This is a genomic window from Pseudomonas sp. GV047 (assembly GCF_003058245.1).
GTDB classification, from domain to species: Bacteria; Pseudomonadota; Gammaproteobacteria; order Pseudomonadales; family Pseudomonadaceae; genus Aquipseudomonas; species Aquipseudomonas marginalis.
Genome location: NZ_QCWA01000023.1, coordinates 1 through 53,705 on the forward strand (window position 1 = coordinate 1; position 53,705 = coordinate 53,705).

At 62.2% G+C, this 53,705-nt stretch carries 50 protein-coding genes and 4 pseudogenes; 36 read left to right on the forward strand and 18 right to left on the reverse strand.

The window, feature by feature from the left end; translation table 11 throughout:
• Nucleotides 1-336 (forward strand): annotated as a pseudogene (gene araG / locus C8K58_RS31360) (L-arabinose ABC transporter ATP-binding protein AraG); the annotation flags it as partial.
• 9 nt (nucleotides 337-345) lie between these two features.
• Nucleotides 346-1,314, forward strand: coding sequence for an L-arabinose ABC transporter permease AraH (araH, locus tag C8K58_RS31365; RefSeq protein WP_027607587.1), 969 nt, complete (start codon nucleotides 346-348; stop codon nucleotides 1,312-1,314).
• Nucleotides 1,315-1,439: 125 nt separating this feature from the next.
• On the opposite strand, the gene C8K58_RS31370 is transcribed toward araH, so the two are convergent.
• The gene (locus C8K58_RS31370; protein ID WP_027607586.1) at nucleotides 1,440-2,588 is read right to left on the reverse strand and encodes an aldose epimerase family protein; all 1,149 of its coding nucleotides are present in this window, start codon (nucleotides 2,586-2,588) and stop codon (nucleotides 1,440-1,442) included.
• A 136-nt stretch (nucleotides 2,589-2,724) separates the two neighbouring features.
• On the opposite strand from C8K58_RS31370, the gene C8K58_RS31375 reads away from it, so the two are divergent.
• On the forward strand, nucleotides 2,725-3,492 hold the full coding sequence (locus tag C8K58_RS31375; RefSeq protein ID WP_027607585.1) for an SDR family NAD(P)-dependent oxidoreductase: 768 nt from the start codon (nucleotides 2,725-2,727) through the stop codon (nucleotides 3,490-3,492).
• Between the two features lie 137 nt (nucleotides 3,493-3,629).
• Here C8K58_RS31375 and C8K58_RS31380 read toward each other — a convergent pair whose 3' ends face one another.
• Together C8K58_RS31380 and mug are read right to left on the reverse strand one after the other, a co-directional pair.
• Nucleotides 3,630-4,226, reverse strand: coding sequence for a glutathione S-transferase family protein (locus C8K58_RS31380; RefSeq protein ID WP_027607584.1), 597 nt, complete (start codon nucleotides 4,224-4,226; stop codon nucleotides 3,630-3,632).
• A gap of 38 nt (nucleotides 4,227-4,264) precedes the next feature.
• A complete protein-coding gene (gene mug / locus C8K58_RS31385; protein WP_027607583.1) occupies nucleotides 4,265-4,777 on the reverse strand; it encodes a G/U mismatch-specific DNA glycosylase in 513 nt (170 codons plus the stop codon).
• A gap of 79 nt (nucleotides 4,778-4,856) precedes the next feature.
• Between mug and yghU the strand changes: the two genes are divergently transcribed.
• A complete protein-coding gene (gene yghU, locus C8K58_RS31390) occupies nucleotides 4,857-5,693 on the forward strand; it encodes a glutathione-dependent disulfide-bond oxidoreductase (protein ID WP_027607582.1) in 837 nt (278 codons plus the stop codon).
• 124 nt (nucleotides 5,694-5,817) lie between these two features.
• On the opposite strand, the gene C8K58_RS31395 is transcribed toward yghU, so the two are convergent.
• The 3 genes from C8K58_RS31395 to C8K58_RS31405 are packed head-to-tail and all read right to left on the reverse strand — an operon-like array spanning nucleotide 5,818 to nucleotide 8,559.
• Nucleotides 5,818-6,744 (reverse strand): sugar ABC transporter substrate-binding protein, encoded by a 927-nt coding sequence (locus tag C8K58_RS31395; protein WP_027607581.1) that lies wholly within the window; start codon nucleotides 6,742-6,744, stop codon nucleotides 5,818-5,820.
• Nucleotides 6,745-6,763: 19 nt separating this feature from the next.
• On the reverse strand, nucleotides 6,764-7,543 hold the full coding sequence (locus C8K58_RS31400; RefSeq protein ID WP_027607580.1) for a TIM barrel protein: 780 nt from the start codon (nucleotides 7,541-7,543) through the stop codon (nucleotides 6,764-6,766).
• Entirely contained in the window at nucleotides 7,543-8,559 is a 1,017-nt protein-coding gene (locus C8K58_RS31405; protein ID WP_027607579.1) for a Gfo/Idh/MocA family oxidoreductase, read from the reverse strand. The genes C8K58_RS31400 and C8K58_RS31405 overlap by 1 nt, the downstream gene beginning before the upstream one ends.
• 185 nt (nucleotides 8,560-8,744) lie before the next feature.
• On the opposite strand from C8K58_RS31405, the gene C8K58_RS31410 reads away from it, so the two are divergent.
• Entirely contained in the window at nucleotides 8,745-10,718 is a 1,974-nt protein-coding gene (locus tag C8K58_RS31410; protein WP_027607578.1) for a sigma-54-dependent Fis family transcriptional regulator, read from the forward strand.
• Between the two features lie 355 nt (nucleotides 10,719-11,073).
• On the opposite strand, the gene C8K58_RS31415 is transcribed toward C8K58_RS31410, so the two are convergent.
• The gene (locus tag C8K58_RS31415; RefSeq protein ID WP_027607577.1) at nucleotides 11,074-12,123 is read right to left on the reverse strand and encodes a LacI family DNA-binding transcriptional regulator; all 1,050 of its coding nucleotides are present in this window, start codon (nucleotides 12,121-12,123) and stop codon (nucleotides 11,074-11,076) included.
• A 162-nt stretch (nucleotides 12,124-12,285) separates the two neighbouring features.
• Between C8K58_RS31415 and C8K58_RS31420 the strand changes: the two genes are divergently transcribed.
• Genes C8K58_RS31420 through C8K58_RS31440 form a run of 5 tightly spaced genes read left to right on the forward strand, consistent with a single transcriptional unit; the run spans nucleotide 12,286 to nucleotide 16,763 of the window.
• The gene (locus tag C8K58_RS31420) at nucleotides 12,286-13,380 is read left to right on the forward strand and encodes a fatty acid desaturase family protein (RefSeq protein WP_027607576.1); all 1,095 of its coding nucleotides are present in this window, start codon (nucleotides 12,286-12,288) and stop codon (nucleotides 13,378-13,380) included.
• A gap of 28 nt (nucleotides 13,381-13,408) precedes the next feature.
• Entirely contained in the window at nucleotides 13,409-13,729 is a 321-nt protein-coding gene (locus C8K58_RS31425; protein WP_027607575.1) for a MocE family 2Fe-2S type ferredoxin, read from the forward strand.
• Nucleotides 13,730-13,731: 2 nt separating this feature from the next.
• A complete protein-coding gene (locus C8K58_RS31430; RefSeq protein ID WP_027607574.1) occupies nucleotides 13,732-14,931 on the forward strand; it encodes an NAD(P)/FAD-dependent oxidoreductase in 1,200 nt (399 codons plus the stop codon).
• Between the two features lies 1 nt (nucleotide 14,932).
• The gene (locus tag C8K58_RS31435) at nucleotides 14,933-15,751 is read left to right on the forward strand and encodes a sugar phosphate isomerase/epimerase (protein WP_027607573.1); all 819 of its coding nucleotides are present in this window, start codon (nucleotides 14,933-14,935) and stop codon (nucleotides 15,749-15,751) included.
• 49 nt (nucleotides 15,752-15,800) lie between these two features.
• A complete protein-coding gene (locus C8K58_RS31440) occupies nucleotides 15,801-16,763 on the forward strand; it encodes a Dyp-type peroxidase (RefSeq protein ID WP_027607572.1) in 963 nt (320 codons plus the stop codon).
• A 78-nt stretch (nucleotides 16,764-16,841) separates the two neighbouring features.
• Here the strand turns inward: C8K58_RS31440 and C8K58_RS31445 are convergent, their stop codons facing one another.
• Complete coding sequence (locus C8K58_RS31445) at nucleotides 16,842-17,714, reverse strand: undecaprenyl-diphosphate phosphatase (RefSeq protein WP_108574877.1); 873 nt, start codon at nucleotides 17,712-17,714, stop codon at nucleotides 16,842-16,844.
• A 177-nt stretch (nucleotides 17,715-17,891) separates the two neighbouring features.
• Between C8K58_RS31445 and C8K58_RS31450 the strand changes: the two genes are divergently transcribed.
• Complete coding sequence (locus C8K58_RS31450; protein ID WP_043293772.1) at nucleotides 17,892-18,398, forward strand: GNAT family N-acetyltransferase; 507 nt, start codon at nucleotides 17,892-17,894, stop codon at nucleotides 18,396-18,398.
• Here the strand turns inward: C8K58_RS31450 and C8K58_RS31455 are convergent.
• Complete coding sequence (locus C8K58_RS31455; protein ID WP_027607569.1) at nucleotides 18,376-19,320, reverse strand: GlxA family transcriptional regulator; 945 nt, start codon at nucleotides 19,318-19,320, stop codon at nucleotides 18,376-18,378. The two genes, C8K58_RS31450 and C8K58_RS31455, sit on opposite strands and share 23 nt — an antisense overlap.
• A 172-nt stretch (nucleotides 19,321-19,492) precedes the next feature.
• Here C8K58_RS31455 and C8K58_RS31460 point away from each other — a divergent pair.
• From C8K58_RS31460 to C8K58_RS31470, 3 genes and pseudogenes are all read left to right on the forward strand, one after another.
• Nucleotides 19,493-20,120: pseudogene (locus C8K58_RS31460) on the forward strand (TetR/AcrR family transcriptional regulator).
• Nucleotides 20,117-20,794, forward strand: a complete 678-nt coding sequence (locus C8K58_RS31465; RefSeq protein ID WP_027607567.1) for a type 1 glutamine amidotransferase domain-containing protein — start codon at nucleotides 20,117-20,119, stop codon at nucleotides 20,792-20,794. Before C8K58_RS31460 ends, C8K58_RS31465 begins: the two are co-directional and overlap by 4 nt.
• A gap of 78 nt (nucleotides 20,795-20,872) precedes the next feature.
• The gene (locus C8K58_RS31470) at nucleotides 20,873-21,997 is read left to right on the forward strand and encodes an alkene reductase (protein WP_027607566.1); all 1,125 of its coding nucleotides are present in this window, start codon (nucleotides 20,873-20,875) and stop codon (nucleotides 21,995-21,997) included.
• A 260-nt stretch (nucleotides 21,998-22,257) separates the two neighbouring features.
• On the opposite strand, the gene C8K58_RS31475 is transcribed toward C8K58_RS31470, so the two are convergent.
• Both C8K58_RS31475 and C8K58_RS31480 read right to left on the reverse strand, forming a co-directional pair.
• Nucleotides 22,258-23,256 carry an NAD(P)H-quinone oxidoreductase gene (locus tag C8K58_RS31475; RefSeq protein WP_108574878.1) on the reverse strand — a complete coding sequence of 333 codons (999 nt, stop codon included), beginning with the start codon at nucleotides 23,254-23,256 and terminating at the stop codon, nucleotides 22,258-22,260.
• On the reverse strand, nucleotides 23,253-24,485 hold the full coding sequence (locus tag C8K58_RS31480; RefSeq protein WP_108574879.1) for a YbfB/YjiJ family MFS transporter: 1,233 nt from the start codon (nucleotides 24,483-24,485) through the stop codon (nucleotides 23,253-23,255). The genes C8K58_RS31475 and C8K58_RS31480 overlap by 4 nt, the downstream gene beginning before the upstream one ends.
• Before the next feature lie 112 nt (nucleotides 24,486-24,597).
• Between C8K58_RS31480 and C8K58_RS31485 the strand changes: the two genes are divergently transcribed.
• Nucleotides 24,598-25,473 carry a LysR family transcriptional regulator gene (locus C8K58_RS31485; RefSeq protein WP_108574880.1) on the forward strand — a complete coding sequence of 292 codons (876 nt, stop codon included), beginning with the start codon at nucleotides 24,598-24,600 and terminating at the stop codon, nucleotides 25,471-25,473.
• Between the two features lie 79 nt (nucleotides 25,474-25,552).
• Nucleotides 25,553-25,939 (forward strand): DoxX family protein, encoded by a 387-nt coding sequence (locus C8K58_RS31490; RefSeq protein WP_092359737.1) that lies wholly within the window; start codon nucleotides 25,553-25,555, stop codon nucleotides 25,937-25,939.
• A gap of 46 nt (nucleotides 25,940-25,985) precedes the next feature.
• Here C8K58_RS31490 and C8K58_RS31495 read toward each other — a convergent pair whose 3' ends face one another.
• From C8K58_RS31495 to C8K58_RS31505, 3 genes are all read right to left on the reverse strand, one after another.
• Nucleotides 25,986-26,804 (reverse strand): alpha/beta fold hydrolase, encoded by an 819-nt coding sequence (locus C8K58_RS31495; RefSeq protein ID WP_027607561.1) that lies wholly within the window; start codon nucleotides 26,802-26,804, stop codon nucleotides 25,986-25,988.
• A gap of 89 nt (nucleotides 26,805-26,893) precedes the next feature.
• Nucleotides 26,894-28,285: an alginate export family protein gene (locus tag C8K58_RS31500; RefSeq protein WP_092359739.1), complete on the reverse strand. Its 1,392-nt coding sequence runs from the start codon at nucleotides 28,283-28,285 to the stop codon at nucleotides 26,894-26,896.
• Nucleotides 28,282-29,178 (reverse strand): VOC family protein, encoded by an 897-nt coding sequence (locus C8K58_RS31505; protein WP_092359741.1) that lies wholly within the window; start codon nucleotides 29,176-29,178, stop codon nucleotides 28,282-28,284. Before C8K58_RS31505 ends, C8K58_RS31500 begins: the two co-directional genes overlap by 4 nt.
• A gap of 213 nt (nucleotides 29,179-29,391) precedes the next feature.
• Here C8K58_RS31505 and C8K58_RS31510 point away from each other — a divergent pair.
• Nucleotides 29,392-29,601, forward strand: a pseudogene (locus C8K58_RS31510) (NAD(P)-dependent alcohol dehydrogenase); the annotation flags it as partial.
• A gap of 82 nt (nucleotides 29,602-29,683) precedes the next feature.
• Nucleotides 29,684-29,809 carry a hypothetical protein gene (locus tag C8K58_RS32920; protein ID WP_305890823.1) on the forward strand — a complete coding sequence of 42 codons (126 nt, stop codon included), beginning with the start codon at nucleotides 29,684-29,686 and terminating at the stop codon, nucleotides 29,807-29,809.
• A gap of 181 nt (nucleotides 29,810-29,990) precedes the next feature.
• Here C8K58_RS32920 and C8K58_RS31515 read toward each other — a convergent pair whose 3' ends face one another.
• Nucleotides 29,991-30,290 (reverse strand): hypothetical protein, encoded by a 300-nt coding sequence (locus C8K58_RS31515; RefSeq protein ID WP_108574881.1) that lies wholly within the window; start codon nucleotides 30,288-30,290, stop codon nucleotides 29,991-29,993.
• Nucleotides 30,291-30,506: 216 nt separating this feature from the next.
• On the opposite strand from C8K58_RS31515, the gene C8K58_RS31520 reads away from it, so the two are divergent.
• The 11 genes from C8K58_RS31520 to C8K58_RS32465 all read left to right on the forward strand — a co-directional run bounded on the left by C8K58_RS31520 (nucleotide 30,507) and on the right by C8K58_RS32465 (nucleotide 45,613).
• A complete protein-coding gene (locus C8K58_RS31520; protein ID WP_098479779.1) occupies nucleotides 30,507-31,151 on the forward strand; it encodes a secretin and TonB N-terminal domain-containing protein in 645 nt (214 codons plus the stop codon).
• Nucleotides 31,148-31,693 (forward strand): RNA polymerase sigma factor, encoded by a 546-nt coding sequence (locus tag C8K58_RS31525; protein WP_098479778.1) that lies wholly within the window; start codon nucleotides 31,148-31,150, stop codon nucleotides 31,691-31,693. The genes C8K58_RS31520 and C8K58_RS31525 overlap by 4 nt, the downstream gene beginning before the upstream one ends.
• Before the next feature lie 37 nt (nucleotides 31,694-31,730).
• Nucleotides 31,731-32,657: a FecR family protein gene (locus tag C8K58_RS31530; protein WP_027607554.1), complete on the forward strand. Its 927-nt coding sequence runs from the start codon at nucleotides 31,731-31,733 to the stop codon at nucleotides 32,655-32,657.
• 423 nt (nucleotides 32,658-33,080) lie between these two features.
• Nucleotides 33,081-34,775, forward strand: a complete 1,695-nt coding sequence (locus tag C8K58_RS31535) for a ShlB/FhaC/HecB family hemolysin secretion/activation protein (RefSeq protein ID WP_108574882.1) — start codon at nucleotides 33,081-33,083, stop codon at nucleotides 34,773-34,775.
• 21 nt (nucleotides 34,776-34,796) lie between these two features.
• Nucleotides 34,797-41,000, forward strand: a complete 6,204-nt coding sequence (locus tag C8K58_RS31540; RefSeq protein ID WP_108574883.1) for a DUF637 domain-containing protein — start codon at nucleotides 34,797-34,799, stop codon at nucleotides 40,998-41,000.
• 9 nt (nucleotides 41,001-41,009) lie between these two features.
• Entirely contained in the window at nucleotides 41,010-41,801 is a 792-nt protein-coding gene (locus tag C8K58_RS31545; protein ID WP_092359756.1) for a hypothetical protein, read from the forward strand.
• Between the two features lie 470 nt (nucleotides 41,802-42,271).
• Nucleotides 42,272-42,631, forward strand: coding sequence for a hypothetical protein (locus C8K58_RS32370; protein ID WP_133822161.1), 360 nt, complete (start codon nucleotides 42,272-42,274; stop codon nucleotides 42,629-42,631).
• Nucleotides 42,632-42,718: 87 nt separating this feature from the next.
• Nucleotides 42,719-43,015: a DNA/RNA non-specific endonuclease gene (locus C8K58_RS33280; RefSeq protein ID WP_371856065.1), complete on the forward strand. Its 297-nt coding sequence runs from the start codon at nucleotides 42,719-42,721 to the stop codon at nucleotides 43,013-43,015.
• 326 nt (nucleotides 43,016-43,341) lie between these two features.
• Entirely contained in the window at nucleotides 43,342-43,872 is a 531-nt protein-coding gene (locus C8K58_RS31555; protein WP_108574884.1) for an SMI1/KNR4 family protein, read from the forward strand.
• Between the two features lie 511 nt (nucleotides 43,873-44,383).
• Nucleotides 44,384-44,908, forward strand: coding sequence for a hypothetical protein (locus C8K58_RS32375; RefSeq protein ID WP_133822160.1), 525 nt, complete (start codon nucleotides 44,384-44,386; stop codon nucleotides 44,906-44,908).
• A 528-nt stretch (nucleotides 44,909-45,436) separates the two neighbouring features.
• Entirely contained in the window at nucleotides 45,437-45,613 is a 177-nt protein-coding gene (locus C8K58_RS32465; RefSeq protein WP_158277086.1) for a hypothetical protein, read from the forward strand.
• Nucleotides 45,614-45,879: 266 nt separating this feature from the next.
• Here C8K58_RS32465 and C8K58_RS31560 read toward each other — a convergent pair whose 3' ends face one another.
• Both C8K58_RS31560 and gspH read right to left on the reverse strand, forming a co-directional pair.
• On the reverse strand, nucleotides 45,880-46,491 hold the full coding sequence (locus tag C8K58_RS31560) for a type II secretion system protein GspJ (protein ID WP_108574885.1): 612 nt from the start codon (nucleotides 46,489-46,491) through the stop codon (nucleotides 45,880-45,882).
• Nucleotides 46,488-46,940 (reverse strand): type II secretion system minor pseudopilin GspH, encoded by a 453-nt coding sequence (gene gspH / locus C8K58_RS31565; RefSeq protein WP_108574886.1) that lies wholly within the window; start codon nucleotides 46,938-46,940, stop codon nucleotides 46,488-46,490. The genes C8K58_RS31560 and gspH overlap by 4 nt, the downstream gene beginning before the upstream one ends.
• A 93-nt stretch (nucleotides 46,941-47,033) precedes the next feature.
• Between gspH and C8K58_RS31570 the strand changes: the two genes are divergently transcribed.
• Nucleotides 47,034-47,465 (forward strand): type II secretion system protein N, encoded by a 432-nt coding sequence (locus C8K58_RS31570; protein WP_027607547.1) that lies wholly within the window; start codon nucleotides 47,034-47,036, stop codon nucleotides 47,463-47,465.
• On the opposite strand, the gene gspI is transcribed toward C8K58_RS31570, so the two are convergent.
• Entirely contained in the window at nucleotides 47,452-47,817 is a 366-nt protein-coding gene (gene gspI / locus C8K58_RS31575) for a type II secretion system minor pseudopilin GspI (protein WP_027607546.1), read from the reverse strand. The two genes, C8K58_RS31570 and gspI, sit on opposite strands and share 14 nt — an antisense overlap.
• A 148-nt stretch (nucleotides 47,818-47,965) precedes the next feature.
• Here gspI and gspG point away from each other — a divergent pair, with 148 nt between their 5' ends.
• The 6 genes and pseudogenes from gspG to C8K58_RS31605 all read left to right on the forward strand — a co-directional run.
• Complete coding sequence (gspG, locus tag C8K58_RS31580; RefSeq protein ID WP_027607545.1) at nucleotides 47,966-48,415, forward strand: type II secretion system major pseudopilin GspG; 450 nt, start codon at nucleotides 47,966-47,968, stop codon at nucleotides 48,413-48,415.
• A gap of 8 nt (nucleotides 48,416-48,423) precedes the next feature.
• Nucleotides 48,424-49,302, forward strand: coding sequence for a type II secretion system minor pseudopilin GspK (gspK, locus tag C8K58_RS31585; protein WP_108574887.1), 879 nt, complete (start codon nucleotides 48,424-48,426; stop codon nucleotides 49,300-49,302).
• Complete coding sequence (gene gspL, locus C8K58_RS31590; RefSeq protein WP_108574888.1) at nucleotides 49,299-50,369, forward strand: type II secretion system protein GspL; 1,071 nt, start codon at nucleotides 49,299-49,301, stop codon at nucleotides 50,367-50,369. Before gspK ends, gspL begins: the two co-directional genes overlap by 4 nt.
• Nucleotides 50,362-50,874 carry a type II secretion system protein GspM gene (gene gspM, locus C8K58_RS31595; protein ID WP_108574889.1) on the forward strand — a complete coding sequence of 171 codons (513 nt, stop codon included), beginning with the start codon at nucleotides 50,362-50,364 and terminating at the stop codon, nucleotides 50,872-50,874. Before gspL ends, gspM begins: the two co-directional genes overlap by 8 nt.
• Entirely contained in the window at nucleotides 50,871-53,189 is a 2,319-nt protein-coding gene (gspD, locus tag C8K58_RS31600) for a type II secretion system secretin GspD (protein ID WP_108574890.1), read from the forward strand. The genes gspM and gspD overlap by 4 nt, the downstream gene beginning before the upstream one ends.
• Before the next feature lie 172 nt (nucleotides 53,190-53,361).
• Nucleotides 53,362-53,705 (forward strand): annotated as a pseudogene (locus C8K58_RS31605) (type II secretion system protein GspE); the annotation flags it as partial.

Genomic DNA, 53,705 nt, shown 5'->3' on the forward strand with positions numbered 1-53,705 from the left:
ACCGCCGCGCAAAAGATCATGTACCTGTCCGGCGGCAACCAGCAGAAAGCCATTCTCGGCCGCTGGCTGTCGATGCCGATGAAGGTGCTGCTGCTCGACGAACCGACTCGTGGTATCGACATCGGCGCCAAGGCCGAGATCTACCAGATTATCCATAACCTCGCGGCCGATGGCATTGCGGTGATCGTGGTGTCCAGCGACCTCATGGAAGTGATGGGCATCTCCGATCGCATCCTGGTGCTGTGCGAAGGCGCGATGCGCGGCGAACAAACCCGTGAACACGCGACTGAATCCAACCTGCTGCAACTGGCCCTGCCGCGCGGCCTGGCGAACTGAGAGAAGACCATGACCACTCAAAACAACGCGCTGCCGACGGCACGCAAACCCCTCGATATGCGCGCACTGCTCGACAACTGGGCGATGCTGCTGGCGGCGGTGGGCATCTTTGTCCTGTGCGCCTTGCTCATCGATAACTTCCTTTCGCCGTTGAACATGCGTGGCCTGGGCCTGGCGATTTCCACCGTGGGCATTGCCGCCTGCACCATGCTGTTCTGCCTGGCATCGGGGCACTTCGACCTGTCGGTGGGCTCGGTGATCGCCTGCGCCGGCGTGGTGGCGGCGATTGTGATGCGCGACACCGACAGCGTCATGCTGGGCATCGGCGCGGCGTTGCTGATGGGCCTGATCGTGGGGCTGATCAACGGCATCGTGATCGCCAAGCTGCGGGTCAATGCGTTGATCACCACCCTGGCGACCATGCAGATCGTGCGCGGCCTGGCCTATATCTTTGCCGACGGCAAGGCGGTGGGCGTATCCCAGGACCAGTTCTTTATCTTCGGTAACGGCCAACTGTTGGGCGTACCGGTGCCGATCCTGATCACCATCGTGTGCTTCCTGTTTTTCGGCTGGCTGCTCAACTACACCACCTACGGGCGCAACACCATGGCCATCGGCGGCAACCCGGAAGCGGCGTTGCTGGCGGGGGTGAATGTCGACCGCACCAAGATCCTGATCTTCGCCGTGCACGGCCTGATCGGCGCATTGGCCGGGGTGATCCTCGCCTCGCGCATGACCTCGGGCCAGCCGATGATCGGCCAGGGCTTCGAGCTGACGGTGATCTCCGCCTGCGTGCTGGGCGGGGTGTCGTTGAGCGGCGGCATCGGCATGATCCGTCACGTGATCGCCGGGGTGTTGATTTTGGCGATCATCGAGAACGCGATGAACCTGAAGAACATCGACACCTTCTACCAGTATGTGATCCGCGGTTCGATCCTGCTGCTGGCGGTGGTCATCGACCGCATGAAACAACGCTGAACCCCTTGTCATGTGAGGCTCAAAATGTGGGAGGGGGCTTGCCCCCGATGGCGGTGTATCAGAAGCAAATATGCAGACTGACACTCCGCAATCGGGGGCAAGCCCCCTCCCACAGTAAAGCGGTTTTAATCGGCGGAGAACTTGAAGACGGTGTTCTGGGTATACGTCTGCCCTGGATTCAAACGGGTCGAGGCAAACGTCGGTTGGTTAGGCGCATCCGGAAAGTGCTGGGTCTCCAAGGTAAACCCGCTCCAGTGCAGATAGGTCTTGCCACCTTTGCCCTTCACCGAACCATCCAGGAAGTTGCTGGTATAGAACTGCACGCCCGGTTCGCTGGTGTAGAGCTGCAAGCGCCGGCCTGACGCCGGGTCGTGCACCTCGGCGGCAAGTTGCTTGACGTCGCCCTTGGTGTCCAGCGCCCAGTTGAAGTCAAACCCACCCTGTTTCGGCTCGGCAAATTTGAGCTGCGGGTGATCTTCCTTGATGTGCTGGCCGACCGAGGTGGGCTTGAGGAAGTCCATCGGCGTGCCCTTGACCGGCGCGAGTTCGCCGGTAGGAATCAAGGTGGCATTCACCGGCGTGTAATGGCTGGCATGCAATGTAGCGACGTGCTTGAGGATGTCGCCGTTACCCGCACCGGCCAGGTTGAAGTAGCTGTGATTGGTGAGGTTGAGTACCGTCGGCTTGTCGGTGGTGGCCTTGTAGTCGATGTGCAGTTCGTTCCTGTCGTTGAGGCGATAGGTGACTTCGGTTTTCAAATTACCGGGAAAGCCCATCTCGCCGTCCTTGGACAGGTAGCTCAGCTTCACGCCGACCGAGTCCTTGTCCTTGACCGGCTCGGCCTTCCACACCTGCTTGTCGAAGCCCTGGGCGCCGCCATGCAGTGAGTTGGGGCCGTCGTTGAGCGGCACCTGGAAGCGCTTGCCATCGAGTTCAAAGGCACCGCCGGCCAGGCGATTGCCGAAGCGGCCGATGGTTGCGCCGAAAAACGCCGTACCGGCTTGATAGCCTTGCACGTCGTCAAAGCCCAGCACCACGTCGTCGACCTTGCCGTTTTTGTCCGGCACTTTCAGCGACTGCAACACGCCGCCGTAGGTGATCACCGTGGCTTGCATGCCGTGGCTGTTGCGCAGGATGTACTGTTCGACGGCGGTGCCGTCGTTGGTTTTACCGAAAGGTTTTTGCTCGCTGCTCAGGCCGGCCGCCTGGGCGCCGCCGCTGGCGATCAGCATGGACAGCGCCAGGCCGGACAGCAGGTATCGAGGGTGCTTCATGGTCGAACTTCCTTTTGTTGTTTTGAGTGGAATAGTTCTACTAATAGCGATATTTTGTCGGTTGGACAGCGAATTTATAGCCTTTAAAGCCGATTTCGTAAAATAAAATAAGACTAATTGATCGAGGCATCCTTTTATGAGTACTGAACACGCCGTTTATCCCGACCTCAAGGGCAAGACCGTACTGATTTCCGGGGGCGCCTCGGGGATCGGCGAATTCATGGTGCGCGCCTTCGCCGTGCAGGGTGCCAAGGTCGGGTTTGTGGACCGCGCGCAAAGCCAGGGCGAACGCCTGGCGGCGTTGTTGAGTTCCCAGGGGCATGCCGTGGAGTTCGTGTGTTGCGACATCACCGATGAAATCGCCTACAAGGCGGCCATAGGGCGCTTCGAACATTCCCTGGGGCCGATCAGCGTACTGGTGAACAACGCCGCCAATGACGTGCGCCACACCCTGGAAGAAGTCGATTCGGAAACCTTCGACAAGCTGATCTCAGTCAACCTCAAACACGCCTTCTTTGCCGCCAAGGCCGTGGTGCCGATGATGAAACGCGCCGGCAGCGGCTCGATCATCAACCTCGGCTCCGTCGGCTGGATGATGGCCTCCGCCGGCTACCCGGTGTACGCCGCCAGCAAGGCCGCCGCCCACGGCATGACCCGCGCGCTGGCACGGGAACTGGGGCCGAACCGTATCCGGGTGAACACACTGGTGCCGGGCTGGGTGATGACCGAAAAACAGCTGGCCATGTGGGTGGATGACGCCGCCAAGGAACTGATCAGCCGCAGCCAGTGCCTGCCCGGCAGCGTACTGCCGGAACACATCGCCAATATGGCGCTGTTTCTCGCGTCCGATGCCTCGGCGATGTGTTCGGCGCAGAACTTTATTGTGGATGGCGGCTGGGTCTGAGCCGAACACGTCAGTTCAGGCAACCCAAATCAATGTGGGAGGGGGCTTGCCCCCGATAGCGGTGGTTCAGGCAGTACTTCTATAACTGATCCACCCTTATCGGCGGCAAGCCCCCTCCCACATTTGAACTGCTGTGCTTAGGCGATGGGGTAACGCCTGAACGCCGGATGCTGCTCCAGCCTTTCGGCATGCCGTTGCAGGTTGGGAAATGCATCCGCCTTGACCACCGATGCCACGGTGAACTGGCTGAACGACCAGGCCACCGCCGCCGTAATCGACGCCTGGGTCAATGCTTCGCTGTCGCCCAATTGCTTGTCCAGCAACCCATAGGCCGCAAGCAATTGCCCGCTCACGCGCTCAAGCCATGGCGCATGCAGCTTCTCGGCCGGGCGCAGGTTGTGTTCATAGACGATCTGCACGCTCTTCTCGCAGGCTGCCAGCGCCAGTCCCAGAACGTGCAAGTCCTTGGCCAGTGCCGCAGGTTGCCGGGGCAACAGCTTCCTGTCAGCCGGGGCCAGGGTTTCCAGGTACTCCAGGATCAGGCTGGAGTCCATCAACACCGTGCCATCGTCCAGCACCAGGGTAGGGGCCTTGACCACCGGGTTGATCTGCGCAAATTCGTCGAAGGTGCGGAACACGGACAGGGGTTCATGCACGAAATCCACCCCGTACAGGTCCAGGGAAATAGCCACGCGGCGCACGTAGGGCGAGTCCAGCATGCCGATCAGTTTCATGAAGCCTCCATTGCTGTCAGGGTGACGAGCCCAAGAGATTAAGGGCACTCGGTCGCCCGGCGCAATTGTTGATACGCCTGCACCAGCTGCTCCAGGCTGAACGCCAGGTTGCGTCCGCTGGGATTGGGCAGCACCCACACTGACGCACCGCCCAGCACCTTTGGCTGCAAGCCCCAGGCGATCTCGCGTTGGCCGCTCAACGCGCTGTAGCCGGACTTGCCCATGAACGCCACGAAGCGCGGCGCGCAGTGGCGGATCTTGTGTTCAAAGCCCGTCGCGGCCTGGGTGAACTCATGCCGTGCCAATTCGCCCGCGCTGGCCGTGGGACGTTCCACCAACGTGGTCAGGCCGCAGTGGTAGTGCAGCAGCGTACGCCCGTGTTCGGGGCGGATTTCATGGGGCGTGAAGCCGGCCAGGTGCAGGGTGCGCCAGAAGCGGTTGCTGCGGTTGGCGAAATGCAGGCCGAGGGCGGCGGAACCCTTGCCGGGGTTTATGCCGCAGAACACGACCTTCAGGTGTTTGGCGAGAATATCTTCAAGTCTGTCGGCCATGTGGGGGTATCTGAATGTGAGCCAATCGGTAAGATGCGCTTTGAATTCATCCATCCCAAGCGCCTCAGGAGCAGTGAGCATGACCGATTCATCCAGCTATGTCCCACCCAAGGTCTGGACCTGGGACGCCGAAAGTGGCGGCACCTTCGCCAGCATCAACCGGCCCATCGCCGGCGCCACCCATGAAAAGCAATTGCCGGTCGGCAAGCATCCGCTGCAGCTGTATTCCCTGGCCACGCCCAATGGGCAGAAGGTCACCATCCTGCTCGAGGAACTGCTGGCCCTGGGGCACAGCGGCGCGGAATACGACGCCTGGCTGATCAAGATCGGCGACGGCGACCAGTTCGGCAGCGGCTTTGTCGGGGTCAACCCGAACTCGAAGATCCCGGCCTTGATGGACCATAGCGGCGTCCAGCCGATTCGCGTGTTCGAATCCGGCGCGATCCTGCAGTACCTGGCCGAGAAGTTCGGCGCCTTCTTCCCCACCGAGCCGGCGGCCCGCGCGGAATGCCTGTCGTGGTTGTTCTGGCAGATGGGCAGCGCGCCCTACCTGGGCGGCGGCTTCGGGCATTTCTATGCCTATGCGCCGAGCAAGATGGAATACCCGATCAACCGCTTTGCCATGGAAACCAAGCGCCAACTGGATGTGCTGGACCAGCGCCTGGCCGTGAGCGAATACATCGCCGGGGATGAATACACCATCGCCGATATCGCCATCTGGCCGTGGTACGGCGGGCTGGTCAAAGGCCGCTTGTATGGGGCGGCGGAGTTTCTCTCGGTGCACGAGTACAAGCACGTACAGCGCTGGGCGGACGCGATTGAGGCGCGGCCGGCGGTGCAGCGTGGGCGGCGGGTGAATCGGGTGTCGGGCGAGGAACAGTTGCCCGAGCGCCATGATGCAAGTGACCTGGACTGATTGAGATCCAAGTGTGGGAGGGGGCTTGCCCCCGATAGCGGTGGATCAGTCACGGATGTATCAACTGACCCACTGCCATCGGGGGGCAAGCCCACTCCCACATTTTGATCGCCTTATCTTCGATTTACTTGTAGCGCTGTTCGAACACCGCCACCTGTTCGGGCTTGATGAGCTCGAACGGCACCCACACCTCGGACTCGATCGGCTCGCCCTTGATCATCCTGATCGCCGACTGCACTGCCTGAGTGGCCTGGGCCTTGGGGTCCTGGAATACCGACGCCGTGAGCATGCCGCGCTTGATCGCCGCCAGACCGTCGGGCAAGCCGTCGATGCCGATAATCGCAATCTCGCCCTTGGCCTTGCCCGCCTGTTGCAAGGCCATGGCCGCGCCAATCGCCATTTCATCGTTATTGGCCACAATCGCATCGAACTGCGTGCCGGCCAGCAGCCAGTTGCTGGTCAGGTCCATGCCCTTGTTGCGTTGCCACTCGGCGCTTTGCTGCTCCACCACCTTGATGCCGGGAAAGTCCTTGAGCACCTGCTTGACGCCTTCGGTGCGGTCATGGGTGGCGTTCTGCGCGAGGTCGCCCATGATGATAGCCACATTGCCTTTGCCGCCGAGCTTTTCCGCGAGGTAGCGCATCTGCAATTGCCCGGCCTCGATATCGTTGGATGCCACGGTGACCACGCCCTTGGGCAAGGTGCGCTCATCCGGGTGGCGGTTGACGTACACCAGTGGCGTCTTGGCCGCCACGGCGGCGCGGGTCATGTTGGCGGTGGCGGCGGTGTCCACCGGCAGCACGATCACGGCGTCGACTTTCTGGTTGAGAAAGCCTTCGACCTGGTTGAGCTGGCGCACCACGTCGCCCTGGGCGTCTTCGAACTGGATCTGCACGTCCTGTTGCTTGGCGGCATTTTCCAGGCCGGTGCGCACGTAGGTCATGAAGTTATCGTCGACCCGCGCGATGCTCACGCCGATGCGATACGCGGCGAAGGTCCATTGGCTGAACAGCAGTAAAAACGCAGCAACAAGCAATGAATAGCGATGCATGAGGGTGTTCCTTTTATTGTTATAGGGTGAACGCTTGACGGAAACGCTCCAGGGCCAACTCGCTGTCGCCGCTGGCCCAGCCTTCGAGGCCGACCACGCCGTTGTAACCCATGGCGTGCAGGGCCCTGGCTATGGCCGGGTAGTGGATTTCGCCGGTGCCGGGCTCCTGGCGTCCGGGCACGTCGGCCACCTGGATTTCACCGATGGCGCTGCCTGCGCGCTGGATCAGCTCGATCAGGTTTCCTTCGCCGATCTGCGCGTGGTACAGGTCCAGGTTCATTTTCAGGTGCGGGCTGCCCACGGCTTCGATCAGCGCCAGGGTGTCGTCGGCGCGGGCGAACGGGGTGCCGGGGTGGTCGACCTCGGTGTTGAGGTTTTCCAGCAGGAACACGCGGCCGGCGTCTTCGCCCAGGCGCGCGATCTTTTCCAGCGCCTTGCACGCGCTCAGCCACATGCGCCCGGTGGTCTGGCCCACGGGCTGCACCGGCAGGCCGCCGTCACCGAGTCCGGTGCCGTGCAGGTTGAGGCTGGGGCAGTTCAGGCGCTCGGCGACGCCGATGGATTCGCGCGCACTGTCGAGCAGTTGGCGGATGCCGTCGGGGTCGGTGAGGGTGCCGCTGATATAGCCGGTCATCGAAGTGAAATCGGCGCCGGTGGCGGCCAGGGCGCTGATGTCTTTATTGGTCCAGTTCCAGATTTCGGCACTGAAACCCAGTGCATGGATGCGCTTCACGCGCTCGACGAAGGGCAGGTCGAGAAACACCATCTCGGCACTGATCGCCAGTTTGAACGGGCTCATCAGCGGGCTCCCTGCACGGCCACGGCCTTGCCGGTCTGGAACGACTCGATGCAGGCACGGGCAATCGCCAGGGCGGCGCGCGCGTCTTCGCCACTGGCCATGGGCTTGGCGCCGCTGCGCAGGCAGTCGACAAAGTGGTTGAGTTCGGCGATGTAGGCGTCGCGCAGCAGGTCGGTGTCCATGCGCTGGGTGTCGGCCTGGATGCCCTCGGCCAGGTAGCGCACCAGGTCGGAGTCGTTGAGGCTGCCCATGCTCAGCATGCCGGCGCTGCCGAACACTTCGCCGCGCACGTCGTAGCCGTACACCGCCTGGAAGTTGGCCTCGGCGGTGGCGATGGCGCCGTTGTCGAAGCGGATCGCGACCACGGCGGTGTCGAGGAAGCCTTTGCTTTTGTACTCCGGCGCGATCAATGCGTCGGCCATCACATACACCTGCACCGCTTCGGCACCGGGGTTGAGGTAGCGCAGGGTGTCGAAGTCGTGGATCAGGGTTTCCAGGAAGATCACCCATTGCGGCGAATTGGCCGGGTTGTTGAGTGCCGGGTCGCGGGTCAGCGAGCGCAACAACTGCGGCGTGCCGATGCGGCCGGCCGCCACGTCGAGGTGGGCCGTGCGGAAGCTCTTGGCGAAACGCCGATTGAAACCGACCTGCAGCGGCACGCGCGCATCGGCCGCGGCGGCAATGGCGCGGTCGGCTTCGTCGAGGGTGATGGCCATGGGTTTTTCGCAGAAGATCCCCTTGCCGGCGCGGGCGGCGCTGATCACCAGTTCGGCGTGGCTGCGGGCGGGGGCGGCGATGAGGACGCCGTCGATGTCCGGGTCGTCGAGCAGCTGCTGTGGGTCGGTGTAGACCTTGTCCACGCCCAGTTCGGCCGCCAGGCGTGCGGCTTGGCCGGGAGTGGGGTCGGCGATGGCGGCGAGGGTTGCGCCGGGGATGTGTCGCGCAGCGGTCAGGCCGTGGAAGCTGCCCATGCGACCTGCACCGATCAAGCCCAGGCGGATGTTCTGTGTACTCATGAAATAACCCCTTTTTATTGTTGGCCGCAGGACAGCCCTGGCTGGCAAAGGGGCTGGAGCAAAGGTTATGCCAATTTATAACTGTCTGATAATTAAGGCTTTATAAAATACAATAAACAAAATGTGTTCATTCTGATGACATGCCTATACTGACATGTCAAAAACATGAACATGGATACCGCCCGATGAGCATGGCGTTCAGCGTACAAGACCTCGACTACCTGGCGGCCCTGGGGCCTGCGGCGCTGAACGACGGCCCGGTTGCTGCGCTGGAACAGGCGTGGCGCGCGTGCCTGGCCGGGCGGGTGCAGCGCCCGGCCGAGGTGCGGCAGGTGATCTGGGATTCCTGGCGCCGCAGCGTAGAGGCGGGTATCGACCCGGATGACAGCCAGTACCGCTTCGTGGCGCCCCACGATCTTGCTGCCACCCTGGCCACCCACCGCGTCCTGATCGCCGCCGCCGCGCAGGTCATGCACGGCTTGTTGGCCTACAACCCTCGCGGCCATATCAACCTCACCGACGCCGAGGGCACCACCCTGTATTTCTGCGGGCTGGACATCACCCCCGTCGGCAGCCGCCTGCTCGAATCGGTCCAGGGCACCAACTGCACCGGCCTGGCCCTGGCCGAAGACCGCCTGGTGTACGTGCTGGCCGAGGAGAACTTCGGCAGCGGCCTGCGCCAACGCCGTATGCACTGCGCCGCCGCGCCGATCAGGAATGCCCAGGGCCAGACCCTGGCGATGCTGACCCTCACCGCCGAACCCGGCTGGTTTCATTTTCACACCCTCGGTACCGTACAAGCGGCTGCCGAAGCGGTCTCCCGCCAGATGGCCCTGCAAGCGCTGTTGGAAGAGCAGCAAACCGTGCTCGAAGTGCTTAACGAAGGCCTGGTGGTGCTCGATGAGCGTGGCTGCATCAAGGCGCTCAATCGTTATGCCCGGCAACTGTTCGGGGTGGGGCTGGAGCTGATCGGCAGCCCCTTCCAGCGCCTGGGCCGCAGTGAATTGAGTGACGCCATGCTTTTACGCGGCGGTGAGCCGGTGCGTGACCTCGATTGCACCTTCCACCTGCACGACCGCAGCCAGCTCGCCTGCCTGGTCTCGGTGTGCCCGCTGGAGCAGGGCGGGGTGATCGTGTCCCTGCGCGAAAACCGCCGCATCCGTGAAATCACCCGGCGCATCATCAGCACCCAGGCGCGCTACACCTTCGATACCATCCAGGGCACGTCGCGGGCGATCCAGGACGCGCTGCACCTGGGACGCATCGCCAGTCGCAGTGAATCCACCACCCTGATCCTCGGCGAAAGCGGCACCGGCAAGGAGCTGTTCGCCCAGGCCATCCACAACGCCAGCGACCGCGCCAACGGTCCGTTCGTGGCGGTCAACTGCGGCGCGATCCCACGGGACCTGGTGCAGAGCGAGCTGTTCGGGCACGTCGAAGGCGCATTCACCGGCTCGGCCCGGGGCGGGTCGGCGGGCAAGTTTGAACTGGCGGATGGCGGCACCATCTTTCTGGATGAGATTGGCGATATGTCCTTCGACGCTCAGGTCAGCCTGCTGCGGGTGTTGCAGGAAGGCGAAATTACCCGCGTCGGCGCGAAAAGTTCACGGCCCGTGGACGTAAGGATCATTGCCGCCACCCACCGCAACCTCAGCCAGGCGGTGGCCGAAGGGGCGTTCCGTGAAGACCTCTACTACCGCCTCAACGTCCTGAACCTGACCGTACCGCCGCTGCGCATGCGCCGTGAAGACATCCCGTTGCTGGCGCGGCACTTCCTCACGCGCTGCGCCCGTTCGCTGCGCAAATCGGTACAGGGCTTTGCCCCGGATGCGCTGGAATTGCTCTCGGCCTACGCCTGGCCAGGCAATGTGCGCGAGCTGGAAAACAGCATCGAACGCGCCACCAACCTGGCGACGGGCGAACTGATCCAGGCGGCCGATCTACCCCTGGAAACCAGACCGCGCGCCACGCTGCGCCACCACGAACCTCAGCCCGCCCAGGACCTGAGCAGCCACGAAATGCACGCCATCGTCGCCGCCCTCAAAAGCACCGGCGGCAACATCCGCCTGGCCGCCCGGCAACTGAACGTGTCCCGGGGTGGGCTGTACAACAAGATGAGTCGGTTCGGGTTGAGTGCCGCAGATTTTCGCGGCGCATAGGGTCGACATGTGGGAGGGGTTTTGCCCCCGATAGCCATAGGTATCTACCCAACGTTGGCTCAACGCTGAAAGCGCGGCGGATAGGGCTGTCGTGGTGAGCGGGCTTGTCCCGCGCTGGGCTGCGCAGCAGCCCCAAAACCAGCCTCTACAGAGTGTCTGATACACCGCGATCTTCTTGACTGGGGCTGCTGCGCAGCCCAACGCGGGACAAACCCGCTCGCCACAGGGAGATTTGTCAGGGTCTGAAAAGTTGCGTAGATGCCCTTGCCCCGATAGCGGAGTGTCAGTTGACATCTACTTAACTGATCCACCGCCATCGGGGGCAAGCCCCCTCCCACATTTTGATCTCCATGTATCAGGCACACATGTTCTCCGACGTCACAATCTGCGGCGCGATATACACCCGATGCCGCTCCGGATCAAACCCCTCGGCACTCTGCAATTCCACCAGCAACTGCACCAGCGCGTTCGCCGTCTGCCTGGGCTGGGAATCCATCACCACATCGATCAACCCCTGGCTCAGCGCCTGGCGTGACAGCGCCGTGGACTCCTGCAAAATGCAGCACAAGGCCGGGCGCTTGGGCAGTTGCGCCAGGGCGCTGATGATGCCGTCGCCACCGCCACCCACCACGCACAGGCCGCGCAGGTCGGTGTGGCGGGTGAGCAGGTCGAGGGTGGCTTCTTCGGTGATGTCGCAGTTGTCCAGGTTGATCAGCGGCTCCAGCGGTTTGAGCCCCGGGGCGTGTTCAGCCAGGTAGCTGTGCAGGCCTTCGACCCGTGCCTGGTGACCGAGGAAGCGATGGCCGCCGAGCAGGATCCCCACGCTGCCTTTGCGGGCGCCGCAGGTGCGGGCGAGCAGCCAGCCCATGGTGCGCCCGACCACGTGGTTGTCCTGGCCCACATAGGGTTCCAGGGCTTGCTCGTGAATATCCGAAAGCAGGGCCACCACCGGCACACCGGCCTCGCGGATCTGCGCCAGGCAGGCGTTGATCAGCGGGTGGGCGAAGCTGACCACGGCGAGGGCATCACACTGCACGGCCAGTTGTTCGATCTGCGCGACGATGACGCTGGGTGTGCGGTCGTGGATGTAGTCGAATTGGCAGGTCAGGTTGGCGCTGGCGTGATGCTGCGCCGCCTCGCTGATCGACTGCGCCAGGTGGGCATAGAACGCCTGGGCGGTGCCCAGCAGCAGGATGCCGAAGCGATAGGTGGGCCGGCGTTCGCGTATGCGCTGGCCGATCAACCGTGCAGCAAAATAGCCCACCGCTTCGGCAGCCTGGAACACCTGCTCGGCCGTTTGCGGATTGACTGGCGCGCGCGCATTCAGCACGCGGTCGACGGTGGCCACGCTGAGGCCCGCATGGGCGGCGACGGTGGCGATGGTCGGGCGTTTATTGTTGTTCATGACAGCCCCCTTGAGCGTCTTGATAGAAAACTATCAAGCCCCGCTGGGCCTGGATGATAGCTTGATAGGGAATGGATTCAAGGCCTTGAGGGTGATTTAGCCGCGCTCTATCGTTGGTTTCGCAAAGCACCTGAAACCTCTCGCTTGCGGAGAACAATAACAATGCCTGAACACACCGCTCACACCGCTCGGCGCGACTACAGCCTCACCGGCCCCGAAGCTGCCCGCGCGGCGGAAAAAGGCCTGGTCTCGGCCAGTTGGTACCAATCGCCGATTTCCCGTAAACGCATGAAAGAACTGATGCAACGCCGCGACGGCCCGGCCTTGCTCGACACTGCTATTTGGGCGGCCGCGCTGTTGGCCACCGGATTCGGCGGCTACTGGTTCTGGGGCACGTGGGCCTGCGTGCCGTTCTTCCTCGCCTATGGCGTGCTGTACGGCACCGCGTCCAACCCGCGCTGGCACGAAACCGGCCACGGCACCGCGTTCAAGACCCGCTGGATGAACGACGTGCTGTACCAGGTCGCAAGCTTCATGTGCATCTTCGAACCCCACGTGTGGCGCTGGAGCCATGCCCGGCACCACACCGACACCATCGTCGTCGGCCGCGACCCGGAGATCGTCGAGCCACGCCCGCCTAGCCTGCCGATGATGTTTCTCAGCCTGTTCAACCTGCCCCTGGCCTGGAAGACCTTCAGCGGCGTGGCGCGCCATGCCATCGGCCAGATGAGTGCCCAGGAGGCGGATTTCATCCCCGAATCCGAGTGGCCCAAGGTGTTCCGCGCTGCGCGTATCTGGGTCGGTATTTATGCGCTGGTGATCGGCACCGCGTTGTACCTGCACAGCTGGCTGCCGCTGATGCTGGTTGGGCTGCCAAGTATCTACGGCGCCTGGCTCGGCTACGTGTTCGGCCTCACCCAGCATGTGGGCCTGGCCGAAGATGTGCTCGACCACCGCAGCAACTGCCGCACCATCTACATGAACCGCGTGCTGCGCTTTATCTACATGGACATGAACTACCACCTCGAACACCACATGTACCCGATGGTGCCGTACCACGCCTTGGCGCAATTGCACGAAGAGATCCGCAGCGACTGCCCGCCGCCGTACGCCAACCTGTTCGAGGCGTACAAGGAGATCCTTCCGACGATCTGGAAGCAGCGCAGCGATCCGACTTACTTCGTCCAGCGTCCCATCCGCCCCAGCGCTGAACCGGCCGCCAGGGCCCCGATGCATGCAGAAGCCACTGCCGGCTGAATCCCACCCAAGAACAAGAGAAAACGCCATGAACGATCAATGGATCGACGTCTGCGCCGTGGGCGAAATAGACGCGGAAGACGTGCTGCGCTTCGACCACGGGGCGCACACCTACGCGGTGTTCCGCTCGGCGGACAATGAGTTTTTCGCCACCGCCGGCCTGTGCACCCACGAGAAAATCCACCTCGCCGACGGCCTGGTGATGGACCATGTGATCGAGTGCCCCAAGCACAACGGGCGCTTCGATTATCGCTCGGGCAAGGCCCTGGGCGCGCCGGTGTGCGTCAACCTCAAGACCTACCCGGTACGGGTCGAAGCGGGGCGGGTGTTGCTCGCCGTCACGGCTTGATGATGAACGCAGCCCTGATCATCGTCGGCGCCGGCCATGCCGGTGGCCGCGCGGCACTGACCCTGCGCGAGGAAGGCTACAGGGGCCGTCTGATCCTGATCGGCGACGAGCCGCACGTGCCCTATGAGCGGCCGCCCCTGTCCAAGGGCCTGTTGCAGGGCAGCATGGACCTGGCCGGCTGCAGCCTGTGCGACAGCGCCCGGCTCGCCGAGTTGGGCATCGAACATATCGCCGGTAACCCGGTCCGCGAACTGGACCCGCCGCAGCACCGCCTGCAATTGGCCGACGGCCAGTGGCTGTCCTACGCCGGCCTGTTGCTGGCCACCGGGGGCAGGGCGCGGCGTCTGCCCCAGGCGCAGGCCAACGTGTTGTACCTGCGCACCCACGATGAAGCGCTGGCGCTGAAATCCGCGTTGCGGCCCGGAGCGCGGCTGGTGATTGTCGGCGGTGGGTTTATCGGCCTGGAAGTCGCGGCGACCGCTCGTGGCCTGGGCTGTGAGGTGACGGTGCTCGAAGCCGGGCCACGCTTGGCGGGCCGGGTGCTGGCGCCGGTCATCTCCGAGGCGCTGCTGCAGGTGCATCGCCAACAGGGTGTCGACGTGCGCTTGAATGTGGCGTTGGAGTCGATCCATGCAGAGGCGGTGCAACTGGTGGACGGGCAGTTACTGCCCTGCGACCTGGTGGTGGTCGGCATCGGCATGCAACCGAATATCGAGCTGGCCGTGGCGGCGGGGCTGGAGGTGGGGCAGGGCATTCGCGTCGATGCGCATCTGCGCACCAGCGTGCCGGACATCTACGCGGCAGGTGACGTGTGCGAGTTTCGCCTCGGCGGTGAGTACCAGCGCCAGGAAACCTGGCGCAATGCCGAGGCGCAAGGGCGGCATGCCGCATTGAACATGCTCGGGCGTGAGGAGCCGTTCGAAGCGCTGCCCGGCTTCTGGTCCGACCAGTACGACTGGGGCTTGCAGACTGTGGGCGTGATCACGCCGCTGACCGTCAGCCGTGCCTTGCCGGGCGCGGGGCTGTTGCTGTTCTACCTCGACGCCGACCAACGTTTGCAAGGCGCCTGCGGCTGGGGCCCCGGCAACAGCGTGGCCAAGGACATCAAGCTGTGCGAACGCCTGATCAGCGCGCGCATCGCCCTGAACGCGGCCAGCCTGGTCGACCCCGACGTGTCCCTCAAACACCTGCTGCGAGGCTGATATGCGCCAATTCCTGGTATTCCAATCCCTCTGGGCGATGCACACCGAGCCCGGCCCCCTGGAGGCCCAACTCGACCGCATCAAGGCCGCCGGTTTCGACGGCATTACCGATCACTACTGGCAAGCCGCCGATGTCGCGCGCCTGCACGCCGCCGCCACGGCGCGGGGCCTGCAGATCGAAGGCCAGTTGTTCCCGCAAAGCGTCGACGACCTGGCGGCCGCACTGGATGTGATCAGCCGCCATGGCTGCCACCACCTCACCCTGCAAGCCGATGTGCGCCCGCGCACCCAAACCGAAGCCGCCCGCTTGATCGAAGGCTGGCAACGCCTGGCCGAGCAGGTGGACTTTCCGGTGCTGCTGGAAACCCACCGCTATCGCCTCACCAACGACCTGCTGTTCACCCTCGACCTGCTGGCGCAGATGCCCGATTTGAAGCTGCTGGCCGACCTGTCTCACTACGTGGTCGGGCGCGAGCTGCCCGAGCCCGGCGCCGTTGAAGACGATGAGCAGATCCGCACGATCCTGCGCCACAGCTGGGGCTTTCATGGTCGTGTGGCCAGCAGTGAACAGGTGCAGGTGTCGCTGGCGTTCCCCCAGCACCAGGCCTGGGTGCAGCGCTTTACCCAGTGGTGGCGCTACGGGATCGAGGACTGGCTGGCCCGCCCCGACACCCCGCACAGCCTGTCCTTCACCTGCGAACTGGGCCCGCCGCCCTATGCCATCACCGGTGCCGACGGGCGTGAAATCAGTGATCGCTGGGCCGAGGCGTTGCAGCTCAAGGCCTTGATTCGCGACGTGTGGCAGGCGTGCCGGAAATGATCTGCTAACCTGCGCGGGTTCACTCCCGCCCTTAGCCTGGATTTGCCCCATGCCGACTTCCTCCGTTCAGCCGCCTCTTGAACCGCAGTCCGTCTGCCACCCGATCACCAGCAGCGCGATCTTTATGGTCGCCACCATCGCCCTTGGCAGTGAAGACGGCGTGCGCGCCTGGTGCGCAGACATCGCCGGGCTGGTGCGTTCGGTGGGCAAGCGCGTGCCGGCGGGCAACCTCACCTGCGTCTGCGGCTTTGGCTCGCAGGCCTGGGACCGCTTGTTCGGCGCACCGCGCCCGGCGGCGTTGCACCCGTTTCGCGAGTTCGGTGTGGAAGGGCGCATGGCGTTATCGACGCCCGGCGACATCCTCCTGCATATCCGCGCCGAGCAGATGGACCTGTGCTTTGAACTCGCCACCCAGCTGATGACAGCGTTGGGCGATAGCGTGAAGGTGGTGGATGAAGTCCAGGGTTTCCGCTACTTCGACATGCGCAGCATCATCGGCTTTGTCGACGGCACCGAGAACCCGGTGGGGCGCAAGGCCGTGGGCTTCACTATCGTTGGCGACGAAGACCCCGGATTCGAAGGCGGCAGCTACGTGCTGGTGCAGAAGTACCTGCACAACATGACCGCCTGGAACGGCCTGACGGTGGAAGCCCAGGAGAAGGTGATCGGGCGCACCAAGCTGTCGGATATCGAGTTAGGCGAAGACGCCAAGCCGAGCAATGCCCACAGCGCCCTGACCGTGATCACCGACGAGAACGGCGAAGAAGTGAAAATCCTGCGCGACAACATGCCCTTCGGCCGCCCCGGTGCCGGGGAGTTCGGCACCTATTTCATCGGCTACGCACGCTCGCCGCAGCCGCTGGAGCAGATGCTGGAAAACATGTTCGTCGGCCGCCCGGCAGGCAACTACGACCGCTTGCTCGACTTCAGCACGGCGGTCACCGGCGGGTTGTTTTTCGTGCCATCGGCCGACCTGCTCGAAGCACTGGCGGAGCGTACGGGCGGGCTATAAGGCAAGGCAGTTCAAATGTGGGAGGGGGCAAGCCCCCTCCCACATGAGATTGATGCCGGGTTGAGACGGGGTGTTATATCAACCCAGCAACCCGGTACTGACCGACACAATCAGGAACACCCCCAGCAGCGCACGATAGATCACAAACGGCCAGGTGGAGAACCGCTCGAGGAACTTCATCAGGCCCCAGATCGCGAAGAACGCCGAGACACTGGCCACCACCAGCCCGAACAACAAATGCGGCCAGGCATGGGCGGGCATATCGGCATGCAGCAGCACCCACAGCTCCTTCAAACCGGCGAGGGCGATGGCGGGCAGGCCCAGCAGGAAGGAAAAGCGCGCGGCTTCTTCGCGTTTGAAGTTGAGGAACAGGGCCGCGGTGAGGGTCGAGCCGGAACGCGATACGCCCGGAATCAACGCGCCGATCTGCGCGACCCCGACAATCAGCGCATCCCGCAGGCGCATCTGGCTGACCTCGCGGGTATGCCGGGCACGCAGCTCGGCCGCCGCCAGCAGCACCGCCATTACCACGCAGGAAATACCGATCACCAGCAGCCCGCGCAGCGGCGAATTGCAGGCGTTCAGGGTCGACGACAAGGCCAGCCCGGCAATCCCGATCGGAATGGTCGCCAACACAATTGCCACCGCGAGCTTGAACCATGGATCGTTGTAGTCGCCCCGGCGCACCGCGCCGATGCTGCCCGTGGTCACTTGGCGCACATCGCGCCAGAAGTAACTGACCACCGCCGCCAGTGCCGCCAGCTGCATGGCCGCCGAAAACGCCGAACCGGGGTCTTGCCAGCCGAGCAGGGCGGGCACTACACGCATATGGGCGGTGGAGGAGACCGGCAACAATTCGGTAATGCCCTGGATCACGCCCAGGATAAAGATCTGCAGGTAATCCAGGGAGGCGAAGCCCACATCCAGGCCGGCGGTACAGACGTTGGTCAAAGTGCGTGTCCTTGAAAAAGTGGCGAACCGGCGGAGTTTATTCGAAATGTTTCAGCGCTTCGGCAGGGCTCGCCGCTATTTGCAATCGGTTCAGCAAGTAGAAAGGTTCGCGGCACTATTGGACTGCGCCGAGGTTTTGTGAACAATGGCGCCCTGCGTTTTTTGACCGAGAGCCCCATGCCTGAAACCACCGTGGAATTGATCCAGACCGGCCCCGAAGAAGCCGAGCTGATCCGCAATCTCTACCAGTACTACGCCTATGAATCGTCGGACTGGGAGCAGGAAGATGTCGAGGCGGACGGCCGTTTCTACATCCATGACCAGCACCTGAACCGCTATTGGCAAGACCCGCACTGGAGCGCCAACCTGTTGCTGGTGGACGGCTATATCGCCGGCTTCCTGCTGATCGAAGGCAGCGAGTTGCCGGGCATCGACGCCCTGGAACTGGCCGACCTGTTTATCCTCAAGCGCTATCGTCGCAAAGGCATCGGCCGCGCCATCGCCACCCAGGTGTTGTGCAGCGGCGAGGCGGATTGGCTGGTGCGGTTTTATGACCAGGACGAAGTGTCCCAGGCGTTCTGGCGTACGGTGCTGGATAACCTGCCGCGCCCGGTGCAGGCCCTTGAGCTGGCGGATGACCCGCAGTTGATGAGTTACCTGGTTACGCGGGCGGTGTTGCATTAAAGGTGTGCTGCATCGCCTGAGGCGGCTGCCCGAACGCCCTTAGAAACGCCTGGCGCATGCGCTCGCGATCACCGAAGCCGGTTTCGCGGGCCACCACTTCCACCGGATGACGGCTGGTTTCCATCATCGCCCGTGCGGCTTCAACCCGCAGGGATTCGATGGCCTTGGCCGGCGTCTGCCCGGTTTCTTCGCGAAATACCCGGCTGAACTGGCGCGGGCTCAGCCTGGCCACCTCGGCCAGGGCGTCCACCGACAGGTCATGGGTGAGGTTTTCGCGGGCGTAGGCCAGGGCCAGTTGCACACGGTCGGACTTGGGGTCCAACTCCAACAGTGCAGACAACTGCGATTGCTCGCTGCCCCGACGCTGGGCGATCACCAGCTTGCGCGCAATGCGCCGGGCGAGGTCGCTGCCCAGGTCGTTCTCCACCATGGCCAGCGCCATGTCCACCCCGGCACTCATGCCGGCGCCGGTCCATACCTGGCCGTCAACGATAAACAGCTTGTCTTCTTCCAGGCGGATATCCGGGTAGCGCTTGCGAAAGGCCGGCGCGTGGATCCAGTGGGTGGTGGTGCGTTTGCCGTCGAGCAAACCGGCCTCGGCCAGCACGAAGATGCCCATGCACAGCGACGCGACACGCCGCGATTGAGCCGAGGCGGCCTTGACCAGTGCCAGCAGGTTGGCCTCCGGCAGGCGAAACTCCAGGTAACCGCTGACGATCAGCGTGTCGTAGCCTTGGGGCCGCAGGGGCGAGGTGTTCACCGAGAAGCCCTGGGACGTCATCACGGCGCCGCCGCTTTCCGACACCAGGTGAAACTCATAGGCGGGCTCTCCACGCAGCAGGTTCGCGCACTCGAACACCGAGCCCAGGCTGAGGCTCAGGGATTGGAAGTTCGGGTAAACCATCAGCGCAACGCTGTGCATCGCATGTCTCCAGGGGCGTGGGAGGGTGGATTGTCGGCGGCTGCCGGGAAAACGGCAACCGACTTCGGGTCATGTCCGGAATCCTTGCGCATATGACATTGTGAGGGGTTGGCGCGGCCTCTAACATTCCCTCAACGAACTAGACGACTGGTCTAATCGGACGGAGTGAAGCATGAGCAGCGAAACTAAAAGTGCACGGCAGACCATTCTCGACACGGCGCAGTTGATTGTTGGCCGTAAAGGATTTTCTGCGGTGGGCTTGAACGAAATACTGCAAGCCGCCCAGGTGCCTAAAGGTTCGTTCTATCACTACTTCAACTCCAAGGATGGCTTCGGTGTCGTGTTGCTCGACACCTACTTCGACAACTACGTGCACGGCATGCAGCAACTGTTCGACCAACCCGGTTTATCCCAGCACGCCAAGTTGATGCGTTATTGGCAGGCCTGGATCGACAATCAGACCGGTTGCACCGATGCGGGCAAGTGCCTTGCCGTCAAACTGGGTGCGGAGGTGTCAGACCTTTCAGAGCCCATGCGCCTGGCGCTGGAACGTGGCACGTCGCGCACCATCGATTTACTTGCCATCGCCATACAGCGTGGCCTTGAGGACGGTTCCCTGAACGTCGACCAAGCCCCTGCAAGCCTGGCCCGGCGCCTGTACGCGCTGTGGCTGGGGACCAGCGTGATGAGCAAGATCACCCGGACATCCGCGCCGTTTGATGAGGCGTTGCTGCTGACCCGACAGCTGTTGGGTTGCCCTGGACACACAGACATTCACTGATCGAGGCACTGGAAAATGAAAGTATTAATGGTACTGACCTCTCACGACCAGCTTGGCGACACCGGCCGCAAGACCGGCTTCTGGCTCGAAGAATTTGCCGCACCCTATTACGTGTTCAAGGACGCGGGCGCCGAACTGGTGCTGGCGTCCCCGGCCGGTGGCCAGCCGCCCCTGGACCCGGTGAGTGACGCGCCCGACGCGCAAACCGAGCAGACCCGCCGCTTTGCCGCCGACCCTGCCGCGCAACAGGCCCTGGCCAGCACGGTCAAGCTGGACACGGTCAACGCTGACGACTTCGACACCGTGTTCTACCCAGGCGGCCACGGCCCGCTGTGGGACCTGGCAGAGTCGCCGGTGTCCATCGCCCTGATCGAGTCCTTCGAGCGTGCCGGCAAGCCCATCGGCTTTGTCTGCCACGCACCGGGCGCCTTGCGTCACGTCAAGGCGGTCAATGGCGAGCCGCTGGTCAAGGGCCGTCGCGTCACCGGCTTCTCCAACTCGGAAGAAGCGGCGGTGGGCCTGACCGAGGTGGTGCCGTTCCTGATTGAAGATGATTTCAAGGCACTGGGCGGCAACTATCAGAAGGGCGCCGACTGGCAATCCTTCGTGCTCGAAGATGGTTTGCTGATCACTGGGCAGAACCCTGCCAGTTCCAGTGACGTGGCCAAGGCGCTGCTCAAACTCACCGCGTAAGTTAATTACCCCTTTCATTCATTGGCGACTTGCAACAGTCGCCAATGCTTTTGCTCGTCTCGAATTTGGAATACCCCAATGACTAACAGCGTTTTAAGTACCCCGGTCAAACTGGGTCATCACACCTTGAACAACCGTATCGTGCTGCCACCGTTGACACGCCAGCGCAGCGCCCAGCCCGGCGATATCGCCACCGACCTGATGGCCGAGTATTACCGCCAGCGCGCTACGGCCGGTTTCATGGTCAGCGAAGGCACGCAGATCGAACCCCGTGGCCAGGGTTACGCCTGGACGCCGGGCATCTACACCCCGGCGCAGATCGACGGCTGGCGCAAGGTCACCGACGCGGTGCATGCCGAAGGCGGGGTGATCTTTGCCCAGTTGTGGCATGTGGGCCGTGTGTCCCATAACGCCTTGCAGCCTGACGGCGCCGCACCGGTGGCACCGTCGGCGATTCAAGCCCGGCAAGCCAAGGCCTTTATCGAGACCGGGCCTGGCGCGGGTGAATTGAAGCAACCGCCGGTGCCTCGCGCCTTGAGCGTGCTCGAGATTGAAGAATTGGTCGGGCACTACGCCCAGGCCGCACGCAATGCCCTGGACGCCGGGTTTGACGGCGTGGAAATTCATTCGGCCAACGGTTACCTGGTCAACCAGTTCATCTCGGCCCATGCCAACCAGCGCGACGATGAGTACGGTGGTTCGCTGCACAATCGCCTGCGTTTTTTGCGCGAGATCGTCGAAGCCGTCAGCAAGGTGGTCGGGCCGGAGCGCCTGGGCGTGCGGTTCTCGCCGTTGTTCAGCGGCACCGACCAGGACCGCGTGTACATCGGCCTGGTGGAAGAAGACCCCCACCACACCTACATCGAAGCGATCAAGGTGCTGGAACAGTCGGGCATCGCCTACGTGTCCATCGCCGAAGCGGACTGGGACAACGCCCCCGTGCTGCCCGACAGCTTCCGTGAAGCCGTGCGCAGCACCTTCAGCGGTCGCATTATCTACGCCGGTCGCTACACCGCTGAACGCGGCGCGAAACTGGTGGACGCCGGGCTGGCGGATTTGATTGCGTTCGGACGGCCGTTCATTGCCAACCCGGACCTGCCGCAACGGCTATTCAAGGGCTGGCCGTTGAACCCGCTGCGGGAAGAGGGGATGTATGGTGGCGGTGAGGTGGGCTACATCGACTACCCCACCTATTCCGAGTAAGAGCGCGGTCAATGTGGGAGGGGGCTTGCCCTGATGCCAGCCATTTAAGAAGGAACACTATTAACTGTGGTGAGCGGGCTTTTTGTGGTGAGCGGGCTTGCCCCGCGCTGGGCTGCGAAGCAGCCCCAAACACAGCCCCGGAGCTGCCTGACACACTGCAGCGCTCTTATTGGGGCTGCTTCGCAGCCCAGCGCGGGGCAAGCCCGCTCACTACAGGTTGTTGCTTGCGCCTTACACATTTGCTTTGTGTTGCCTGCTGGTTACTCCACCCGCAACACAATCTTGCCGATATGGTCCCCACCTTCCATCCGCGCATGGGCCTGGGCGGCGTCGGTGTAGGCGTAGACCTTGTCGATGATCGGCAGGCAACGCCCGGCCTCCAGTACCGGCCAGATGTACTCGCGCAACTGTTCGGCAATCGCGGCTTTTTCAGCCTTGCTGCGCGCACGCAACAGTGAGCCGGTAATCACCGCGCGCTTGCCGAGGATGGTCAGCAGGTCGACGTCGTTGGCCTTGGCGCCGCCGAGGAAACCCAGCATCACCAGGTGCCCGTCCATGGCCAGGGCCTTGAGGTTGTTGTTCAGATACGAGCCGCCCATGATGTCGAGGATCACATCCACACCCTGGTCGTTGGTCTGTTGCGCGATGACCTCGGCAAAATCCTGTTCCCGGTAGTTGATCGGCTCGCCGCCCAGTTGGGCGATGGCTGCGCATTTGTCGGCGCTGCCGGCGGTGGCGAAGGCCTGGATGCCGAATTCGCGGCACAGCATCAGCGCGGTCGTACCGATGCCGCTGGTGCCGCCGTGGATCAGCACGCGCTGGCCGGTGTGCGCATCGCCGAGGCCGAACAGGTTGGCCCACACGGTGAAGAAGGTTTCCGGCACGGCGGCGGCTTGAATCCAGTCCATGCCTTCAGGAATCGGCAGCGCCTGGCTGGCGGGCACCGTGCAGAACTGCGCATAGCCGCCGCCATTGGTCAGGGCGCAGACCTTATCGCCCACGGCGAATTCGCTCACGCCGTCGCCCAGCGCGGCGACTTCGCCCGCCACTTCCAGGCCAGGCAGCGGGTTCATGCCGGGTTTCATCGGGTACTTGCCGGCGCGTTGCAGGGCGTCGGGGCGGTTCACACCGGCCGCATGCACGCGAATCAGGATCTCGCCGGGGCCCGCCACCGGTACATCTGCACGGCGTGGTTGCAGCACCTCGGGGCCACCGGGGGTGGTGATTTCGATCAGGGTCATTTCTTTGGGAAGCCTCATTTCAGATTACCTGCAGCGATGAGCGTATGGGTTGGGACCGCGTCGGACGGCCGGCGGTTCAGCAGGCGCATGCCCGGTTCCAGGGCCAGGGCGACCACTATCGCCCCGGCGGCGATCAGGAACAACAGCGCATGCTGGCCTCCGCTGACGTTGAACAGGGCGGAATAGGCAAACCCCGAGAGCGCCTGGAAAGTCGCAAAGGACACCGTGGCACGGCTCCACGCGACCTGCTGCTGATGATGGTCGGGGAGCAGTTCGTGCACCCGCGCCAGCGCCAACGGCACGATGCCCGGCGGGAAAGAACCGAGGATCACCGCGAGTACCGCCAGGCCAGTCAACGAGCCGGCAAACGGCAACGCACCGACGGCAATCGCCTGCACCACCAGCACCACGCGGATGCTCAAGCGCGCCCCCAGTTTGTCTGCCAGGAACCCGTAGGTGACCGGCCCCACAATCGACCCCAGGCCGTACATCACCCAGATCATCGCGCCGATATGCGCCCCGGCCCCCAGGCCACGGGCCACGTAATCCACCAGGAACACCATCGCCGGTACCAGCCCCGCGGCCATAAAGGCGTATTGGGCGAACAGCAGGTACACGCCGGAAGGCGTTGCTACGGCCGCGCCGGATGGCGGCGCGTCTTCATGGAGCGTGCCCGAAGGCCAGGCGAACCAGCTGGCGGCGGTCAACACCACGGCCAGCAGGCCCAGGCCGAACCAGGTCTGCTGCAAACCCAGGCTCAGCAGCGGCGGCACAAGGGTGCCGGAGCCGGCGATGCCCAGGCCGATGCCGAGGAAGATCGCGCCACTGGCCAGGCCCCGGCGTGCGGCCGGTACATGGGGCAACACGGTCGCCGCCACCAGCACCATGATTGCGCCACCGGCAATCCCCGACAGCAGGCGCCAAGCGAAGAACCACACCACCGACAGCGGGAAGCCGCAGGCGAAGAACGCCAGGGTCACCGCCACCATCATGAGGCGCAGCGCGGTCCTGTTCGAGGTGCGCTGGGCAATGGGCCGCCCGATCAGCGCGCCGATCAGGTAACCCACCAGGTTGGCGGCACCGAGGTACACCACGTCATTGGCGCTGAACCAGTGGGCCTGGATCAGCGACGGAATCAACGGCGTGTACGCAAAGCGTGCCAGGCCGATGCTGACCAGGCTGGCGCACAGGCCGGCGAAGATCGGCAGCCACACGGAGCGGCGGGGTGGGGCGTGAGTGTCGAACATGATGGCGGTCCTGGGTATTTTTCTCTGGTGCCCAGCATATCCAGGTTTCTGGATGCAATAATGCAGCGAATACACGTCGCTGTGATGCAGATATGCAGCATAAGGAGGCCGCATGAATTGGGATGATGCACGGGTGTTCCTGGCGGTTTGCCGCGAGTCGACGTTGCGCGGGGCCGCACGGGTATTGGGGGTCGACCAGGCCACAGTCGGGCGGCGGGTCAACGCCCTGGAAAAGTCCCTGGGTGCCACGCTGTTCCTGCGCACCTCCGAAGGCTACGCCCTGACCGCCGTCGGCGAGGCCGCCCTGCACTCGGTGGAAAAAATGGAACGCTCGGCCCTGGAACTGGAGCGCCAGATCCAGGGCCTGGATGACCGCCTGACCGGCACCGTACGGGTCAGCACCACCGACTCCCTGGCCATCGACTTCCTGATCCCGGCGATTGCGCGCCTGCACATCCAGCACCCGGATGTGCGCGTGCAGCTCGACGCGTCTACCCAGTTCCTGAGCCTGGCCAAACGCGAGACCGACATCGCCGTGCGCAACACCCGCCCGGACAGCCCCGACCTGATCGCCCGGCGTCTCGCGCGCTGGCCGGTGGGGTTGTTTGCGTCCCAGGCCTATATCGATCGCCAGGGTACGCCGGAGCCGGGCAGCCTGTTTGAAGGGCATGATCTTGTGGTCTATCAACCGTACCTGCAAACCCAGAAGGACATGACCCTGGTCTCGGAACCCCTGGGCCGTGGGCGCATCGTCGCCGCCCTGAGTTCCAGCCTGTTGGTGCGCCGCTCCATCGCCGCCGGGATCGGCATCGGCGAAATCCCGATCCTCACCGGTGAGCGCGACGGGTTGGTGCGCCTGTGGCCGGAGCGCACGCGGCCGTTGCCTTACGACGTCTGGCTGGTGACCCACGCCGACCTGCGCCACACCGCACGGGTGCGGGCGGTGATCGATGAAATCGTCGCGGGATTTGCCGGAACGGGGGATTAGTCAGCACAGGCTTGCAAGCGTGCGTACCGCTCTGTGGACACAATCGACGTCGATAACCTGTCAACCCACCGGAGCGCATATGAACGAATCAAGACACCAGGACCTGGGGCTGTTGTTTCTGCGGGGCAGCGGGGCGCTGTTCCTGCTGTGGGTGCATGGCCTGCCCAAGTTGCTCAACTACAGCGAGCAGTTGAAGCAGATCGAAGACCCGTTTCACCTCGGCGCCCATGTCACCTTGCTGCTGGCGATTTTCGCCGAAGTGCTGTGCCCGCTGCTGATCATCGCCGGGGTGCTGGTGCGCCTGGCGTGCCTGCCGATTCTGGCGGTGCTGTTGATTGCGATGGTGGTGGTGCATCCGGAGTGGACGCTGCTGGAAGGGCAATTCGGCTGGCTGCTGTTGATCATGTTCACCACGCTGCTGATCAGCGGGCCAGGGCGCCTGGTGCTGAGCCAGCGTTTCTCCTGAGCAAAAAAAGGCCGGGCGAGCCCGGCCAAAATAAGGAGCGGGTGTTTCAGCGATTGAGGAACGCCAGCAGGTCTTCATTCAAGGCCTGAGCGTGGGTCACGGCAAAACCGTGGGGCGCATCCTTGTACACCTTCAGCTCGGCGCCCTTGATCATCTCGGCCGCCACCTTGCCGGTGGTCTCGAATGGCACGATCTGGTCACCGTCACCGTGGATCACCAGGGTCGGCACGTCGATCCTGGCCATGTCCGGGCGGAAGTCGGTCTCGGAGAAGGCGGTGACGCAATCCACGGTCGACTTGAGGGACGCCAGCATGGCGATTTGCAGGGTCTGGGTCAGCGTACCTTCGGAAACGACCTGGCCCTTGTTGATGCCGAAGAACGGCGTGTTGAAGTCAGCGATGAACTGCGCACGGTCTTTCAGCAACCCGGCCTTGATGCCGTCGAACACTTCGGTCGGCACGCCCTGGGGATAATCGGGCTTCTGGCCGAAGATCGGCGTCACTGCGCCCAGCAGCACCAGGCCGGCCACGCGTGCACTGCCGTGGCGTGCGATGTAGCGGGCGACGTCGCCGCCGCCCATGGAGAAGCCCACCAGGGTCACATCCTTGAGGTCCAGGTGTTCGATCAACTGCGCGATGTCGTCGGCGAAGGTGTCGTAGTCGTTGCCGGTCCACGGCTGGTCCGAGCGGCCAAAGCCACGGCGGTCGAACGCGATGGTGCGAAAGCCACGGCTGCTGAGGTACTCCATCTGGTATTCCCACATGTCGGCATCCAGCGGCCAGCCGTGGCTGAACAGCACGGGCTTACCGCTGCCCCAATCCTTGAAGTAGATCTGGGTACCGTCTTTGGCAACGAATGTGCTCATGGAAAACTCCTTGATTGAGGGACTGAAAAACCAGCCTCACTATTGCCCGAAACCGGGCCGGGGGCTTGTACGGGTGTGCTTGCCTGGGGTCACCAACTGAACTTGAGCTCGACCCCCAGGTAATTGCTGTCATCGCCGCCGGCATCGCGCAAGGTGCGGCCGACCGCGTAGTGCACCGCTTCAACCGCGCCGGTGAGGTTTGGCGTAAACACATAGTCGGTACGCAGCTGACCATAGGCACCGGTCCAGCGTTCACCCTGGCCTGCGGTGCCGGCGACGGGCAGGTTCGGCTGGGTGTACACCGCGTCGCTGGTGGTCTGGCGCCACAGCAGTCCGACGGCGGTCTGCACGCTGAGCTTGTCGATGGGCTTGACGGTGATCGACGGTTTGACGTGAATCAGGTTGCTGTAGCCCGTATAGCCGGCCAGGGAAAAATAGTAGCCGTTGGGGAACAGCGGGTTGAACGTGCCGACGGTGCCGTCCCCGGTCTTGCGGTCGCCCGAGGCAATGTCCAGCTGCAGGCCGATGCGCGGCTTCCACGTCAGGCTCTCGAAGGTGTACCCCGTGCGGCTGCCACCGGCCCAGGCGCGAATATCCTTGCTGCCCACCGAGCCGCTTTGCAGCATGGCTTCGATGTCCCAGTCGAATCCCTGGGCCGCACCGCCCAGGCGTGCGTCGAACAGATGGCGGGTTTCATCGCCGTCCGCGTCGAGGTAATGCGCGGCACTGCGTTCGTACACGCCGTAGTAGGCCGACAGCTCATTCTTGCCGCCCACCAGCCGCTCGACCCGCAGCATGTGGAAGCGCGCGTCACGGTTGGATGTGTCGTCGAAGTGCCGATCGTCCTGATACTGCACCGGCTGGCTGGCGATCCCGATAAAGCGCCAGTTGGGCGTCTCCCAATCGGCCCACAGCGCATCGAAGGATTGCCGCACATTCGGGCCGTCCCGCGATGAGATGAAACGTTGCAAGTCGAAGGCGAAGTCCTGGCGCCCGACACGGGCCTTGAGGGTGCCGCTGCCGAAGGCATTGACGTATTCGGCGAAGGCCAGGCGCAGATCGACGCGGTTCTGATCGGCGCCGCCGACCGTGGTCTTGTCGTAGGCGCGTACGTCTTCCAGTTGGGTGAAGAGCCGCCAGTGTTCGTTCAAGTGCAGGTCGGCGTGCACCTGGAAGCGCTGGATCAGGTAGCGATCACGCTTCACGCCCTTCACCCCAAAACCACTGGCATCGTTCATCTCGAAGCGCTCGCGCAGCGTCGCCCCCAATGACAAATAGGTGAACGGGTTGGCGCTGGACAGCGGGATGTACTTCAAGCTGTCCAGCAGCTGCGTGCGCAACGCCGGATCCTTGAGCACCGACCAGTCCTCCTGCCAGCGGTTGGCCTTGATGGCCGGTCGTGCCGGTTGCTCGTCGGCGTGGGCGCTGCCGACCAGCAGCGGCCACAGCACGGCCAGGCCCCAGCCTGTGCGGCGAATCATTTTGTGGCGTGGAGCTGGTGAATTTCCGCGACGTAGCCGCCGGGGAACTCAACCACGGCGCTGCGACGGCCCTTGCTGTCAAAGGCCGGCACCAACACCCTGGCGCCGGAACCGGTGGCCTTGCCCAGGGTGGCCGTCAGGTCAGGCACTTGGTAACCGGTGGTCTCGTGGCCGAAGGGGTAGGGCAGGTGGCCGTTGGTGACCAGCACCGCCATGCGCCCGAATGGCGACTCGATATCGACGCGACGGTAAGTGCCAGTGGCCTGACCCACATCGACGCCAGGCGCGTGTTTGTCATCGGCCAGGACCTTGCCGTGGGAGAAGCCCAGGAACGCTTTGATAAAGGCGTCAGCGCGATCGGTGGACAGGTACACGCGGTTTTCCGGCACGGTCTGGAACGCCGCGTAGTCCGGGGTCTTGGTGTGCCAGTAGAGCTGCATGTTCACGCCACCCGGCCATTGCACCACGGCGTCTCGGCCAATCGGGTCCGGGAAGTCGCTGACGATAACGGCGGCGCCGTTTTCCCGCGCGGCGTTGAGCGCCGCGTCCATGTCCTTGACCAGGTAGCCGTTGCGTTCCTGGCCGAAGGGGTGCGGGATCGGCGTGGTGAAACCGAACAGCGACACCGTGCCCGCCGGCGTCTGCAGCAGTTGCGAGGTGGTGCTGCTCGGCACCGGCAGCACGTTCACCACCACCTGGGGCGTGCTCTTGCCGCCAAAGGTGGCGAGGAAACTCTGGGCGAAACGGTCCACATCCGCCGGGGCCACATACACGTGGCTGGTGTCGTATTGCGGCGCCACGGCCACGCTCGGGGTTGCCGCGAAGGCATTGCCCATCATTGCGCTCGCCAGCAGCGTCAATGCCACAGATACCTTGATTGCTTTGCTGCCCATGCCCACTCTCCAGCACTTCTACGGGATTGAAAGCCGTGAGGTTAGGGGCAGGGACGCGATGGAAATTGTACAAACGTGCTCGGTTGAACGGTTCAGCGTCTATGCTGGTCCACTGACCTCTACCGTCAGATCACACAGGTGAACGAAATGGCCAAGACCTACAGCTACGCCGCCCAGAACGCCACGGATGCCCTCAAGCCCTTTACCTTCGAGCGCCGCAGCCTGGCCGGTTCGCTGATCGGCGGGATCCAGGAGACCCAGGACATGCTCGACTACTGCGCCAGGCACGGGATTGTCTCGGACGTGGAGATGATCGACATCCAGGGCATCAACGAGGCGTATGAGCGCATGCTCAAGGGCGATGTGAAGTACCGGTTCGTGATCGATATGGACAGCTTGAAAAAGGAAAGCCACGCGGCTTGAAAACTGCTCCGGGAAACACTGGGGGCAATGTAGGAGGGGGGCTTGCCCAAATGCCCGTCAGTTAAGGAGGAACACTGTAACTGTGGTGGTGGTGGTGGTGGTGGTGGTGGTGGTGGTGGTGGTGGTGGTGGTGGTGGTGGTGGTGAGCGGGCTTGCCCCGCGCTGGGCTGCGAAGCAGCCCCAAAACCAGCCTCTACAGAGTGTCTGATACACCGCGTTCTTCTTTCCTGGGGCTGCTTCGCAGCCCAGCGCGGGCGGTGCGACGATTCGACAAGCCCGCTCACCACAACAGCTCTATCTGCCGGGGGGACAGCGTTTAGACAAAGTTGTGTAGATACCTATGCCCCTCCCACATGGGTGCTGTGTTGCTCAAACGGTCATCGAACACCTCAAGGCCGCTGCGGCTTCACCGAGGTGCCGAAGGTGTTGCCCATGCGCACGCTGGTCGCCGCCGGGGTGGCCAGGCCGAGCTTGTTCGGCTGGCGTTTTTCCACGGCAATGCCTTGCGCCTCGCGGTTTTTCTTCGCGGCTTTGGCCGCATTCGTATCGTTACCCATCTGCTGGCTCAGGCAGCCATAGTCGGGCGCCTTGTAGTCATCCACCGAGACGTCGGCGCAGTTGCCGGCGTGGGCGTGCAAGGGCAGGGCCGTGCACAGCAACAGGCTGGCGAGGAGCGGTAAGCGTTTCATCAAGGCCTCCTGGCGGGCCCGAGGGGGTGGGCCGGTTGGTGTGCAAGTCTAGTGCAGCGGGCCTCTCGTCACCGTGATGTTTTTTTTGCTATCACCGTAACATCAGGTTCATAAATTGGCCTCAGGATGACGGTTTTCTAGGGCGCGTCGGCCGTGCAGCGATGCAGAGCAGGGGGTGAACAGGGGGGCTGGAGGCGCGCCGTATGCGCCCTGGTCTTGCTGTTGCTGCTGGCCGGTGGTCGCGTCGCGCAGGCGGAGTCACCGCTGCTGCTGTTGAACCTGCCGGCGCAGGACCTGGAACATGCACTGCAAGCGTACAGCCGCGCCACCGGAATGGCGGTGCTGGTCGACCGCGAACTGACGCGGGGCCGGCGTTCCATCAGTGTGCGCGGACGTTTTACGGCGCAGGAGGCTCTGGCGATGTTGCTGACGGGGAGTGGCCTGATGGCGCGTTATGCACGCGATGATGCGTTCACCTTGCAGTTGCCCGCGGTCAGCCAGCCGCCTGCCACCCGTGGTGCGGCGGCACGCAACGCCGCACGGATCAACAACAGCTACGCCACGGCCTTGCAGCAGGCCATCGAGACCAGCCTGTGCCGCTCGCCGCTGACCCGGCCCGGCAGTTTTCGCGCGCTGGTACAGGTGTGGGTCAACCCCCAAGGGCTGATCGAACACAGTCGGTTGGTCAGCTCCACCGGCGACGAACAACGCGATGAAGCACTGGTACGCAACCTGGGCACCACGCGGGTCGAACGACCGGCACCGAGCTCGCTGCGTCAACCGGTGACTTTACTTTTGATGCCCGACACCACAGGAATGCGCATGGAATGCACAGCAGCAAACGGAGCCTGGGGCGGATGAAAAATACCGGGCACAGTACGATGGTCGGCTTGTTCCTGGCCTCCTACGACGACTTCAAGGTGCGTTTGCGCAAGCGCCTGGGCTCGGAGGACCTGGCCAACGATGTGCTGCACGAAACCTACCTGCGGGTCGACCGCATGGAAGTGCCGCCCAACCTGACGCAACCCAATGCCTACCTGTACCGCATGGCCTTGAACATCGCCGCCGACCGCCGCCAGGCCGACGCGCGCCTGCTCACCGGCAGCGAGGTGGAAGAACTGCTGCAAAGCGCCGACGAAGCCCAGGACCCGTCACGGGTGGTGGGCGGCCAGAAAGAAATCCAGTCCCTGGTCAAGGCGCTCTACGAACTGCCGGCCCGCCGCCGCAAGATCCTTATCGCCGCCCGCCTGGAAGAAGCCCCGCACCTGGAAATCTCCCAGCGTTTCGGCATTTCCACGCGCATGGTCGAGAAGGAAATCAAGGCCGCCCTGGGCCACTGCGCCAAGCGCCTGGAAAGAAAAGTGATCCAGCGGTTCGGTCCCGGGGCCGGAAAACCGTCTTAGAGTCGAGTCCCTGATAAAACCGTGAGTATTTGCGCGCTTGAACATTTTTAGCCTCAGTGCCACTCGGCAATCCGCCGCCAGCCCCCTGCACGACGAAGCCCGCGACTGGCTGGTCCTGCTGACCTCGGGCCGCGCCACCGTGGCCGATGCCAAGGCGCTCAAGGCCTGGTGTGCGCAAAGCCCCGAGCATGCCCAGGCGTTCGAGCAGGCCAAGGCGATGTGGCAGCAACTGGCCCCGGCGCTTGAGCAAGTCTCGCAGCCGCGCAGCTTTGGGCGCCGGGCGTTCCTGGGCGGCGCGATTGCCGCATCGGCCGCCATGCTCATGGTGCAGGTCGGCTCCCCCGGTGGTTTTGCCGGCCTCACGGCGGACTATCGCACCGAAGTCGGCGAACAGCGCCAAGTGCTGTTAAGCGACGGCGTCAGCCTGGAACTCAACACCCAGACGCGCGTCAGCCGCGTGGGCCAGGGGCTTGAATTGCTCGAAGGCGAAGTTGAGGTGATCGCCCATTCCGCACAACCGCTCAAGGTGCTGGCGGGCGAAGGCTGGGTGAGCGCGGCGCAGGCACGTTTCAATCTGCGCAACACCGACCGCACGGTGTGCGTGACCTGTATCGAGGGCTGGCTGTCGGTGGCCGTGGCTGGGCGCAGCGTGCGCCTGGAAAGCGGCCGGCAACTGAGCTACGACGCGGCCGGCCTGGGCGAACCGGTGGTGGTGGACACCCAGGCGGTCGTGGCCTGGCGCGAACAGGTGCTGGTCTTCAACAACGCCACCCTGGCCACGGTGGTGGACGAAATCAACCGCTACCGCCCGGGGATGCTGGTGCTGCTCAACAAGCAACTCGGCCAACGGCGCGTCCAGGCGCGGTTCAGCCTGCAGCAGTTGGCAGGGGTGGCGTTGTTGATTCGGGATGCGTATGGGGCCAAGTGTACGGAGTTGCCGGGTGGGGTGGTGTTGTTGAGTTGAGGCCTGCCGCTCGTCGGGTAACTCCGATTTTTACGCTGTAAAAGAGCCGCGATCACCCGTTGTTCTACGCCTGTCGCTTTCAGGTATGCCTGTGTGCTCATGGGCTGAGCGACCGGTCTTCCCCCTCTGACAGACCTCCTTTCTTATCTTCTCTGAATTTTCTCTTTTGTTTGTAGGGGAAGAGATTTTTAACGTATGAAAAAACCAGGAAACACGCTCTTCAAGTCTCACTGCCTATCCGATTTCTTCCTTCGACTTACATTGTTCGGAAGCCTCTGACAGTCCTCGAACGGCTGTGTGACAGGCAGGGCGACGACGTCAAAAACGCCGAACTTTTTGTAACTTTTCCTCTTTTCCTTAAGCGTTTCAGCCTCGGCAGCATGGGTGCTCTTTCCATTTGAGTACCTGTGTGAGGGTGAAGGGATGCCAGCTGTTTTCCGACCTGCGCTGCTGGGGATGGCGCTGCTTTCAGGTCCGCTTTATGCCGCGTCCACCGTGTCGCCCGGCGACCGTGAACTGGCCCGTGAGCGTCAGCAGAAAGTGTTGGAAGAACAGCGTCGCCGCCTTGAAGACCTGCAACACCTGCCGGGCCAGATCGCTGCACCAACCGCCCCCGCGCCGCTGGACGACGGCCAGTGCATCACCCTCACGCGCATCAATGTCGAAGGCGCTGCGTTGCTGTCCGCGGCCCAGCGGCAGGCGCTGCTGGAACCCTGGCAGGGGCGGTGCCTGGGGGGGCCTCAACTCAACGCAGTGCTCAAAAGCCTCACTGATCATTACCTGCATCGCGGCTATGTCACCACCCGCGCCTACCTGCCGCAGCAGGACCTGAAAAATGGCGAGCTGACCATCATTGTGGTGGAAGGACGCCTTGAAGGACTCGACAGCTCATCGCTGGCCAGCCCGCTGGAGTCCGCCATGACCTTCCCCGGCACCGTGGGTGAGGTGCTCGACCTGCGTGAGCTGGAGCAATGGGTGGATCAGCTGTCGCGCTTGCCCTCGCGCCAGCCGCAGCTTGAGGTCCTGCCGGGGCAGGCGGTGGGCGGCAGTCGCGTGACGCTTAAAGGCGAGCGCCTCAAACCCTGGCGTGTCTCGGCCAACCGTAACAACCATGGCGATATCAGCACCGGTCGCCAGCAGGCCGGTATCGGCCTGGACTGGGACAGCCCCCTGGGCCTGGCGGATCAGTTGAACCTGCGGGCCAACCGCGACACCGTCAGCGACCGCTGGCGCCATTCCCACAGCCAGAACCTGTTCTACAGCCTGCCGTATGGTTGGTGGACCTTCAATTTCAGCCACGGCCAAAGCTACTACCGCACGCGTAACGACCTCTCCGGGTTTGCCTTTGCGCTGTCAGGTGAGACCTCCAGCCAGCAGTTGCGCGCCGAACGCGTGCTGCACCGCGATAACCTGGGCAAGACGGCATTTAACCTGGGCCTGAGCCATCTGCGCACCCGCAACTACCTGGAAGACGCGCTGCTGCGCACCTCCAGCCATCGCATCACTGAGCGTCAACTGGGCTTCAACCATGGCCGCCGAATCGGCAATGCCTTTCTCAATCTCGATGCCGGTTGGCAACAGGGCATCGGTGCCCTGGACGCCCAGCGCGATCTCTCCAGGCAGCGCGGCGCGCCTACCTCGCGCTATCAGAAATACACCCTGACCCTCAGCTATTTGCAGTCCTTTCGCTGGCTGGGCCAGTACTGGAGTGTCGACAGCCTTGCTACCGGCCAACACGCCGAAGACGAACTCTATGGACCACAACGCCTGAGCGTCGGCGGCCTTGGTGCCGTGCGCGGGTTTCAGCAACAGAACCTGTCGGGCAACAGCGGCGGCTACTGGCGCAGCCAGGTGCGCTGGCGCCAACCGGTTGCCTGGGATGCGCTGCGCCCCTGGGTGCACGAAGTGGGCGTGGGCTTTGGCTACGACGTCGGTGTGATCAGCCGCGGCCCGCATAACCCTGAGGTGGCCGGGCGCCTTACCGGCCATGCCTGGGAGTTCAGCGCACGCGGCACTCACCTTGCGGCGTCGCTGGCGCTCGCCCGTTCCCTGGAGCGCCCGGCCGTCGTTGAGCGCCGCGAACACCCGATCTACGCCCGAATCGAGCTGTTTTTCTAATAACAACAAGGAACCTTGCCTATGGACGTGCGCAGCCCGTTTAACCAGTGCCTGGCCCTGAGCCTGGCGGGAATCATCTTTCTCAACCCCATTGTTGCCGCCGCCGCAGAGCTGAGCGTGGACCCGGCCAGCCCTGGCACCAGCGTCGGCCATGCACCCAATGGCGTGCCGGTGGTGAATATCGCCGGGCCCAATGGCAGCGGGCTGTCCCATAACCTGTTCACCGACTACAACGTCGGCAGCCAGGGGCTGATCCTCAACAACGCCACCCAGGCCACGCAACACACCCAACTGGGGGGTGTGATCCTCGGCAACCCAGGCCTGCAAGGGCGAGCCGCCAGCGTGATCCTCAACGAAGTCACCGGTGGCAACCGCAGCCACTTGGGTGGCTACACCGAGGTGGCCGGGCAGGCCGCGCGGGTGATCGTCGCCAATCCCCATGGCATCACCTGCAATGGCTGCGGGTTTATCAATACGCCTCGCGCGACATTGACCACCGGCAAGCCAGTGATCGAGGGCGGGCGGCTGGATCACTTTCGCGTAGAGGGCGGCGATATTGCGGTGGAGGGCGCCGGGCTCAATGCACGCAATGTCAGCCAGTTCGACCTGATTACCCGTACCGCCAAGCTGAATGCGCAGTTGCATGCCGACCACCTCACCGTCATCACCGGCCGTAACGATGTCAGCGCCGACAGTTTGCAGGCCCACGCCCATGCCGAGGATGGCCGGGCCAAACCGCAACTGGCCATCGACGCCAGCGCACTCGGCGGGATGTACGCCGGGACGATTCGCCTGGTGGGCACTGAACAGGGCGTAGGCGTAAGGCTGGCGGGCGATATGGCCAGCACCGCCGGCGACATTGTGATCAACGCCAATGGCGGCCTGAGCCTGTCCCACACCACCAGCGTCGGCGCACTCACTGCCAGGGCCGAGTCGATTGACTTGCAGGGGCCGACCTTTGCGATGGGGGATGTCGACCTGCAGGCCCAGGGCGACCTGGTGGTGCGGCAAACCCTGGCCAGTGCCGCAAATGTGAGCGTGGAAGGCACCTCGGTCAGCAACCAGGGCAAGGTTGTCAGTGGCATCCTGGAAGATCGGCGTATCGCGGGCAAACAGCTGACCATCCAGGCCCAGCGCCTGGATAACCAGGGTGAACTCAACGCCAGTGGCCACCTGGAAATCACCAGCGGCAGCCTCGATAACAACGGCCGGATCGCCGCCGACAGCGCGAGAATCGAAGCTCGCCAGACCCTGAGAAATAACGGCCAGGTCGTCACCGCCCGCGAACTGGACATTGTCGCCCATCAGGCCGTCAACCACGCCGGGACGATTCATGCCGAAGGCGATCTGAGCCTGGTCGCCGACACTGTCGAGAACAGCGGCAAGATCGTGGGGGCGGGCAGTGAGCTGAGTATTGCGGCCGGCACGTTCACCAACGCTGGCGAACTGCTCGGCGACCACCATCTGCAACTGCAGATCGATGGCGATCTGAAGAACACCGGCCTCATCGCCGCCAAAGGCGATGCCGTCATCAGCGCATCAAACCTCACCCAAGACCACGGCCAGATCCTCAGCGGTCAAGACATCCAACTGCGCGTGCGCGATGTACTGCACAACCTCGGCGTGCTCAGTGCAGCGCGGCATATGCAGATCAATGCCGCTCAGTTGAATAACCATGGGAGCGTCGGCAGCCAGGGCCATTTCCTGCTCACTGCCAACGTCACCAACACCGGCCTGCTGTTCAGCGGCGGCGACCTGCACGTGCGCGGCGAGCATTTCAGCAACCTCGAAGGTGATCTCTACAGCGTCGGTGATTTCAGTTTCAGCGGCACGCGCTTCAGTAACCTCTCCGGCAGCGTGGAAACCGAAGGCAACCTGCACATCAACGCCCGCGAGTTCGAAAACGCCCGCACCCACCTTGCCCTCGAACGCGAACTGGTCGGCGGCAGCATCCAGTGGGTCTGCGGCCAGCACTGCGACGGCGACGACAGCTTCAAGCGCGGCACCATCTATATCAGCGAAACCTGGCGCGAAACCGCCGCGCCCAACTCCACCCAGGCCGCGCGACTGGTGGCCGGCAAACACCTGAGTATCGACGCGCATACCCTGGAAAACCGCTACAGCCTGCTCGCCGCCAATGGCGACATGCACCTCGCCGCCCACCGTCTTATCAACCAGGGCGCGGCCTCCCAGACCGGTACTTCCAGCACCATCATCGGCACCCCCGGGCGCATCGACAAAGCCCTGTGGGACCAGATGGAGTTCCACGACCTGCCGGCCTTCAACAACGCCCCGTTCGACCCGGTGCGCTTTGCCGAACTCAAGGCGCGCTCGACAGGGGAGGGCTTCAGCAACCCCGGCACACTCACGACCTGGCGCGAGGATGGTCGCGCAGTCTATGCCGCCACCCTGCAAGCCGGCGGCAGCCTCAACCTGCAGGCCAGCGAGTACCTGCAAAACGGCACCCTGCGTGAAAACACCCTGGCGCAACTGACGGGCGAAACAGGCCACAACCCCAACGACCTCGAACTGAGCCCTGATCGCCTCAGCGAAGACCTGACCCAACCGCCGGAATTCCAACTGCCCAGCGGTGAATACGGGCTGTTTATCCCCAGCAGGAATCCGGGCAGCCCCTACCTGATTGAAACCAATCCCCTCTTCACCCACCTTGCCAGCTTTCTCAGTTCCCAGTACCTGCTCGACAAGATCGGCTACAACAACGACGAAGCCTGGCGGCGCCTGGGGGACGGCTATTACGAAAGCCGCCTGATCCGTGACGCCGTGCTGGCGAAGACCGGGCAACGCTTTCTCGCCGGGCTGGAGAGCGACGAGGAACAGTTCCGCTACCTGATGGACAACGGCCTCAGCGCCCGCGACAGCCTGCAACTGAGTGTCGGCGTCGGCCTCACCGCGCAGCAGGTGGCGGCCCTGACCCACGACATCGTGTGGATGGAAAAACGCCAGGTGCAGGGCGAAGACGTGCTGGTGCCGGTGCTGTACCTGGCAACGGTCGATGCCCATAACCTGCGGGGCGGCAGCCTGGTGCAAGGCCGGGATGTCAACCTGGTCAGCGGTGGCGATATCGTCAGCGTGGGCACCTTGAAAGCCTCGCAGGATGTGACCGCCATCAGCGATGGCAGCCTGCTCAATGGCGGCACGATCAGCGCCGGTGACCGCATCAGCCTGCTGGCCAGCGACAGTATCCGCAATGCGATGGCCGGTGAGATCCGTGGCAGTCACATCGATCTCACCAGTGTGAGCGGCGACATCATCAACGAACGCACCGCCCACACCAGGCATCAGGGCGACGGCACCCTCGTCACCCATCTCGACACCGCCAGCCGGATCAGTGCCGGACAGCAACTCACGCTCAATGCCGGTCGCGACATCACCAACCGTGGTGATATCAATAGCGCTGGCGATGCCAGCCTGGGCGCTGGGCGTGACATCAACCTTATCGCCGTCACCGACACCCAACAGGTCCGCACCACGGAAAACGGCGGCCACCGCGTCACCCAACACAGCCGCACTGAACAGCTCGGCGCCAACCTCAACGCCGCCGGTAACCTGAGCCTGCACGCCGGGCGCGACATCACGCTATTGGCCAGCCAGGCCAACGCCGGCAAAGACCTGACCGTCGCCGCCGGTGGCAACCTCCACCTATTGGCCGCCGCCAACGAAACCGATCATGAGGTCAACAGCAAACGCGACGGCGCCAGGGTCCATGAGCAAACCACCCAGGTCCGCCACGTGGGCAGCCAGCTCACTGCCGGCGGCACCCTTACCGCCAGTGCGGGGCAAGACATCGTGCTGCACGCCAGCCAGGTTCGCAGCGGCAAGGATGCGTATCTGGTGGCCGGTGGGCAGTTGCAGCTGCTGAGTGCCAATGACAGCGACTACAGCCTGTATGACTACAAGAAAAAAGGCAGCTTCGGCGCACTCAAGACCCAACGCGACGAAGTCACCGACCTGCGCGCGGTGGGCAGCCAGGTCACCACTGGCGGCAACCTCAACCTGATCAGCGGCGGTGACCAGCTTTATCAAGGGGCCAGGCTGGAAAGCGCTGCGGACATCGCCATCACCAGTGGTGGAGCGGTGACCTTCGAAGCGGTGAAGGACCTGCATCAGGAGAGCCACGAGAAGACCAACAACAACGCATTCTGGGTGTCATCCAAGGGCAAGGGCAGCACTGACGAAACGCTGCGCCAGAGTCAGCTGGTTGCCGGGGGCGCCATTGCGATCAAAGCCGTCGACGGTTTGAAGATCGACATCAAGCAGGTCAACCAGCAGAGCGTCACCCAGTCCATCGATGCGATGGTCAAGGCCGACCCGCAATTGGCTTGGCTCAAGGACGCAGAGCAACGCGGGGACGTGGACTGGCGTCAGGTCAGGGAAGTCCACGACAGCTTCAAGTACAGCCACTCCGGGCTGGGCCCCGCCTCGCAAATGATCATTGCCATTGTGATGTCGGCAGTCATCGGACCCATGGCAGCGGCAGCCGCGGGGGGCGGCGTCGGCGGCGCCATGGTCGGTGCAGTAGCCACCGGCGCGTCGACCAATGCCGGCGTCAGCGTGGTCAATAACCGGGGCAATCTCGGTGCGGTTCTCAAGGATGTGACGGCGTCCGATGCCATCAAGGGCTATGGGATTTCGGCGATCACTGCGGGGCTGACGGTGGGCCATTTCGATCGATGGACCGGCACCCACACCCAGACCGACATAGGCAAAATTGTTACATCCGGCTCGCTGGGCACCTGGAGCGGTGTCGGCCAGTTCGCAGCCAACCAGGCGCTGCAGAACGGCACCTCTGTGTTGCTGAACAAAGCCCTGGGGCAGGGCGGCAGTGTCAGTGACGCGCTGAAAAATGCCTTGTTCAACACCTTGGCGGCCGCCAGCTTCAACCTGGTCGGGGATTACACGAAAAACCTCCTGGCGGACGGCTCGGCCCCGAAGGTGGTGATTCACGCCATGGTCGGTGGGTTGCTGGCAGAAGCCACCGGCGGCGACTTCAAAACCGGCGCATTGGCTGCGGCGGCGAGCGAAGCGCTGGTTGGCCACCTGGATGACTTGGTCAAGGGCAACGACAACCTGCTCACCATGAGCTCGCAGATCGTCGGCGTGCTCGCGGCTGCGGCGCAGAGCGATACGGACGCAGCCAAGCTGGAGACCGGCAGTTGGGTGGCGAAGAACGCCACGCAATACAACTACCTGTCACACAACCAACTGGAGCGAGCCGCCAAGCAGATAACGCGATGCACCGACGCCTCCTGCATCGAAGACGCGACGCGCAAATTCATAGAACTGAGCCTGCAGCAGGACATTGACGCGATAGTCAGCTGCCAGGCCGACCCCGACTCTTGCGCCGCACGCTCCATGGAAGTCGCCAACACCCAGGCGAACCTCAACGCCATCCGCGATATCGCTGACGACGCCTCGCCTGAGGCCCGGGCAGCAGTACAGAACCTCATCAACGGCAACTACGAATTCCAGGAAATGTTAGCGACCGCCACGACCGAGCACTCGGTGGGTGCGATGGTCGATTCGCTCAAGGCGAAATGGGAACTGAGCGACGCTCAGGCGCAGGACATTGCGGACAATTTGAAGATCGCGCTGGCGGTTGGGGTGGGGACAGCGGCGGGGGTGGTGGCTTATAGGCGGGCTGTGGCGCGTGGTACAAAAGTCTCGCAGGGCCTGACAGGTGACACCGGCGCCGCTTTACCTCGAGTGAGCAACGGTGTTCCACTTGATCCGCGTCTACCTGATCCAGTGGCTGGCCTGGAGTACACGCCAAAAACGCTGAGTTCCTCCAATCCTAACATTGCTAACTCCCAGGTTAACGGCTATGTCGGCGAGTTGAAATTGGCAAATGATGTTGCCGCCTTGCCCAATCAAACGGTAGTCCGGTACGGCGATGCTATAGGTACGCGCGGCGCAGATCTGGTGTCTGTCAACTCAGCTACAGGTGAAGTCACTTTGTGGGATAACAAGTATCGTAGCAGTGCTCAAAGTGTGCCATCTTCTCCAACGTTTACGCCTGGTTCGAATGCGCTGGATGGAGCAGTTTCCAACGCGCAGACAGCAATCAGAAATTCAAATTTGCCGGATTCAGTAAAGCAGCAAGCCATTCAAAATTTGAGAGATGGTAATTTCAATGCCAATACAGTGGGCTCGGGTGCTGCGAAAAATTCAACACCTGTTAGGTTTTGCGGAAATAACCCTTGTTGAGGATAATTCATGCTCTTTGACCCAGTCAAAACCAGATTTAATGGTTTCAGTGAGGCAATGCTTAAATGGCAATTGGATACGCAGTATGATCCAAAGCGGCCAATGGGGAATGTTGCCAAGTCTGATTTGTCCGATGTGATTTCAGCATGGCTAGTTGGCCTCCAAGGCGAGATTGCACCGGTACTTCCCCGCTCTCTGCAATGGATAGATAAGGCCATAGAAAACGACGAGGAATTCGGGCCAGACATTAATGCTCACAGGACAATATTGCACTGGGCAAAAGCTCTGGGTGAATGGATGGAAACGGGCTGGAATTCTGAAGGCGAATGGGGCGCGGCCCGTGTGTATGAGGAAGCTCGCTGGCGTTACGAAAAACGCCCTTGGTCAACGCATGATATTGTCAAAACTGGCCTGGATGACTACATGGCTTTTGCATATCAGAGCGGCGAACACGACGAAGGCTTTGAGGCAGGTATTGAGATGTATCAACGTTGGAGTGGCAAAAGAGAAATATTGCTATCCAGCACTTTGAAGCCCCGAGACTTTGGCTATGCTTTGTGCCTTCATCGAACTGCCCGTCAGGAGTTTAATGAAGACGAACTTTTTAAAGCTGGTAGAAAAATGCTTCAGGCCAATTTGCAAAAAACTTGGTTGGGCGGTGGGCAATATATTCGTGCAGCTACGTGGCTCAAGATTGTCTACTGGCACAACGATGAAGCTCTGACACCGTTACAAACTGTTTTGAAAGCATACGAAAACATGCCTAAAGTACCTCGGCCGGATTTTGTTTCAATAGTATGATCTTTTTGTAATGTCGAATCGATTTGGGGCAAAAGCGACAGGTGGTGCCGGTGAAAGTGCAGGCGCCATGCGCCGATTGGACTATGAAGGTGCTCCCTACCACGGAAAAGTCGAGAATGCAGTTAATGGTCGAGCTCCGGTTAATGGTCAAGAAGCGCTAGATTTTTCGATTCAAGTTAAACGGAGTCTGACCCCGAGTGATCTCAGATGATTGCCAGTTTTGAGACTGGGGGTTATCCATCAACACCTGTAGGAAAATTGGTTGGTACGCAATCTACGATGCCGGATGGTTCGCGTGTCCGTGTCATGCAAGCAGATAGCCGTAGTCCTCAGAGGGCTTCGTTTGAAAATGCTAATGGTGGGCCAATAGATCCAACAACGTGCAAGCCACCACAGCCACCGAAAGGTATTTCTAAAATCGAAAGAAAACAGTGGATTAGAGAAAGAACGCATATTGAGCAGGTGGACTAATGTTTGATTTTTTAAAGCTTGTCATGTCATTTTCCTCACTTCGTATTAATAGTATTGAGTGGGATGGTGATTTTTTGAACGTTTCTGGAGACGGTTGGAGCTTTAGCAGTAGTAGTGCCTGGAGGGTGTCTAAGGATGACGACATGTTGTTTGCATGTAGGGATGATCAGGCAAGTGTGCGTATTAAAGAGTTGGTAGGTCTTTCAGTTGGAAGTGTTTCGTGGATCGCCCAGAATCAGCCCGTAGATCCATCTCTTGCACTTTCTGATGGTAGAAGGCTTGATGTATTTTGCTCTTCTGTTTGCGAGCCTTGGGTAATGACTCTTCCGAATAATATTGTTTATGCTGGGAATTCATAAAGTGCAAAAGGAACAGGGCAAGCTTTACGGGAAGTTGAGATTGTTTCTGGCAGTAAAGGTGCGTGGAATAAAGAGTTGAATAAGTCTGTGCCGAATACCGTATATAAGGTCTATGTGAATAAAAACTTCCCAACAGATGGCTTGAGCCACGTTGAGAGGGTCGAGTCAAATCTTTCATTAATAAAATATGATCGGAGTACATATCAGCAATGTGTGGCAGGCAAGTGCGGCGTTAGTGGGGGCGAGGGTGGGCACTTGATTGCTAGTATGTTCAACGGACCTTGGGAGAGATTGAACCTTCTTCCCATGAATGGGAACTTAAATGAAGATACTTGGAAATCTATGGTGAATGCATGGGCGTTCGAACTTAAAGGGGGTAAATAGGTTGGCGTGAAAATTCTTGATTATTGCAAATTAGTGCGATTTAAAGAAAATTAATGCCAGTCAGAGCAACTTAGAGTAACTCAGTGCAACTTCTCTCGGGTGTGGGGTCAGCACGTTTTTGTTGAGGCACGTTACCGACTGTTTACAAACGAGCTGCGCCATTCGTAACCAATCGACCGGACCAGTGGTGAAACAGTAAGCTATAGTGCTGTGCCCATTTATACAGGTACAAACCCAATGCCAACCGGTGTAATGTTGTCTGGTCGTGGGGCAGGCGGTTTTACTCTTGATGTATAAATTCCGAACGTGAGTGGAGTTAAGTAAGAATGATAAATAAACTGATTGCTCTCCTTTCACCACCCTCTCAGCGAATCTTTGATAATGCGGCTTGGGCGACCTTTGAATCTGAGGGAGGTCTGCGATTACCATCTGATTTTAAACAGTTCATATCAATTTACGGATGTGGAGCAGTAGACGATTTCGTATGGGTGTTAGATCCATTTTCAGAAAACTCAAATTTGAATTTTGACAAAAGCCAATATTTTATAGATGCGTACGCTGTAATGAGGCAGGAATTTTTATCGGACTATCCAAGACCAGATTACCCTGCGGAAGGCTCTTTTCTTCCTTGGGCGGTAACGGATAATGGAGAAACTTTTGTTTGGTTGGTTGATGGGGAGCCAGACTCATGGAAAGTTGCTATTCATAGCTCGGATCAGGGGGAAGAGGAAATCTACAACTTCGGCTGTGTTGAGTTTATTTTAAAGCTGCTTAGCAGAGATATTTCGTCAAAAATTCTACCTGGTCAGTTTCCTCCTGTTGATCTAGATAAACATTTTTTTACAGCTGCTGATTAGATGCAAAAGGAACTGCGAGCGGCTTGCCGTCTGGTGAAGCGAAATTAGTCGATAACGGTACACCAGCGGCTGATGATGCGAGTTTTACAGCAACATCCACATTAGGATGGACGAACATCTCGAGTGACGCTCGCGCGGTGGTCCGGGACGTCGAGTACTATTCAGGTGTGCCGATGCCCTCTAATCAGCGCACGCAACTTGCAGATGAGTTGCGTCAGGTGGATCACACTTATGTCGCACCCAGAAGCGACTATCAAGCCTTACAGCGTGAATACAATAGCCAGCGAAATAATCTCAAGCGTGAGTGGGAGTTGAATACTGGCTTGATATGGCCGAAGACGGAGAGTGGTGTGGATTTCCAAGCGCACCTTGTGATACCACAGCAGTATGGTGGACCTAACCAATGGTGGAATTTGCATCCGGTGCCGGGTGGAAGTGCTCACCAAGGTGGCGTTCATGCCCCAGCAAGTCCAACAACTACAGCATTTCCGCAGAACCCTCCGAGGCGACCATGACCATGTACGAAAAATTAGAAGCCTTCAATGCACTCGCATGCGTGCTATTAGAGCGTCTGACCCCTGTTTCTTCTGGTGACGTGAGTGGGATGCGACAGCAGTGGCCAGCGGCTCCCGATGATTACTTTACTTTTATGCAGGAGCGGGGGCATGGTGAGATAAAGGAGGACGACTGCGCGCTGTCGCTTTTGACTATTCAATCCATATTGTGTCCTGCGGCAGACTACTTTGGTAATGATGGGTTTTATAAAGACGGACCCTATGAATCGGGTGCTAAGGGCGAGGTGTGGCTGTTCGGCTGGGATAGCACCGGGACTGCTTTCGGTTTCGACAGTGGAGACAGCTGGCGATTGTTGGAAATCGACAATATGCGTTGGATAACGCGACTTGACTTGTCGTTTCGTCAGTTCGTCGAAGGGTTGTTGGTTTGTTATCCGCAGCGGCCGATAAGCTTTGCGAATGGAGTTTGGCGCGACTCGGGAGATGTTTCTTACACCCTGTCGGAGCTTCGTTGGTTGTAATGGTGGCTATGAGCTAACCGGTGACTGGGGGCGAGTAGCTATTAAGGGAGAAGCTGTAGATGTAATTGTGGAATATTAGTTGGTCAAAAAGCCATGGATGGAACAGTTCTTCTAAAGTTTGCATGGAGTCGACTTCTAGGAGGTGGCGAAAAATTAATATACTCCTCGAAAAAGATTGCGTTCATTAGTGCTCATTATTTGCTGATGGGGATTTTGGTGACCTTGAAAGGATAGAGCTGGAAGGTTTTAACAAGCTAGGAACTGTCGAATTTTGGTCTAAAGGTTGGGTGGGTATTGATATATATGACTGTGCTCTTGATGAGCAGGTTATGAATGTGTTGCTTTCTCCAGAAGAGGAAGAATCTGTTTCTCAGGCATTTGAGAGTTTTGTAAGGATATTGACGCAAGATAGTTGATGGTGCAAAAGGCGCAGTAACGGCTCTAGAGACAACCAGTCCTGTTGTCGTGACTGGGAAGTGCGCAATTGATAAGGTACAAAGTTACGAGGGGGCTCTTCGAGACGTATAGATGGCCCGTCTGTTTCACGCTGTCATATATCACGGTGATATTGACGGCTGGAGAAAGGATATTAAAGCCGGTGCCCAAGGCCTCGGGTTGCTGCTGGCTCGAATCGAAGGTAATCAATTTGTTATTACCGATGGCCGCTCCATTCCTCTTTCAGAGTGCAAAATAGAGTTCTCTTAAACTTGCTCCACTGACACCGGCCTTGCGCCGGTGTTTTTGCACCCTACCTGCACACTTTCTGCAGTTAAGTGGGGGGTAAACGGGGTCTGACCGAGTGATCTCCAGATCACCCAACAGGTGTTCCAACGCTAATCTCAGAGACAAAGTTGACTCAAGGCGCAGGAAGATATAACTATGTCGTTCTTCAGGATGGTCAGTTAGTGAACCGACTGCTCTGCAATGGCTTGCGCTCGACAACTAGCATGAGAAGCGCGAGTGGGGGACGGCTATCTCAGTGGCCCCACCACCTGCCGATACTTCTCCACCCCCTGCGGCGTCTCCCGCACCAAACTGATCTCCAGCCCCAATGGATCCTCACGCCGATTCCCGCTCAACTGCCGCCAGCCCTTATCCGCCTCCCACACCCGCACCTGCAGGTCACGGACCCCGCTCAACACCACCACCCCATCCTTCGCCGCCGGCAGCGGATAGCGATCCCGCGCGGGTGCGGCAGCGCGATACAAACTGTCGCCCTTGAGCCACCAGCGCACCCGTTGCAGGCCATCGCCGGCGACGGGTGCGCTGCGAATGATGTCCAGCCGAAAGCCTTTGCTGTCGGAACTGCGCACGGTGACCGCCGCCAGTCCATCGAGCTTTTCTGCACTGTTCTTTGAGGGCTCCGGGGCGTTCAGTTCGACGCTGGCGCGCAGGCTGATGTCGCGCTGCAGTTGGTTGAGGGCGCGCAGCAGCACTTCGGTCTGTTCGCTGCTCGCCTGCAGGTGCTGGTCGGCGCGGGTGACGCTGTCCAGCCCGCGCCAGGCGATCACGCTGACTACGGCCATGAGCATGATCGCGACCATCACTTCGATCAGGGTGAAGCCTTGTTCGGAGCGCTTCATGGCTGGCTCACCACGCGCATCAAGCCGGCGGTGTCGCGTTGCAGGCTGAGGCTGTGTTGGCCGTCGGACAGCACGATGCGCACGGGTGGGTTGATCCATTCGGCGTCGAGCACCAGGGTTTGCCGGGGTTCGATATTGATGTGCATCGGCGTGCTTTCCCACAGGCGCGGACGCAGTTGGGTGTCGCCCTGGAACGCTTCGACGCCACTGCCATCGTCGGTGCGACGGTTGAAGCGAAAGCCCTTGGCGTCGGCGCGCCAGGTGATCGGGTGGCCGTCCGCGCGGGCTTCGGCCTGGGCCACTTGCAGCAGTTGGCTCAGGCGCTCGGCGTCCTTGCGCAGCAGGTGCAGCGGGTCGGGCTTGATGGTCAGGCTGATGGCGGCGCTGGCGATGCCGATGATCACCAGCACCACCATCAACTCGATCAGGGTGAAGCCTTGCTGTTTCATCGGTAGGCCCCTCGAAAGCTGGTGAGCTTGTGAAATAAAAACGTGCGAATTGGCCTGTAGGCTGGTGCCATGGACAAACAGGAGGTCCTTCCCATGGCATTCACCCTGCGTTTCTCACCGGCCCACGGTGTGCAGATCGTGGCGTTGCTGGCGGCATTGGCCGGTGTGGCGGTCTGGACGCCGCTGCTGCTGACGTCCGCCGAGTCCCATACGCCCCAGGCCGCGCCCCAGGTGCTGGCGGCGCGCAGCGATAACCCGGCGCTGCAATGGTTTTCCAATGCGCCGGCGGCGTTGCAGGTCAAGGTCTCTGGGGTGCTGGCCGGGGCGCGCGGTGCGGTGGCGATCCTCAGTCTCAACGACGGCCCGCCGCGCAGTTTCCTGCTGGGCGAGCGCCTCAGCCCGGGCGTGCGGCTCACGGCCATCGAAGGCGATGGGGTCGAGATCGAGCGCGGCGGCGAGAAGCTGCGCGTCAACCTCGACAAGTTGCCCGATGGGCCGGCCTTGCCGCGGCTCACTCGGCCCTGACCTGTGTCTCCACGCGGGCCAGCGGCGGCGCCTCGCGGCTGGCGTCGAGCACCTGCACGTTGACTTGAAACAGGCGGCCATCGCGACTGATGGTCTGCTCGCACCGCAGTTTCAAGCGCCCCTGGTCACAGCTGAAGGTCTTTGTGCCGTCGCGCAAATGCCCCTCCAGGCGCAACTCCGCCAGGCGACTCTGCGCCGCCAGCAACCCCATGGATTTGTCCCGCAGCAGGCCGTTGCCCTGGGTCATCAACCCGGCCACGCGGATGGCGGCGGCCATCGCCACAGCGATAATCGCCAGCGCCACCAGCACCTCGATCAGGGTAAAACCTTGCTCCTTGCGACGGCCGTACATGGCGTTCTCAAAGCCGGGAAACAGGCCCGCAGACTAGCGCCGGCAGTTGACCGATTGGCGACCGAAACTCCCGAGGATTTTCAATACGACTGACATGTGTTCTTGCAACACTGCGCCACGAAATGTACCCAAGCCAAGGAATGTTGAGATGGATATCGCGCGCCTAACATCCCCATTGCCAGGCCCTCGCGGCCAGCGTGGCTTCACCTTGATCGAGATCATGGTGGTGGTGGTCATCCTCGGGATCCTCGCGGCGATGGTGGTGCCCAAGGTCCTCGATCGCCCGGACCAGGCGCGGGCCACCGCCGCGAAACAGGACATCGGCGGGTTGATGCAGGCGTTGAAGCTGTATCGCCTCGATCACGGCACCTACCCGAGCATGAACCAGGGCCTGAAAGTGCTGGTGGAGCGCCCGGCGGATGCCAAGAACAATAACTGGCGCGCCTACCTCGATCGTTTGCCCAACGACCCCTGGGGCCACCCTTACCACTACCTCAATCCGGGCGCCAACGGTGAGGTCGATGTGTTCTCCCTGGGCGCCGATGGCCAACCGGATGGCGATGGCGTGAATGCCGATATCGGCTCCTGGCAGTTGTAAGGCGCGCCATGAAAGGGTATTCGCCCCCAGCGGCGAAGCAGCGCGGCATGGCGATTATCAGTGCCTTGCTGATCGCGGCGGTGGTGGCGGTGATCGCCGGCGGCATGCTCACGCGCCAGACCGTATTCACCCGCAGCCTGGAAGCCGAACAGTCGCGCGTGCAGGGCCAATGGCTGTTGCTCGGTGGCCTTGAACGCAGCCGGCAGATGCTCTGGGAGGCGCGCCAGAAGGACGTGCTGACCCGCCTTGACCAGCCCTGGGCGCGGGCCCAGACCGACGTGTTCGAGGGGCGGATCGACGATGAACAGGGCAAGTTCAACCTGCGCAACCTGGTTAACCGCCAACAGCCCGACGCCGAGCAATTGCAGAGCTTCGAGCGCCTGTGCCGCACCCTGGGCGTGGCCCCGGCCGTGAGCCGGCGCATCAGCCAGCGGGTGATTGCCTCCTACGAACAGAACGGGCAGCCCGCCAAATACCCGATGCTGCGCAGCCTCGACGACCTCAGTGGCCTCGAAGGCCTGACCCCGGAGGTGTTGCAGCGCCTGCAGGCGTACGTCAGCGTGCTGCCCGGTAATACCTGGGTCAACGGCAACACCGCCAGCGCCGAAGTGCTCAGCGCGGTGGTGCCGCAGCTCAGCCTGTCCCAGGCCCACGGGCTGGTGGCCGAGCGCGACAACGGGCATTGGTTTATCAACCGTGGGGATTTCGTCAACCGTCTGCACTTGCCCCAGGTGGAGTTGGAAGCGGTGCAAGTGGGCATCACCAGCGAGTGGTTTCGCCTGCAGGGCCAGGCGCGCCGCGAGCGCCGGCGGGTGACGATCGACGCGTTGCTGCACCGCCCCGAAGACCGTGAGCCCAGGGTGATCTGGTCGCGGGTGGGCGTATGAAACGCCTGCGCATTGCCTTGCCGCCGCTGGATCAGGTCCGTGCTGAAAGCCAGGTGAAGTTTGCCTGGCTCGAGCGTGGCGTGGTGGTGGCCGAGGGGCAGGAAAGCCTGGCGCAACTGGGCAAGCGCCGGCAGGCGGTGGACTGCTTTCTGCACCCGCGTGACAGCCTGCTCACCAGCCTGGAGCTGCCGCCATTGCCCGCAGCAAAGAACCAGGCGGCGGTGGCCTGTGCGGCCCAGGCGCTGATCCTCGGGCCGGTGGAACAGATGCACGTGGCCCACGGCCCGCGCGAAAGCGATGGGCGCGTGCAGGTGGGCTGGGTGCCCAAGGCCGGGCTGGAACGGCTGGGCCAGGTCTTGACCCAGGTGCAGCTCAAGCTGCGCGGCCTGTACCCGGCGCCCTATGCCTTGCCGGTGGGGGCGGCGGCGTGGGACGACGGCTATCTGTTGACCCGCGACAGCCTGCAGCAGGGCGCTGTGCACCCGCTGGGGTTGCAGGCGCTCGACGTGCCGCTGGTGGCGGAGGCGCAGCGTTGGAGCGGCGCGGTGCCTGGCTGGGGCTTGCACGCTCGCCTCGGTCAAGCCTCCGGCGCCGGATGGGGCAGGGCGCTGGCCTGTGTGGCGCTGGCCGCTGCCATCTGGACCGTCGGCCTCAACCTGTATGCCGCGCGCCAGGTCGACGAAGGCCAACGGCTCAAGGCGTTGATGAACCAACAGGTGCGCCAGGCGTTTCCTGAATTACCCGTGGTGCTCAACCCCTTGCAGCAGGCCCGTCAACAGTTGGCCGCACGTCAGAGCGGCGCGGCTGCCGATTCGGGCCAACGCTTCAGCAGCCTGCTGCAACTGGCAGGCAGCAACCTGCCCTTTATGGTGGGCAGCGTCGACAACCTCAATTTTGAACAGGGCACCTTGCACCTGGCGTTACTCGCCGACAGCCGCAACCCGGCGGCCGAGGGCGAGTGGCAGGCCGCGTTGGCCCAGGCCGGTTTTGCCGCCACGCGCGATGAGCAGGGCTGGAGCATCGGCCCGGCGCCGGCCACGGAAAAACCGGAGGCCGGCGATGAATAGGTGGCTGCGCCTGCGCACCCGGGCCCAGGTGTTCTGGAGCGGCCTGGCCCTGCGCGAGAAACGCCTGCTGATCGGCGCCGGGCTGGTGCTGGCGAGCCTGCTGACCTGGCTGGTGCAGGTGCAGCCGGCGTTGAAAAAGATCGACTACTGGCAGGCCGAAACCCCCAGGCTGCGCGCCCAGGCCGAAGCCTTGCAGGTGCTGTTGCAGGATGTCGCTGCGCCGCGCCAGGCCGACGAAGCCGCGTTGCGCCAGGCCCTGGACAGTGCCGGCCTGCAAGGGCATTACCAGGTGCAGGCGCTGGACGCCGGCGGTTGGCGCCTGACCTTCGACAACGCCCCGGCCGACGCCGTGGTGGGCTGGCTGCTGGGCAATCCCCGTTCATTTTCCCTGGAGGTGTCCGAGGCGCGTTTGCAACGTGCTGCGGATGCCGTCGATAACTCGGCCGGCACTGTGTCCGGGACCGTTCGCATGGATCAGGCGCCTGGCGCTAAGGAAGCTTCATGAAGTGGTCAGTCCTCCCTTTTCGCAAGGCCGCGCCGTTGCTGTTGCTGGCCTTGAGTGCGTGCAGCAGCCCGTCAACCACGCCGTTACTGGTGGACAGTGAGCTTGGCCAACCCCTGGCCGATACCCGTCGCAGCGACGATACCCTGCTGGATCGCCAGCGCGACGAAGCGCCGAAACCGCGGGTCCAGCACCCGGTGACCAACAGCGTCCGTGGCCAGGCCCCGGCGCCGGTCAAGGCGCGCAACCCGCTGGGTGACCAGCCGGTGCAGCTCAACTTCGTCGATGCCGATATCCAGGCGGTGGTGCGCGCGCTGTCCCGTGCCACCGGCCAGCAGTTCCTGGTGGACCCGCGGGTAAAGGGCAAGCTCACCCTGGTCAGCGAAGGCCAGGTGCCGGCCCATCAGGCCTACGACATGCTGCTGGCGGCGCTGCGCATGCAGGGCTTCAGCGTGGTGGATGTGGGCGGCGTGGCCCAGGTGGTGCCGGAGGCCGATGCCAAGTTGCTCGGCGGGCCGATCTACAGTGCCGGCAGCAGTGGCATGCAGACGCGCACCTTCCGCCTGCAATACGAAAATGCGGTGAACCTGATCCCGGTGCTGCGCCCCATCGTGTCGCCGAACAACCCGATCAACGCCTACCCCGGCAACAACAGCATCGTCATCACCGACTATGCGGAAAACCTCGCTCGGGTCGCCCAGATCATCAGCGGCATCGACACCCCCAGCGCCATCGACACCGATGTGGTGCAGATTCAGAACGGCATTGCCGTGGACATCGCCGCCATGGTTTCCGAGCTGCTGGAAACCCAGGGCGCCGACCAGACCCAGAAGATCAATGTGGTCGGCGACCCGCGCTCCAATTCGATCATCATCCGTTCCGGCAGCCCCGAGCGTACGGAGCTGGCGCGCAACCTCATCTACAAGCTCGACAATGCCCAGAGCAACCCCAGCAATATGCACGTGGTGTACCTGCGCAACGCCCAGGCCGCCAAGCTGGCCCAGTCGCTACGCGGGCTGCTCACCGGCGAGAGCGATTCCGGGGTGAGCGACGATGGGCGTGGCAAGCTCAGCGCCATGGGCGGCAATGGCAATAGCAGCCAGGGCACGAGTAATGCCCAGAACAGCAGCGGCACGCCCACCGGCAGTGGCGTGCAGTTGGGCTACGGGCAAGCCACCGGTTCCAGCACCAGCACCAGCAGCGGCAATACCGCCAACGAGCAGGACACCGCGTTCAGCGCCGGCGGGGTGACCATCCAGGCCGACGCCACCACCAACACCCTGCTGATCTCCGCGCCGGACCCGTTGTACCGCAACCTGCGGGAAGTGATCGACATGCTCGACCAGCGCCGCGCCCAGGTGGTGATCGAAAGCCTGATCGTGGAAGTGGGCGAGGACGATGCCACCGAGTTCGGTGTGCAATGGCAGGCCGGCAACCTGGCGGGCAAAGGTGGCTTCGGTGGCGTTAACCTGGGTGGCAGCGGTGTCGTGGGCACGCCCGCCAGCCCCACCAGCATCGACGTACTGCCCAAGGGCCTGAATATCGGCGTGGTCAACGGCACCGTGGATATTCCGGGGATCGGCAAGGTGCTCGACCTCAAGGTCCTGGCCCGTGCCTTGAAGAGCAAGGGCGGCACCAACGTGCTGTCCACGCCGAACCTGCTGACCCTGGACAACGAAGCGGCGAGCATTTTCGTCGGGCAGACCATTCCATTCGTCACCGGCAGTTATGTGACCGGTGGCGGCGGTACCAGCAATAACCCGTTCCAGACCGTGCAGCGCGAAGAGGTGGGGCTCAAGCTGAATGTACGCCCGCAGATCTCCGAGGGCGGCACGGTGAAGCTGGATATCTACCAGGAGGTCAGCACCGTGGACACACGGGCATCGGTGTCGGCGGGCACGGTGACCAACAAGCGCGCGATCGATACCAGCATCCTGTTGGACGATGGGCAGATCATGGTGCTGGGCGGGCTGTTGCAGGACGGCTACAGCCAGAGCAACGACGCGGTGCCGTGGCTCTCGGATATTCCGGGGTTGGGGGCGTTGTTTCGCAACGAGAAGCGCAGTGTGAGCAAGACCAACCTGATGGTGTTTTTGCGGCCTTACATTATTCGCGACAGTGGCGCGGGGCGCAGCATTACCTTGAACCGCTATGAATTCATGCGTCGTGCCCAGGGTGGGTTGCAACCGGAGCACAGCTGGGCGATGCCGGATGTGCAGGCGCCGCAATTGCCGTCGGTGGAGAAGGCGATTCCGGGCGGGCAGCAGCAGGGGCCGAGGGCGGTGATTCGCGCGGTGCCTGTAGGTGCACGACCGTGAGCCTGTTGTACGCAGGACCAAATGTGGGAGGGGCGGTGCGACGATTCGACTTGCCCCCGATGAGGGTGTGTCAGCCACAGATGTACAACCTGACCCACCGCTATCGGGGGCAAGTCGAATCGTCGCACCGCCCCTCCCACATTTGGACCGCGCTCGGTCAGGAAGATGTCTTGTGAGCCTTCTCCCTTACGCCTGGGCCAAATCCCAACGCATCCTCCTGCGCCCCGGCGCCGACGGCATGCTGCTCACCGTCTGCCCCTCCACCCCCGGTTGGTCCATCAGCGAAGTACGGCGCCAGTTCGGCCAGGCCCACCTCGAGCAGGTACGCGACGACGAACTCGACGGCCTCCTCGCCAGTGCTTATGCCGATACGGGCAGCGCCGCCGCCGTGGTGGGCGCGGCAGAGAACGAGGTCGACCTTGACCGCCTGATGCAGGACATGCCCGAGATCACCGACCTGCTCGACACCCAGGACGGCGCGCCGGTGATCCGTATGATCAACGCCTTGCTCACCCA

Excerpts from the sequence above, each read along its gene's own strand:
- gspD (WP_108574890.1), top strand. The coding sequence starts at position 50,871 with ATGAAGTGGTCAGTCCTCCCTTTTCGCAAGGCCGCGCCGTTGCTGTTG.
- gspK (WP_108574887.1), top strand. The coding sequence starts at position 48,424 with ATGAAAGGGTATTCGCCCCCAGCGGCGAAGCAGCGCGGCATGGCGATT.
- C8K58_RS31535 (WP_108574882.1), top strand. The coding sequence starts at position 33,081 with ATGCCAGCTGTTTTCCGACCTGCGCTGCTGGGGATGGCGCTGCTTTCA.
- C8K58_RS31470 (WP_027607566.1), top strand. The coding sequence starts at position 20,873 with ATGACTAACAGCGTTTTAAGTACCCCGGTCAAACTGGGTCATCACACC.
- C8K58_RS31525 (WP_098479778.1), top strand. The coding sequence starts at position 31,148 with ATGAAAAATACCGGGCACAGTACGATGGTCGGCTTGTTCCTGGCCTCC.
- C8K58_RS31425 (WP_027607575.1), top strand. The coding sequence starts at position 13,409 with ATGAACGATCAATGGATCGACGTCTGCGCCGTGGGCGAAATAGACGCG.
- C8K58_RS31480 (WP_108574879.1), bottom strand. The coding sequence starts at position 24,485 with ATGTTCGACACTCACGCCCCACCCCGCCGCTCCGTGTGGCTGCCGATC.
- C8K58_RS31380 (WP_027607584.1), bottom strand. The coding sequence starts at position 4,226 with ATGAAACTGATCGGCATGCTGGACTCGCCCTACGTGCGCCGCGTGGCT.
- gspM (WP_108574889.1), top strand. The coding sequence starts at position 50,362 with ATGAATAGGTGGCTGCGCCTGCGCACCCGGGCCCAGGTGTTCTGGAGC.
- C8K58_RS31465 (WP_027607567.1), top strand. The coding sequence starts at position 20,117 with ATGAAAGTATTAATGGTACTGACCTCTCACGACCAGCTTGGCGACACC.
- gspH (WP_108574886.1), bottom strand. The coding sequence starts at position 46,940 with ATGAAACAGCAAGGCTTCACCCTGATCGAGTTGATGGTGGTGCTGGTG.
- C8K58_RS31415 (WP_027607577.1), bottom strand. The coding sequence starts at position 12,123 with ATGAACAACAATAAACGCCCGACCATCGCCACCGTCGCCGCCCATGCG.
- C8K58_RS31405 (WP_027607579.1), bottom strand. The coding sequence starts at position 8,559 with ATGAGTACACAGAACATCCGCCTGGGCTTGATCGGTGCAGGTCGCATG.
- C8K58_RS31430 (WP_027607574.1), top strand. The coding sequence starts at position 13,732 with ATGAACGCAGCCCTGATCATCGTCGGCGCCGGCCATGCCGGTGGCCGC.
- C8K58_RS31395 (WP_027607581.1), bottom strand. The coding sequence starts at position 6,744 with ATGCATCGCTATTCATTGCTTGTTGCTGCGTTTTTACTGCTGTTCAGC.
- C8K58_RS31375 (WP_027607585.1), top strand. The coding sequence starts at position 2,725 with ATGAGTACTGAACACGCCGTTTATCCCGACCTCAAGGGCAAGACCGTA.
- C8K58_RS31410 (WP_027607578.1), top strand. The coding sequence starts at position 8,745 with ATGAGCATGGCGTTCAGCGTACAAGACCTCGACTACCTGGCGGCCCTG.
- C8K58_RS31370 (WP_027607586.1), bottom strand. The coding sequence starts at position 2,588 with ATGAAGCACCCTCGATACCTGCTGTCCGGCCTGGCGCTGTCCATGCTG.
- mug (WP_027607583.1), bottom strand. The coding sequence starts at position 4,777 with ATGGCCGACAGACTTGAAGATATTCTCGCCAAACACCTGAAGGTCGTG.
- C8K58_RS31490 (WP_092359737.1), top strand. The coding sequence starts at position 25,553 with ATGAACGAATCAAGACACCAGGACCTGGGGCTGTTGTTTCTGCGGGGC.
- yghU (WP_027607582.1), top strand. The coding sequence starts at position 4,857 with ATGACCGATTCATCCAGCTATGTCCCACCCAAGGTCTGGACCTGGGAC.
- C8K58_RS31555 (WP_108574884.1), top strand. The coding sequence starts at position 43,342 with ATGATAAATAAACTGATTGCTCTCCTTTCACCACCCTCTCAGCGAATC.
- C8K58_RS31440 (WP_027607572.1), top strand. The coding sequence starts at position 15,801 with ATGCCGACTTCCTCCGTTCAGCCGCCTCTTGAACCGCAGTCCGTCTGC.
- araH (WP_027607587.1), top strand. The coding sequence starts at position 346 with ATGACCACTCAAAACAACGCGCTGCCGACGGCACGCAAACCCCTCGAT.
- C8K58_RS31500 (WP_092359739.1), bottom strand. The coding sequence starts at position 28,285 with ATGATTCGCCGCACAGGCTGGGGCCTGGCCGTGCTGTGGCCGCTGCTG.
- gspG (WP_027607545.1), top strand. The coding sequence starts at position 47,966 with ATGGATATCGCGCGCCTAACATCCCCATTGCCAGGCCCTCGCGGCCAG.
- C8K58_RS31455 (WP_027607569.1), bottom strand. The coding sequence starts at position 19,320 with ATGCACAGCGTTGCGCTGATGGTTTACCCGAACTTCCAATCCCTGAGC.
- C8K58_RS31495 (WP_027607561.1), bottom strand. The coding sequence starts at position 26,804 with ATGAGCACATTCGTTGCCAAAGACGGTACCCAGATCTACTTCAAGGAT.
- C8K58_RS31515 (WP_108574881.1), bottom strand. The coding sequence starts at position 30,290 with ATGAAACGCTTACCGCTCCTCGCCAGCCTGTTGCTGTGCACGGCCCTG.
- C8K58_RS31570 (WP_027607547.1), top strand. The coding sequence starts at position 47,034 with ATGGCATTCACCCTGCGTTTCTCACCGGCCCACGGTGTGCAGATCGTG.
- C8K58_RS31450 (WP_043293772.1), top strand. The coding sequence starts at position 17,892 with ATGCCTGAAACCACCGTGGAATTGATCCAGACCGGCCCCGAAGAAGCC.
- C8K58_RS31505 (WP_092359741.1), bottom strand. The coding sequence starts at position 29,178 with ATGGGCAGCAAAGCAATCAAGGTATCTGTGGCATTGACGCTGCTGGCG.
- C8K58_RS31475 (WP_108574878.1), bottom strand. The coding sequence starts at position 23,256 with ATGAGGCTTCCCAAAGAAATGACCCTGATCGAAATCACCACCCCCGGT.
- C8K58_RS31420 (WP_027607576.1), top strand. The coding sequence starts at position 12,286 with ATGCCTGAACACACCGCTCACACCGCTCGGCGCGACTACAGCCTCACC.
- C8K58_RS31400 (WP_027607580.1), bottom strand. The coding sequence starts at position 7,543 with ATGAGCCCGTTCAAACTGGCGATCAGTGCCGAGATGGTGTTTCTCGAC.
- gspI (WP_027607546.1), bottom strand. The coding sequence starts at position 47,817 with ATGTACGGCCGTCGCAAGGAGCAAGGTTTTACCCTGATCGAGGTGCTG.
- C8K58_RS31540 (WP_108574883.1), top strand. The coding sequence starts at position 34,797 with ATGGACGTGCGCAGCCCGTTTAACCAGTGCCTGGCCCTGAGCCTGGCG.
- C8K58_RS32465 (WP_158277086.1), top strand. The coding sequence starts at position 45,437 with ATGGCCCGTCTGTTTCACGCTGTCATATATCACGGTGATATTGACGGC.
- C8K58_RS31545 (WP_092359756.1), top strand. The coding sequence starts at position 41,010 with ATGCTCTTTGACCCAGTCAAAACCAGATTTAATGGTTTCAGTGAGGCA.
- C8K58_RS31485 (WP_108574880.1), top strand. The coding sequence starts at position 24,598 with ATGAATTGGGATGATGCACGGGTGTTCCTGGCGGTTTGCCGCGAGTCG.
- C8K58_RS32370 (WP_133822161.1), top strand. The coding sequence starts at position 42,272 with ATGTTTGATTTTTTAAAGCTTGTCATGTCATTTTCCTCACTTCGTATT.
- C8K58_RS32375 (WP_133822160.1), top strand. The coding sequence starts at position 44,384 with ATGACCATGTACGAAAAATTAGAAGCCTTCAATGCACTCGCATGCGTG.
- C8K58_RS31435 (WP_027607573.1), top strand. The coding sequence starts at position 14,933 with ATGCGCCAATTCCTGGTATTCCAATCCCTCTGGGCGATGCACACCGAG.
- gspL (WP_108574888.1), top strand. The coding sequence starts at position 49,299 with ATGAAACGCCTGCGCATTGCCTTGCCGCCGCTGGATCAGGTCCGTGCT.
- C8K58_RS31560 (WP_108574885.1), bottom strand. The coding sequence starts at position 46,491 with ATGAAGCGCTCCGAACAAGGCTTCACCCTGATCGAAGTGATGGTCGCG.